Here is a 56,933-nt window from a genome sequence, read left to right as displayed (position 1 = left end):
GGCCCCAAACGCTCCAGTATCGAACACGGGGAACACCCATGACCTGACCGGGGAGGGCATACCGGTCGCATTGTCCGGACATTGCGACGAACCCGGGGCGCGGGCTCAGGGCCGTACGAGCAGCTGGAACTCGAAGGAGTAGCGGGTCGGGCGGTAGGTGTGGTCACCGAACTCGACCGCGCGGCCGGTGTCGTCGAAGGTGGTGCGCTGCATGGTGAGCAGCGGGGCACCCTCCGCCTCGGCGAGCCGCTCGGCCTCGGCGGCCGTGGCGCCGCGGGCGCCGATGGACTGGCGGGCGCTGTGCAGGGTGATCCCGGCGGAGCGCATCAGCCGGTACAGGCCCGTGGCCTCCAGCTGGTCGGTGTCCAGGTCGAGCAGGCCGGGCGGCAGGTGGTTGATCAGGTACGCCATCGGCTCGCCGTGCGCGAGGCGCAGGCGCTCGATGCGGTGGACGTCGCTGCCCTCGGCGACGCCGAGCGCGGCGGCGACCTCGGCGGAGGCGGGGACGACGGTGTTGACCAGGACCTTGGTCGCGGGGCGCTGGCCCGCCGCCTCCAGGTCGTCGTAGAGGCTGCTCAGCTCCAGCGGGCGCTTGACCTGGCTGTGCACGACCTGGGTGCCCACGCCCCGGCGGCGCACCAGCAGGCCCTTGTCGACCAGGGACTGGATGGCCTGGCGGACGGTGGGCCGGGACAGGCCGAGCCGGGCGGCCAGCTCGATCTCGTTGCCGAGCAGGCTGCCGGGGGTGAGGCTGCCGTGCTCGATGGCGGCCTCCAGCTGCTGGGAGAGCTGGAAGTACAACGGCACCGGGGAACTACGGTCCACACGGAGGTCGAGTGACACGGTCGGGTCCACATCTGGTTTCGGCACGGGCCCGAGCGTAGTCGCGTGCATGGTTGACGGGAAGTTGTGTAGACAGATTGTCCAGTTGTTCGGACATTAGCATTGACAGGGTACGGGGTCCGCCCTCACTTTGTTTCCATGCGCATCGGGGTCATCGGTACGGGCCGCATCGGCACCATTCATGCGAACACACTGAGCCGTCACCGTGAGGTCGGATCGCTGATCCTGACGGACGTGGATCCGGCGCGGGCACAGGAGCTGGCGCACCGGCTGGGCGAGACGGCGGCGCCGGGGGTGGACGAGATCTTCACCTGGGGCGTGGACGCGGTGGTGATCACCACGGCGACGGCGGCACATGCCGAACTGATCGGTCGGGCAGCCCGCTCGGGCCTGCCGGTCTTCTGCGAGAAGCCGATCGCCCTCGACCTGCCGGGCACGCTGCACGCGCTCGCCGAGGTGGAGGCGGCCGGAACGGTTCTCCAGATGGGCTTCCAGCGGCGCTTCGACGCGGGCTACACGGGCGCCCGGGAGGCGGTGCGCTCGGGCAGGCTCGGGCGGCTGCACACCGTACGGGCCCTGACCTGCGACCAGGCCCCTCCCCCGCCGGAGTGGCTGCCGCTGTCCGGCGGGCTGTTCCGGGACACGCTGATCCACGACTTCGACGTGCTGCGCTGGGTGACGGGCCGTGAGGTGGTGGACGTGTACGCGACCGGCTCGGACGCCGGGGCCGCCCTGTTCCGCGAGGCCGGTGACGTCGGCACCGGCGCGGCCCTGCTCACCCTGGACGACGGCACGCTGGCCACGGCGACGGCGACCCGGTTCAACGGGGCGGGCTACGACGTCCGGATGGAGCTGGCCGGGGAGCGGGACACGGTCGTGGTGGGCCTGGACGACCGGACGCCCCTCGCGTCCACCGAGCCGACCGGGCCGCCGCCCGCGGACAAGCCGTGGACCGGCTTCCTGGAGCGGTTCGGGCCCGCCTACGAGGCCGAGCTGTGCGCCTTCGTCGAGGTGCTGCGCGGTGAACGGCCCAACCCGTGCGACGGCCGCGAGGCCCTGCAGGCACTGCGGATCGCCGAGGCCTGCGAGGCCTCCCGGCGGGAGCACCGTCCGGTACGGCTGGCGGAGATCCCGGACCGGGTGCAGCCGTCGTTCGACTGAGCCCGAGGGCCGCTCACCGATTCAGGGGCGGCTCACCAGCGCACCGGAAGGCTGCGCACCCCTCTCATGAGCATGCCCGGCAGCCATGGGCCCGGGGAACCGTCGAGCGCGAGGCCGGGGGCGCGCTCCAGGAGGGTGCCGACGGCGATACGGCCCTCCAGGCGGGCCAGGGATGCGCCCAGGCAGTAGTGGATGCCGTGGCCGAAGGCGAGGTGGCCGCGGGTGTCCCGGCGGATGTCGAACCGGTGCGGGTCGGGATAGCGGTCGTCGTCGCGCTGGGCGGCGGTGAGGCCGACCACCACGTGCTCGCCCTGGTCGATCACCGTGCCGGCGATCTCCAGGGGCTCGGCGGCGTACCGGAACGTGGCGCTCTGCACCGGGCCCTCGTAGCGCAGCATCTCCTCGACGGCACCGTCCAGGAGGCTCATGTCGGCCCGCAGGGCGGCGAGTTGGCCGGGGTGGGTGAGGAGGGCGAGGACGCCGTTGCCGATGAGGTTGACGGTGGTCTCGTGGCCGGCGATGAGCAGCAGGTAGGCCATGCCGCGCAGTTCCTGCGGGGAGAGCCGGTCGCCGTCCTCGGCGGTGGTGCGGATCAGGTCGCTGAGCAGGTCGTCGGTCGGTCCGGCGGACCGCTTGTCCTCGATCAGCCCGGTGAGGTACTCGGCGAGGCGGACGACCGCGTCGTACTCCGTGTCCCCGTTGGTCGGTGCGACCACCTCGGTGGACATCTTCCGGAACTCGGCGCGGTCCATGTCCGGGACGCCGAGGAGTTCACCGATGACGGTGATCGGCAGCGGGAAGGCGAGCGAGTCGATGAGGTCGCCGTGGCCGGGCGGCATCATGGCATCCAGCAGGTCGTCGGTGATCTGCTGGATCCGCGGGCGCAGCTGCTCCACCCGGCGCATCGTGAACGCGCGGGTGACGAGGCCGCGCAGGCGGGTGTGCTGAGGCGGGTCGGTGGCCAGCAGGTGCTTGCCGATCATCTCCTCGTCCAGGAAGGTCTCGCCGATCTTTTCACCGTCCTTGGCGAGCCGGGGGTCGGCGAGGGCCGCGCGCGCCTCCTCGTACCCGACGACCAGCCAGGTCTCATCCCCCTCGTCCGCTCCCGGCAGCCGGACGCGGTGCACGGGGCCCTGCTCGCGCAGGCGTGCGTACACCGGATGCGGATCCTCGCGGAACGCGTCTGCCCACTCCCCCAGATCGACCACCCGCTGCCTGTCCATCGCACCCCTTCCGGACTCCCCCCGAGGCCCACCGGGCACCTCCTGGTACCTGAACAACGCGTACCGCGCCCGCCTAGTGCCCGTCCTCAAGAAGTCCCGCGTCGTACGCCAACAGGGCAATCTGGACACGGTTGTTGAGATCGAGCTTGGCGAGGATGCGGGAGACGTGGGTCTTGACGGTGGCCACGCTCATGAACAGTTCGGCGGCGATCTGGGCGTTGGCCAGGCCCCGGCCGACGGCGACGGCGACCTCCCGCTCGCGGTCGTTGAGGGCAGCGAGCCGCTCACGCGCGCGTGCCTGGCGGGAGTCGGCGGCGGTGCCGGCCGCGTGCCGCATCAACTGGCGGGTGACGGCGGGCGACAGCACCGGTTCCCCGGCCGCGACCCGGCGCACCGCGTCGACGATCTCGCCGGGCGGGGTGTCCTTGAGCACGAACCCGGCGGCGCCCGCGCGCAGGGCGTGCAGCACCTGTTCGTCGGCGTGGAAGGTGGTCAGCACCACGACCTGAGGGGCATCCGGCCGGGCCCGCAGCCGCCGGGTGGCCGTGAGCCCGTCCACCGACGGCATCCGGATGTCCATGAGCACGACGTCCGGCCGGGTCCGCTCGACCACGTCCTCGACCTCTCCCCCGTCGGCGGCCTCCCCGACGATCTCGATGTCCCCGGCCCCGCCCATCATCAGCGAGAGTCCGGCGCGCACCAGGGGGTCGTCGTCGACGAGGAGGAGCCTGATCGGAGTCGTAGTCATGGGGGTTACGTAATCACGTGCGGGCCGGTCGCCGGGCCGCCGTCGGCCATGGCCGGCGCCGCCCGCACGTCCCGTGTGCTCCCTCAGCTCTCACCCCACGGCAGCCACCCCCGCACCTCGAACCCTCCGTCCGCCGTCGCCCCGTGCTCCAGGTGTCCCCCGGTCAGCGTGGCGCGTTCGGTCAGGCCGATCAGGCCCTGGCCGGAGCCGGGGACCGGCGGGACGTCGGATGCGGGGGCGGGGTTGCGGACCGTGATCGTCAGGCCGGCTCCGGGGGTGCCGGAGACCTGGACGGTGACCTCGGTGCCGGGGGCGTGCTTGCGGGCGTTGGTCAGGGCCTCCTGGGCGATGCGGTAGGCGGTGCGGCCGACGGAGGCGGGGACGGCGGCCGGGTCGGCGACACGGTGGTCGAGGGTGACCTTCATGCCCGCCTCGCGGCTCTCGGCGACGAGGGCGTCCAGCGCGGCCAGCGTCGGCTGCGGGCGGCCCCCGGCCGCGTCGTCGGGCTCCCCGGCGCGCAGTACGCCGATGATCTCCCGCAGGTCCTGGAGCGCCTCGTGGGCGCTCTCCCTGATCACACCGGCCGCCCGCGCGATCTCCTCCCGGGGCGCGTCCGGCCGGAACTCCAGGGCACCGGCGTGCACGCTGAGCAGGGTGAGCCGGTGTGCGAGCACATCGTGCATCTCGCGGGCGATGGCCTCGCGGGCGAGCCGCTGGGCCCGTTCGGCGCGCAGGTGCGCCTCGGTCTCCGCTCGCCGGGCGCGGTCGCGCAGGCTCAGCATGAGCTGCCGCTTGGAGCGGACGAACATGCCCCAGCCGATGACCGACACGGTGAGCAGCGCGGTGAACGCGACGGTTCCCGCGTAGGGCAGGTCGGGGTCGGGCCGCAGCCAGTAGAAGAGCGGGATCAGCGCGAGGTCGACGCCGCCGATCCAGACCACGTACCGGAAGGGCCGGTGCACGGCGAGCGTGAACAGGGCGACCATCGCCACGCCGCCCGCGGTGTTGGACAGGAAGCCGACCACGACCATCGCGACGGCGAGCCCGACCGGCCACCGGCGCCGCGTCCAGACGGCCGCGCAGGCGAGCCCGCCCAGCGTCCGGTCGAGGACGGCGGCGGGGTGCGGCAGGCCGGGTTCGCCGGACAGGGACTGCGCGGCCGCGAGGCCCAGCACGACGGCCAGCAGGAAGCAGGAGACATCGACGACCCAGTCGCGCGCCGTGCGCCGAGGCCGCCGGCCCAGGGCCCTGGCGTCCGGGTCCAGTTCGTGGATCAGGGCGGACGGGAGCAGCCACCGGGGGACCGCGAACTCCTGCGGCACCAGCGCCGGCTCGTCATTGCTCACGGTCGGCAAATCTACGCAGGATCGGCCTTTGCGAACCGCTCCGCGCGCGGATCGCCGACCAAAGTCGCAGCGCCGTGGACTTTCGGTGGTCCCGCACCGGCGCGCGAGCAGTCCTGCGGCGGACGGGATTCGCCCCGCGGCCGATGCGTGGGGGCAGGCCGCGGGGCGAGAGTCGTGCCGTGAAACGGTTACTGGAACTTCTGGGACTGATCGCCCTGGTGCAGGGTGTGCTGGGCCTGGTGCACGAGTTCACCCACTGGCACGTGGGTCTCGTGCAGCGGCTCGGCTTCCTCGACGGCTACGAGGTCTACGTGAGCATCGCGCTCGTGGTGCTCGCGTTCGCGCTGTTCGCCGTCGCGGAAAGCCGGGGATCCGAATGAGCGCGGATCGGACCCCCGGCCGGACACACCGTTCCCCAGGACCTGGTCGGTCGGCTCAGCAGCCGAAGTCGATCAGGTTGAACGTGGCGTAGTGGTCGGAGGTGTAGTAGTCCTCCTGGGACTCCTGACCGGTCACGATGCGCCGGGCACCGCGCGTGGGGGAACCAGGGGTGATGACGGTGTACTCGTGGTAGTAGCCGGACGACTGGCTGGGCAGGACGCCTTCGCGGTTCGAGAAGACGACGCCGTCCTGCGAGTACGGGAACGGACCGCCCTGGTCGATCAGGTTCAGGGTGTCGTGGGCCTGCGACGGCAGGTTGCCGTAGCAGATGCTGCCGACCGACGCGGCTGCGGCGTCCGCCGTGGTGGCGGAGACGGTGCCGCCCACGAGGAGGGCGGACAGGAGTGCGGCTGCGGCGCCGATGCGAGTGGCGCGTGGGGGGAATCTCATGGCCCCATGATGACGCGCGTAGATGTTGGCATGTCAACGACAAAGTTGAAGATTTTCCCGTCAAGTCCGATGAGTTTTCGGAAAGTTAACCTGCCGCCCGGCGTCCCCACGCGGTCCCCACAAGCACCAGGGCGCCGCCCGCGAGTCCGAGCGCGCCGAGCCGTTCCCCGCCGAGGGCGATGCCGGCCGCGGCGGCCCACAGCGGCTCGGTGCCGAGCAGCAGGCTGACCCGGGAGGGAGACGTACGGCGGACCGCCCACATCTGCACGAAGAAGGCGAACAGCGTGCACAGCGCGGACAGGAACAGCAGCCCCGCCCACTCCCGCGCGCCGAAGCCCGCCGCCGTCCCCCACGGCGTGGGACCGGTACCGGCCGACAGGAGTGCGAAGACCGCGACCGCGGTGCCGAGTTGGACGGTGGTGAGCGGCAGCGCGCCGGCACCCTGGACGGACCGGATCCGGGACATCGCGAGGACGTGCACGGTCCGGGCCAGGGCGGCGAGCAGCATCAGCAGGTCGCCGAGGGAGGGCCGGCTGAAGCCGCCGCCCTGGGTGAGCAGGACGACGCCGAGTACCGACAGGGCCGCCGCGCCGAGGAAGGACGGCGTGGGCCGGGTGCGGGTGACGGCCGCCTCGGCGAGCGGAGTGAAGATCATGGTCAGGCTGATGATGAGACCCGCGTTCGTCGCCGAGGTGTGCACCACCCCGTACGTCTCCAGCAGGAAGATGCCGCTCAGGATCAGCCCCAGCAGGGCCGCGCCGCGCCACTGGGCGCCGGTCAGCGCGCGCAGGGACCGGCGTCCGGCGACGGCCAGCACGGGCAGGACGAGCGCGAACCGCAGCACCAGCACGGCGAGCACCGTACGGGCGGTGGTGATGTCCTTCGCGGCGAGGTAGCTGGCGCCCCAGACCACCGCGACGAGCAGGACGGGCAGGTCGGTGTGCCAGGCGCGGCGGGGCGCGACGGTGGCGCCCGGTACGGCGATCGACGACATGGGGGCGGCTCTCCCGGTCTCCGAAGGGGGTGCGGAGACAGCGGCGGCTCGCACGGGGCGCGATCACCGTACCGACGGGGACGATCTTCGGCCAGGCCTTTCCGTTCCGTGGGATCCAGCCTGGGGCGCGCCCTAGGCGTCCTCGGGGAGTGCGTAGGACCCGTACTCGGGGCTGCCCAGCAGGTCGTACGACTGGATGGAGACGCCCGCGCCGGTGACGCGCCCGCCGGTGCGCCGGAAGCGGGTGGGCACCGCGCCCTCCTCGAACAGCCGGCGGCCGGCGCCGAGGACGACCGGGAAGGTCAGCAGGTGCAGGGTGTCGATCAGCCGGAGGTCCAGCAGGGAGCGGACCAGGGCACCACTGCCGTGGATCTGGAGTTCGCCCTCCGTGCGCTCCTTGAGGGCCTGGACCTCCTTGGCGAGGTCACCGCCGACCACGGTGGTGCCGGACCACTCGGGCGACGTCAGCGTGGACGAGACGACGTACTTCGGGAGGGCGTTGAGCCTGGTGGCGATCGGGTCGGCCGGGTCGGTCATCTTCGGCCAGTAGGAGGCGAAGATGTCGTACGTGCGGCGGCCGAGCAGGAAGGCGCCCGCGCGGTCGAAGACCTCGATGACGAACCGGCCGAAGTCGTCGTCGCCGAGCGGAAAGCTCCAGCCGCCCTGGTCGAAGCCGCCGCTGGGGTCCTCCTGGGGGCCGCCGGGCGCCTGGTAGACGCCGTCGAGGGTGACGAAGATGGTGGAGACGAGCTTGCCCATGGCGGGTGCCTTCTTCCGGGTGCGGGGTCTGTTGTCATCACCTCAGACCCCGCACCCGCCCGCAACTCATCAGTTCAGCCGGCGTGCGTCGAGAACAGTCCGCCGGTCGGGCCCTGCTTGTCGCCGCCCTGGGCCTTCTTCAGCGCGTTGGCGAGGCTCTCGATGGTGAGGGACTGCAGGATCACCCGGCCGTTGCCCTCCAGGGTGGCCAGGGACAGGCCCTCGCCGCCGAAGACGGCGTTCATGAGGCCCTGGCGGTTGAGGCCGCCGATGCGCTGGACGCCGTACTGGATGCCCTCCTCGAAGGCGACCACACAGCCGGTGTCCACCTCGATACGGCCGCCGAAGTCCGCCGGGTTGAGGTCGATGAAGTTGCCCGCGCCCGCGATGATCACCGTGCCGTGCCCGGTGAACTTCTCCAGGATGAAGCCCTCGCCGCCGCTCATGCCGGTGCGGCCGCCCTGGAAGGCGATGCCGAACTCGACGGTGGACTCGGCGGCCACGAAGGCGTCCTTCTCGGCGAACCACGCGCGCGTGCCGTTCAGTTCCAGGGCGCGCATCTCGCCGGGCAGCACGCCCGCGAAGCCGACCGTGCCCTCGCCGCCCTGGGCGGTGAAGTACTGGAATGCCAACGACTCGCCGGCCAGCATGCGCTGGCCGACCTGCATGGCGGTGCCCATGGCCTGGCGCAGCATGCCGCCCATGCCGCCGCCCCCGCCGCTCTGCTGCTGACCGCCGTTGCCCGACGGGCCGGACAGCCGTGTCTCCATGGTCACGTTCGTCGTCTTGAACAGGAACTTCCCCGCCTCGCAGTACACGGTCTGGCCGGGGTGCAGGTTGACGACCGCCATCTGCATGGCGTTGCCGACGATCTCTTGCTGAAGGGTCACGCGGGGAGAACGCGAGAGAGGGAGCGAAGAGTTCCGGCGGCGGCCGGATGCGGTGTCCGTTCGCCGCCAGCGGACGGGGCGGCGTGGCGCTGGGATGGACGCATGACGAACACGATGCAGACGGCGCAGACGACACGGACGGCACAGACAGGCGGATCGCTCGACGGCAAGGCGGCCCTGGTGACCGGCGGCAGCCGGGGCATCGGCGCCGCCACGGCGTTGCGGCTCGCGCGCGCGGGTGCGGACGTGGCCGTGACCTACGTGAACAGCAAGGAGGCGGCCGAGGAGGTCGTACGGGCCGTGGCGGCGCTGGGGCGCCGGGCGGTGGCGCTGCGCGCGGACGCCGCGGACGCGCAGGAGGCGGCGGGTGCGGTGGGGCGCGCCGCAGAGGAGCTGGGCCGGCTGGACGTGCTGGTGAACAACGCGGGCGTGGCGGCCCTCGGGCCCCTGGACAGCCTGTCGCTCGCCGACGTCGACCACACCCTCGCCGTCAACGTGCGGGGGGTCTTCCTGGCCTCCCAGGCGGCCGCCGCGCACATGGCCTCCGGCGGCCGGATCATCACCATCGGCACCTGCATGACGCGCCGGGTGCCGGGCCCCGGAGGGACGCTCTACACGGCCGGCAAGGCGGCCCTCGTCGGTCTGACGAAGGCCCTGGCGTGGGAGCTGGCGGGACGCGGGATCACGGCGAACATCGTCCATCCCGGGCCGACCGACACCGACATGAACCCCGCCGACGGCCCCTCGGCGGCGGACCAGGCGGCGATGACCGCGCTCGGCCGCTACGGCACGGCCGCCGAGGTGGCCTCGGCGGTGGCCTATCTGGCCGGTACCGAGGCCTCTTACGTCACGGGAGCCGAGTTCGTCGTGGACGGCGGCTACGCAGCCTGACGCGGCGCGGAGCGCACCGGTGCTGTCAGGCCGGTGCGCTCCGCGAGTCGGGGTGGCTCAGCCGCCCAGCTCCTGGTGACGGGTCGACAGGGCCGTCGCGCCCTGTTCCGTCAGGGTGCCGAACAGGCGCAGGCGGGAGATGCCGCCGTCGGGGAAGATGTCCACGCGCGCGTGCGTGCCGAGCGCCGGCTGCGGCAGCACGAAGCGGTGGTTGGTGTCGGGCTGGAGGCGGGTGCGCGGGAGGATCTCGGTCCAGGCGCCGCTCTCGCCGTCCTTGACGGAGACGGACGCCCAGCCGGCGCTGTTGCCCTTCAGGTACGCCGTGTCGATCTCGATCGCGCGGATCTGGGACTGGGCGGCCAGCCGGTAGCGGATCCAGTCGTTGCCCTGGTCACGGCGGCGGCGGGTCTCCCAGCCGTCGTCCATCTTGCGGGAGCGGCCCGGCTGGATGGTGTTGGTCGCCGGGGAGTAGAAGAGGTCCGAGGCGTCCTCCACCCGGCCGCCGTTCTCCAGGGCGACCACGTCGAAGGTGCCCAGGACCGACAGCCACTCGGGGTCGGGTACGACCTCGCCGTACACCCGCAGGCGGGCGATGCCGCCGTCGGGGTGCTGGTTGACCCGCAGGTGCGTGAAGCGCTGTTCCACCGATACGGAGAAACCATTCGCCGCGTGGCCGCCGACCGGCGTGCGCGGGACCAGCGTCGTCCACTTCACGTCGTCGGACAGGAGTTCCTCGGGCGACGGGGAGCCGGGCACCGAGGTGCCCTCGACCGAGACCGCCTGCGGGTAGTTGCCGCGGAAGTGGGCCGTGTCGACCACGATCCCGCGGATCACGCCGGGCGCGCCGAGGCGGACCAGCGCCCAGTCGTGGTCCTCGGCCGTCGGCCAGGGGTGCTCGGCCGAGGCCCCGCGCCGCCGGCGGGTCTCCCAGCCGTCCATGATCTTGCCCTTGTGCCCGAAGTGCTCGGGGTCGAACTCGGCCCGCTCGGGCACCAGCAGGTTCTCCCGCTCGGCGAAGAACTCGTCGTTGGCGGCGATGACCCCGGCGCCGAGCTGCCGGTCGGCCAGGTTGGCGTACTGGGTGAAGGGGAAGTCGGCGGTGCGGTAGTCCGCGTACGGGTCGCCGCCTCCGTAGGGGTTCGCGTCGCCGGTGAAGCTGGGTATCGCCGTCACGGTGATCAGGGGGTCCTTTCGGGAGTCGGCGGGGTGCGGGTGCGGGAGGGGGGCTTACTGGGGGCGAGCGAGCAGGCGGCCCTTCGGCTCGGTGAACTCGCCGTCCGCGAAGATGCGTTCGCCGCGCAGCCAGGTGGACTTCACGACGCCGTGCAGGGTCTTGCCGGCGTACGCGGTGACCCGGTTGCGGTGCTGGAGACCGGCCGGGTCGACGGTGAAGGTCTCGTCGGGGGCGAGGACCGCGAAGTCGGCGTCGCGGCCGGCCGCGATGGCGCCCTTGCGGGCGCCGAGACCGGCCAGGGCTGCGGTCTGCGCGGACATCCAGCGGACCACGTCCGCAAGGCCTTGCCCGCGCCTGCGGGCCTCGGTCCACACCGCCGGCAGGCTGAGCTGGAGGCCCGAGATGCCGCCCCAGGCGGTCGCGAAGTCGTCGGTCTTCAGGTCGGCGGTGGAGGGCGAGTGGTCGGTGACGACACAGTCGATGGTGCCGTCGGCCAGGGCCTGCCAGAGCAGGTCCTGGTTGGCGGCCTCGCGGATGGGCGGGCAGCACTTGAACTCGCTGGCGCCGTCGGGTACTTCCTCGGCGGTCAGGGTGAGGTAGTGCGGGCAGGTCTCCACGGTGACACGGACGCCCTCGGCGCGGGCGGCGGCGATGAGCGGCAGCGCGTCGCTGGAGGACAGGTGCAGGATGTGCACGCGCGCGTCAAGGCGCCTCGCCTGCGCGATGAGGCCCGCGATGGCCGTGTCCTCGGCGTCGCGCGGGCGGGAGGCCAGGAAGTCCGCGTACCTGGGGCCGCCGTGCTGCGGGGCTGCGGCGAGGTGGTGCGGGTCCTCGGCGTGCACGATCAGCAGGCCGTCGAAGCCGGCCGTCTCCGCCAGGGACTGGGCGAGCCGGTCCTGGTCGAGGTGCGGGAACTCGTCGACGCCGGACGGCGACAGGAACGCCTTGAAGCCGAAGACCCCGGCGTCGTGCAGCGGGCGCAGGTCCTTGACGTTGCCGGGCAGCGCGCCGCCCCAGAAGCCGACGTCGATGTGCGCCTTGTCGGCGGCGACCTGCTGCTTGACCCGCAGGTTCTCGACGGTGGTGGTCGGCGGGAGGGAGTTGAGCGGCATGTCGATCAGCGTGGTGATGCCGCCGGCCGCCGCCGCGCGCGTGGCGGTCCAGAAGCCCTCCCACTCGGTGCGGCCGGGGTCGTTGACGTGCACATGGGTGTCGACCAGGCCGGGCAGCAGGACGTGGTCGCCGAAGTCCTCCAGGCGTGCCGTGGCCGGGACCTCGGCGTCGTACGGCAGGACGGCCGTGATCGTGCCGGCGGACACGGTGACCGTGGCGGCCCGCGCCCCTTCCGGAGTGATGACGCGCGTCGAACGCAGCACCAGTTCAGCGTCGGACACCCGAACCCCTCTCTCTGCCACCGTTTTACTTCCAGGAAACGGGATTTACACCCACGTAACGGAATTCAACGTTCTGTTGAAGGAGTCTTCACTCCCGCCACCCCGCCGTCAAGAGGCACACTTCTGAGCAGCGCGAACGGACATCTACTCTGGACGTTTCCACAAAGCGGAATTAGAATTCCAGCAGGCAGAACGTAGCTACGTACAAGCAGGCAGTCAACCGACTGCCGGGTAGGCTTCTGCCCTTCCTGCCCGCCCCGAAAGGAACGTGCCGTGCCGACGTCCAGCGCCAGCACCACCGACTCCGCCAAGCCCTCCGCCAGCGGCGGGGTCCAGTCCCTGGAGCGTGCCTTCGATCTGCTCGAGCGGATGGCGGACGCAGGCGGCGAGGTCGGGCTCAGCGAGCTGTCCGCGTCCAGCGGGCTGCCGCTGCCCACCATCCACCGGCTGATGCGCACGCTGGTGGCCTGCGGTTACGTCCGTCAGCAGCCGAACCGCCGGTACGCGCTCGGCCCGCGGCTGATCCGCCTCGGCGAGTCCGCCTCCCGCCTGCTCGGCACGTGGGCGCGGCCGTACCTGGCCCGGCTGGTGGAGGAGACCGGCGAGACGGCGAACATGGCGCTGCTGGACGGCGACGAGATCGTGTACGTGGCGCAGGTGCCGTCGAAGCACTCGATGCGGATGTTCACCGAGGTGGGCCGCAGGGTGCTGCCGCACTCCACGGGGGTGGGCAAGGCGCTGCTGGCGAACGTGCCCGACGACGAGGTACGGGCGCTCCTCTCCCGCACGGGCATGCAGGCCGCGACGGAGAAGACGATCACCACTCCGGACGGGTTCCTGGCAGCACTGGAAGACGTACGGCGGCTGGGGTACGCCATCGACGACAACGAGCAGGAGATCGGCGTGCGATGCCTGGCGGTATCCGTGCCGGACTCCCCCACCGCGGCCGCCATCTCGATCTCCGGGCCTGCCGGGCGGGTCACCGAAGCAGCGACGGACAAGATCGTGCCGGTACTGCAGCAAGTGGCCGCCGAGCTGTCCGCGGCGCTGGCGAGTTCAGGCGCCTGAGAGACCTGTGGCGTGGTGCGTGGGCGACTGCGGGATCGTCGGGGCCGTTCGCGCAGTTCCCCGCGCCCCCCGGTTGCCCAACCGGCGCTTTCAAGTCCTCGGCGACTCCCCGAACAGGTCCACCGCCTCCCGCACCTCCGACAACCCCCGCGCCAGCGCGCTGACCGAGCCGATCGCTCCCGCGATCAGTAACAGGGAACTGCGCAGGCGGGGGATTTCCGGCAGGCCGCCGGTTGCCATCGCCGCCAGTGTGGCCAGTTCGTCCTCGGCTATGCCCCGGTCGGGGAACTCGGCCGGTAGCGCGGCGAGTTCGCGGCGCAGCCGGGACACCGCGGTCCGCAGTTCCGCCACCCTCGGGTCCTCGTCGCTGCCCGTCACCAGCCTCTGCCCCAAGCTCCGCAACACAGCCCTCCCCCTTGCGCGCCGTCGTGCGCGGGTCAGTTAACGCCACCCCGTGCGGGAGCGCCACCGCACGGACCGAAATTCAGCCCAAGGAAACCGGCTGTCGCCTTCCGCGTCAGGTATGCAGGACGCATGACGGACAAGCGGGACCGACACGAGGAGATCGCCGGGCTGCTGCTCGCCGCGGGCGGCGGCAGACGGCTCGGCGGGCGGCCCAAGGCGCTGCTGGAACACCGGGGGCGCCCCCTGGTCGAACATGCGGTCGGGGTGCTGCGGGCGGCCGGATGCGGACGGATCCACGTCGTGCTCGGGGCACAGGCCGATGAGGTACGCGAGCGCGCCGACCTGAGCGGCTGCGTACTGCTCGACAACCCCGGCTGGGCCGAGGGCATGGGCTCCTCCCTGCGCGCCGGGCTCGATTCACTCGCCGGTACGAGCGTGCGCGCGGCCCTGGTGAGCCTGGTCGACCAGCCGGGGATCGGGGCGGCGGCGGTGAGCCGGGTACTCGGTGCGTACGAGGACGAGAACTCGCTGGTCTCAGCCGCCTACGACGGCGTGCGCGGGCATCCCGTGCTCTTCGGCGCGGCGCACTGGCCGGGCATCGCGGCGACGGCCACCGGCGACCGCGGGGCGCGCACCTACCTGAAGGATCACGCGGCGGCGATCAGGCTGGTGGAGTGCGCGGACGTGGCCGCGCCGTACGACATCGACACCGAGGCCGATCTGAGCCACCTTGAGTGAACGGGGTGGCACTGAGCGCCACCTTGCCTCGATCCAGAGAATCTCGACATCAACAAACCATTGAAGTTCCACAATGAGGAAACTACTATCCACTGTTCAGAAGCGTCCGACCGCACAGCGGGCGCTGATTGCCCTATTCGTGCCACTTGGCACCCGGTGCCACCGCTGAAGGAAGTGACAGCTCATGTCCGCACCAGCGCCGTCTCCGCTGGCCATCGTCGACGCCGAGCCCCTGCCCCGGCAGGAGGAGGTCCTCACCGACGCGGCGCTCGCCTTCGTGGCGGAGCTGCACCGGCGGTTCACCCCGCGCCGTGACGAACTCCTCGCCCGCCGGGCCGAGCGCCGCGCCGAGATCGCCCGCACCTCCACGCTCGACTTCCTCCCGGAGACGGCCGCCGTGCGCGCGGACGACTCCTGGAAGGTCGCCCCGGCCCCGGCCGCGCTGAACGACCGGCGCGTCGAGATCACCGGCCCCACCGACCGCAAGATGACCATCAACGCGCTCAACTCGGGCGCGAAGGTCTGGCTCGCCGACTTCGAGGACGCCTCTGCGCCGACCTGGGAGAACGTGGTCCTCGGCCAGCTCAACCTGAGCGACGCCTACACCCGCGGCATCGACTTCACGGACGAGCGCACCGGCAAGTCGTACGCCCTGCGCCCGGACGAGGAACTGGCCACCGTCGTCATGCGCCCGCGCGGCTGGCACCTGACCGAGCGCCACCTCGTCGACGCCGACGGCACGCCGGTCCCCGGTGCCTTCGTCGACTTCGGCCTGTACTTCTTCCACAACGCCCAGCGCCTGCTGGACCTCGGCAAGGGCCCGTACTTCTACCTGCCCAAGACCGAGTCGCACCTCGAAGCCCGGCTGTGGAACGACGTGTTCGTCTTCGCGCAGGACTACGTCGGCATCCCGCAGGGCACCATCCGCGCGACCGTCCTGATCGAGACGATCACGGCGGCGTACGAGATGGAGGAGATCCTCTACGAACTGCGCGACCACGCCTCGGGGTTGAACGCCGGCCGCTGGGACTACCTGTTCTCCATCGTGAAGAACTTCCGGGACGGCGGGCCGAGGTTCGTGCTGCCGGACCGCAACGCGGTGACGATGACGGCCCCGTTCATGCGGGCGTACACCGAGCTCCTCGTCCGCACCTGCCACAAGCGCGGCGCGCACGCCATCGGCGGCATGGCGGCCTTCATCCCCTCCCGCAAGGACCCCGAGGTCAACAAGGTCGCCTTCGAGAAGGTCCGCGCCGACAAGGACCGCGAGGCGAACGACGGCTTCGACGGCTCCTGGGTCGCCCACCCGGACCTGGTCCCGATCGCCATGGAGTCCTTCGACCGCGTCCTCGGCGACCGGCCGAACCAGAAGGACCGGCTGCGCGAGGACGTCCACGTGGAGGCGGCCGACCTGATCGCGATCGACTCCCTGGACGCCAGGCCGACGTACAACGGCCTGATCAACGCCGTTCAGGTGGGCATCCGTTACATCGAGGCCTGGCTGCGCGGCCTCGGCGCCGTCGCCATCTTCAACCTCATGGAGGACGCCGCCACCGCCGAGATCTCCCGCTCCCAGATCTGGCAGTGGATCAACGCGGGCGTCGAGTTCGAGAACGGCGACCGGGCCACCCCGGAACTGGCCCGCAAGGTCGCCGCCGAGGAACTGGACGCGATCCGCAAGGAGATCGGCGAGCAGGCCTTCGCGGCCGGCCACTGGCAGGAGGCGCACGACCTGCTGCTCCAGGTGTCCCTCGACGAGGACTACGCCGACTTCCTCACCCTGCCGGCGTACGAGCAGCTCAAGGGCTGACCCTTACGAGGTTCCCTCCGAGTGGCCCAGGGACCTTCCCGGGGCCACTCGGTCGCGTACGGCCCGCTTCACCGCCGTGGGCTCCGGGAAGCCCTGCTCGCGGCGGTCCCAGACGACCTCGTCGTTCACCCGGACGACGAAGACGCCGCCGGTGCCGGGCTTGAGCGACAGCTCGGTCAGCTCGGTCTCGAAGGTGGTGAGCAGCTCCTGCGCCAGCCAGGCCGCGCGGGGCAGCCAGCGGCACTGTGTGCAGTACTCGATCTGTACGCGCTGGGTCATCCGAGGTGCACCGTCCCATCCTGTTCCACCGCCGGCTTGCCGTGCAGGTCGGGGACCCACTTGAGCCAGTCCGGGCGGCCCTGCTGGGTCTTCGCCGCGCGGGCGGCCTCCTCGGCCGCGAGCTCCTCGCGGCTCGGGAAGCCGGTGGGCAGCCACTCCTCGGATCGGCGCACACGCTGGAGGAGGTAGTCGACGTAGGCGGTCCGGACGTCGTCGGGCGTCGCGAATCCCGCGTCCTCGGCGAGCCAGGCGTCCGGCACCTCGGCGACGATCCGGTGCAGCAGCTCCTCGGTCACCCGGGGAGCCAGTTCCGCGTCGGCGGCCCGGATGTCGGGGGCGTAGTGACCGAGGGCGTGGTGGCGGAAGTCGTACCTCTTGCCCGGGGTCGTGGTGTCCCAGCGGTGGTGGAAGACGAGGGCGGCGCCGTGGTCGATGAGCCACAGCCGCGGGGGCGCGGTGCCGAGCGTCGGCCAGACCATCAGGTTGGAGCTGTGGACCGTACGGTCCACGTTGACGGTCAGGGCGTCCAGCCAGACGATCCGGCCCGCCTCCAGGGGGTCCACCGGGAAGGTCTTCGCGATCTCGGGGGTGAAGTCGGCGGCGCCCGGCAGGTAGTCCATGCCGAGGTTGACCCCCGCGCTCGCGCCGTGCAGCTCGCGCACCTCCTGGTGCGGCTCGGCCGCCGCGATCGACGGGTCGAAGTGGACGAGGACCAGTTCGGGGAAGCGCAGGCCGAGCGCGCGGGCGAGTTCACCGACGATCACCTCGGCGACCAGCGCCTTGTGGCCCTGCGCGGAGCCGGTGAACTTGACGACATACGTACCGAGATCATCGGCCTCGACGACTCCGGGGACGGAGCCACCGGACCGCAGGGGTGCGATGTAGCGGGTAGCGGCGACCTCTCTCAGCATCTTCCAAGACCCAATCGCTCATTCGCCTTACATTCGACGGCCAGCTCCAGCGCGCTGCGCCCCGGGCTTCCGGCCTCCGGCATGAAGTGAGCATAGTGACCAAGCCGTCCCGCCGCCTCGCGCAGCTTCCGCAGGTCGGCCGCGAACCGCGTCAGCGGACCGGTGTCCAGGTCGAGCGGGCGTTCGGCGCATGGCATGGCCCTCCTTTCCGGAGCCTTTCCGCAGCCGCGATGCGTGGTGACTGTCCGGCAGTTGATGTCCGGCGTCCACGTCCCGGCGCCGGACAACGGTCGGCAACTGGGCATGGGCGAGCGCAACCGCGCACCGGCCGTAGGGAGGGAAAGGCCAGCTCCTGGTGAGCTGGAGCCGCAACGGAGCGGCGAGCCAGAACGGGGACTTCTGAACAGTGGCCCGGCCCGGCACACGATGTGCCGGACCGGGCCACCGTCACCTGGTGGCGTGAGCTCCCCACTGCGGATGAGGCTGGGACGAACGCGGGTGCCTCAACGGTCGCCCGCCGGGCGCACGTTGGTGGCTGGGCGGTCACGCTGCCGTGCTCGAGAAACGCCGCCTGTTCCCCCACACCTCCTCGCTATGCCTTCCCCGACGGTGAGCACTGATAGCGCAGTCCTCTGCTCACGATCCTGAAGCGGTCGCGCCCCTGGGCGGAGAACGGGTTCGGCAGTTCGAACACGCGACGCTCCTCCGGGACAAGGGCCGAGGTGATCAGCAGGATGCGGTATCGGTTGCCGCGCGCGTGGCGGCGGGCCGCGTCCACCTCGGACGGACCGAGCTCGAACTCCACCCGCTCGGCGCTCGGTCCGCTCAGGGCCTTCACCTCGTACAGCCGGGTCGTGTCGCGCCAGGCGACCTCGAAGTCGTAGCCCAGACCATCGGACGCCTCGGGGTCGCCATTGATCAAGGCCGCGTATCCCGACGTCCACCTGACATCGGTGTGGTGGCGCTGGAGCCAAGCCCGGGCGGCTACTTCTCCGACGAGGCCGATGGCCGAGCGCTGGTCCTCGTTGGTCTGGGTCATCCTCGCGACGACGATGCCCGGCTTGGCAGGGGAAGAACCTCCGCGGCGTGGTTGCGGCACACCCCCCACGGCGTCGAGGCGCACCTTGCCGGTCTGGGCGAGGAACGACTCGTCGATGGTTCTGGAGGCGAGGTCCGCGATGGCGGAGAACTGATCAACTCCCACCCTGACCTCCTTGTCTCCGATCGTGATCGTGCGCGGCGGTGTGCTGATCGAGCCACCGGAGTCCTGGGATCGTGCGGTCGTCCACGCGAGATCCTTGGGGGTGAGGCCGAGCACCTCGGGATCTGCGGCGCGGGGCATTCCGGCCGGCCACCCCACGGCGCGACCCACGGCGTGGAGCAGTTGTTCCTCACTCAGGTGCAGCAGGTCACTCAGGCCGATGCCGTCGATGTGGCTCTTGCACTCCAGCAGCACCGCCCCGTGCCATCCGCCGGGCGCCAGGACACCGTGACGGTGGCACCATGCGGCCACGAGCGGGGCCAGTTTCGGCACGAGCTTGTCGAGCGCGGACGCGTTGAGTGCGCGAAGCCGGTCGACGGGCTGAAGGTCCGTCAGCCGCTCAAGGTCGTCGTCAGCTCCGTGGGCGCGCAGCCACTCCTGCACTCTGCTCCGCATCGCTTCCTCGGGCGGGCTGATGAACAGGGTCAGCCAGGCGGGGTCCGGCTGCAGGTCGTGGAGACCGCGGGCCGCCGCGTAGCCGGAGATGTCCTTTCCCTCGTGCGCGGCAACGGCGTACCGTTCGCGGAGCCTGTCGAGGAGAACCCCGCTGCGGTCGCGCACGAAGTCACCGAAGACCCGCTCGTGGAGGTCGGGGTAGGCATCCGGCTTGTACCCGGGGCCGAGCGAAGCGAGTGCGGCGTTGAACTGCCGGAAGTCGAGGCGCAGTTCGTCGCGGAGCTCGGCGGGCGTCGTGGAGGAGCGGGCCAGGGCCACCAGGTCGGCGGACGACACCGGCAGACCGGGCGCGTACCGGTCGATGATCTCGACGAGCTCGCGTTCACCGGCCGCCCGGCCCAGGACCTGGGCCGCTTCCTCGTCCCAGTCGTCGGCGGCGAGGCACGCCAGCACCGGGCGGAGCAGTCGCACCGTGTCCTGCACGTCGCCGGTGAGATTGCGTCTGATCTCGGTGACCTTGGCCTCGGTCGTGTCCAGCGCCGTCGCGAGGGTGCTGTCGTCGATGTGTGCCGGGTCGTGGCCGCCGAAGTGCCGCTCGAGTTTGACCAGAACCAGTTCCAGTGCGTCCTGCAGCCACGGTCTGTCCAGCAGTTGCGCGACGGCGGGTGCCGCCGCCTGCAGCTCGTCCCAGCCGTCGTCGCTCCTCCAGACGACCACCGTGGGGTGTTCGTCGTCCGGCAGCGGCAGCGCACGGGTCGTCGACGGCGGTTCGGCCGGCGTACCGGAGATGGCGATCTCCACGTCGTCGGCGTGTACGACACGAATGGTGTGAAGCCGTTCGAGCGCCGCACGCAGACCGCGTTCACTGCGGCGCACGAACGCCCCGGACTTGAGTTCCATGGCGAGTGCGATCACGGTGACCAGCCACTCTCTTCCCTCGACCAGCACCGCCGCATGCCCGTTGGGGGTGATCGGGTCGCCGTCTCGATGACGCACCTGGACTTGGGTGACCGACGTGCGCTGTGTTTTCACTCCGTTCGCCTCGGCCAGGCCGGCGATGGCGTCGCCCGAGTCCGCGGGGGCGACGAGGATCGGATCGCCCGCCAGCTCGATCAGCGCCTCCTTCAGGGGATCCGCCTCGTCGCAGACGTTGACCGGAGCCTCGTCGGCCGTTGGCGTGCAGGTGCCGAGCACGTTGGTGCGGCTCACGACGAGCCGGACCTCTTCGGCCGGTGCCCAGGGCCACCGTCCTGTCCGCGCGACCTGCGACCACGCCCGCTCGTAGTGTCTTTTGAAGGAGACGCTGAGATACGCGGGCACTTCGCCCTTGTCGAGCACCTCGCCGAGCTGCTTCACCGCCTCTCCGGCGTGCTTCGGATCGTCCCACTTGCGCAGACCGAGCCGAACCAGCCGCTCGGCGACCGCCTTGTCGGTGAGCAGGCGCCGTGTCGACAGGGGCAGCGCGGGCACGAAGGCAGGAAGTTCACCGTCGGTGCTGAACCACGCCCGGCCGGGCGGGACGAAGGACGGGCCGTCCGGTTCCTCGACGGGAAGCCACGCCAGGCTTCGGAGGTAGGAGGCGAGAGGAGTCGGCCAGGTGTGCGCGTCCTTGAAGTTGTAGGTGGGTCTGTGCACGGTGACGGTGAAGACTTCCTCGCCCCAGGTACGGAGTCCGTGCATCAGCAGTTCGGCGAATGCTCGCCGGGCCACGGAATTCAGCCCGGCGACCTCGGTCGCTCCCGCAAGGTGGGCCAGCGGGCCTTCGAACTCGTAGGGCGTCCACGGGTGCGCGAACTTGGTCCATCGGGTCCTGACGTCGGCGTCCCACGCAGGGGACAGGGCCTCCCCCAGCCCGAAACGCAGGGCAAGGGCCGAGGGCCGCAGGTCATTGCCGTGATGGGCGCCGAGACGATTCCCGACGTACGCCGGCCTGAGGCCGTCGCAGACGCCAAGGGCTTCGAGGAACTCGACGTGGAGCGCCCGGTCCCGAACCGGAGTCGGCCAGTCGTCGGGACCGCTGATCCACTGGTCTCGCTGAGCGGCCAGGGCGGGGATCCGGGCCCCTCCCTCATCGAGGAACCTGTCGAGTCGACGTGCCCCCTCGGTCCCCCAGGCAGGCGAGAAGGAGCAGTTCGCTGCCCTGCCCCAGCCGTCGGCGGCCAGCGGCAGCCGGAAGGGGATACGGGCCAGCCTCCGGCGCTGTGCCTGGCTGAGCAGCGGGTACTGCCGGAAGGCGAAGGTGAGGGCGTCGCGGCTGAGCGCCTCCGAGGGCCGTCCGCAGAGCAGGTCTTTCAGCGCGTCGAAGACACGGTCCAGCTGGTAAGGGCGAACCAGCTCATTGCGCTCGAGGAATTCACGCCCTCCGCCGTGCCAGGCGATCTCCGGGTGTGTGAAGGAAATACGACGCCGTAGCGCCTTGAGATCGCCCGGCACCCGGGTGACGGCGTCACCGTCCGCGATGTCGGGGTGGAAGAAGACGCTCGCCACCTTCTTGCCGGGCTCCGCAAGACCCCCGAGGGCGCTTCTCAGCCGCATGTCCTGGTCAAGGATGATGCGCCGGCCCCGGAGCACGCTCTGGTCCCGGGCGAACGCATGCGACACATCGCTGTAGAAGTCCGCCCACAGCACACCTGCTGTCGCTTGTTCACCGCTCAGCAGGGACCGGGCCACGGCCTCGACCCACGCCGCTGCCAGGGACGCCGGTGGGCGAAAGGACTTGGAGAGCACGGTTTTGCACAGCTTGTCCAGACGCCCATGACGAACAGGACCGACTGAGGGCGTCAACAGCTTTGCTCCCCCCTGCGTGAGCGCGTCGGTGGTCAGGACCCGCCAGGCGCGCTTGCCGTCCGGCCACCCGTGGGAATCCTGCATCGAGCCCCACGCCTCCCGGCCATGCAGCGGCACGATCGGCTCCGTGGCGAGCCGCCCGTCCAGAGCCGCGTCCAGCCGGGCCGGTTCGTCCCAGCACATGAGGTCGAGGATGAGGTCCGCCGCGAGGAGATGTGGGGTCTCGGAGCGAACCCGCCTGCTCAGTTCCACGGCCAGCACGGCGAGTTGGGCGAGGAGAAAGTCGTTCAGAGCCACCCTCTCGCTGATGCCGAGGCGGGCCAGCTTGGTGAAGAACGGGGCATGGGCGTGCCCGGGAAACGGAGCGTGCACAGCCGCGGCCATCGGCAGGAAGGTGTACATGCGGCCGTGGGTGAGTGGCGTGTCCAGCCGCAGCGCCACCGCCACCCATGCCTCGGTATTCCAGTTCTCCCATGCCGCGTCGATCTCGCGCGCCTGGACGCTGCGCCTGATCGCTTCGCTCAGCGCATCGGAATCGAGCGTGCGGCGAGCCAGCAGATAGCGGCCCGCCTCGGCGAGATCGACTTCGCTGACCCACTCTGCGTCTCGTGCTCTGACGAGCTCCGACACACGCTCGGTGCGCGAGAGGACCTGCCTCGGAGCGGGTTGCGAGACGTCGCGCACCTCGACAGAGAGCTCGGCCACGCGGTCGAGGAAGAGCAGGAGCGGTGCCTCGCCGCTCATCATGTCCTTAGACTGCGCCACCGTGAGTCCCCAGGCATGGTCATCGCGCAGCGGGAGCCGGACAACCGTGGAGAACCCGTCCTCGGCCAGTTCCTTGAGTACGGGATCCGTGACATCGGCCGGTACCGGCAGCGCCAGGGGAGAGATGTCCTCGATCACCCGGGCCGCGAGTGCCGGATCGTCCACCAGGGCGCGCACGTCCTCGGGCCTCGCGAATCGGAAGCAGTAGCCGTCGAAGGACAACGAGGCGGGTGAGGCCTTCGAGTAGATCTCCGGCCAGTCCGTCAGTTGCAGCACACTCCGGAAACCGAGCCCCTTGTTGCCGATCCCCTCGCCCGCCGCCTTGCTGGACAGAGCCAGTTCGGTGATGGCGCGGAAGTTCTCCTCCGTGAACCCCGCCCCCTCGTTGGCGACGTAGAGGACGCCGCCACCCTCCTGGCGCACCGCCACGACGGCGATGCGTCCTGGGCCGGCCGTACCGAGTGCGTCATGGCCGTTCTGGACGAGTTCAAGGATCGTTCGGCCCTCGTACTCCTGGGCGGTGTCCTCGCTCACGGACTTCAGGCTCTCGGCGAACCGCCAGGCCTCGCCGGCGTCTCTGTAGATCTCGATGCGCCGACGGGTCCGGCCGATCACGGCCGCCCGGAATCCGTCGCCCTCCGCGGCATCCCACATGGATGTGATGGCTGTTCCCCCTCGTTCATGCCCACCCCGGCGTCAGTGTGCCTGCCGGAGCTTGAGCCGGACGCGTCATCACATCGGGGCAGGGATCATGCTGTCCGGAGAATCCTGATACTGACCTGGACGTCGCCGATGCCTGTTACCGTGCGCAGGCCGAAGTACCTCCCCTGCCTTACGCGATCAGTTCGCCGACGGCACTCCGGGGACGGAGCCGTCGGCACCGTCATGCACCGGCCAGCGGGTTCGGCAAGGGCAGGTAGCGGGCGTCGGCGCCGTCCGCGCCCGTCCAGCGCAGCAGCAGGTTGGTCTTGCCGGGCAGGGTCGGTGAGGCGAGCAGGGCGGGGATCTCGGGCAGGTGGTGGCGGGCGAGTTCGCGGCGGGCGGCGGGCCAGGGGGCGAGGCCGGGGTGGTGTGCGGCGAGGGCGGCGGCGATCTCGGCGAGGTGGTTGACGACCAGGCAGTACACGAGTCGCTCCCAGCCTGCGGCGCGGGAGACGTCCGGGAGCACCTTGGCGCCCTCGGCGTCCCGGAACAGCGCCTGGACGGGCATGCCGGACGCGTCGACGGCGACCAGCGTGTTCTGCAGGTGTGCCTCCAGGACGACCCCGTGGGCGTCGAACGCCGTGAGGGCGGGCGGGATCACCTGCCGCAGGTACGCCGCCCACCAGGCCTCCGGATCCGTCGTGGCGGCCAGCGGGTTGCCTGCGAAGCCCTCGGCGAGCCCGGCCGCGAGCAGCGGGGTGGCGCCGGGCAGGAGGTGGCCGCCGAGCCCGTCCCGCACGAGCACGGCCAGTTCCTCGAAGGCGAAGGCGGCCGTGCGGTAGCCGCGGTCGCTCAGCCAGGCCGCGGGCCGGCCCATGGCGGCGAAGGCATCGGTGGCGGCCGTGTCGGTGCGGCGCAGTTTCCGCAGGTCGTGGCGCCACAGGCGGCGGATGTCGTTGGTGATGCGCACGTCGAGGCTGAACTTCAGGAACAGGTCGCGCCGGGGCTCGTACACCGTGCGGATCGCCGCCGTCGGCCAGGTCTCGCAGGCGGTGTTGCCGAGCCGGATCAGACGGCCGTCGGCGAAGGCGGGGGCCAGGTCGCGGGCGACGAGGTCGAGCTGCCAGGGGTGGGCGGGCAGCAGCCGATAGCCGGGCGGAGCCGTGCCGAGGGCGTCCAGGGCGCGGGTGTCGCCCTCCTCGGCCACCTGGTCCTCGCGGACCCCGAGCAGCACCAGCGGGAAGTGCGCGTGCGCCTCGGGGGCGTACGGCAGCCAGGACGCGACGGGGCCGCCGCCACGCGCCTTGGGGGCGGGGTGGTAGGGGTGGCCGGTGATCAGGGACTGCTCGGAGCGCAGGTAGGGGTCCTCGGGCGCCGTCGCCCGGGCGCGGGCGGTGAGCAGGGCGGCGACCGCGTCCCGGCTGTCGATCATCTCGGCGGGCAGGTCGCCGCCCGGCAGCCCGGTGTGCCGGCGCAGCTCCTCGGCGACCAGTTTGACCAGCTCGGTGTGGTCGAGGCGGCGCCAGGCGCCGACGGCGTGCACCTCCGGCTCCGCGGGCCGTCGGCCGGGGCTCACCCGTAGCAGGCGGCCGGTGCCGGGCAGCCGGTAGGCGGGCCGCTCGCCGGGGACCGGGAGCGGCTCGGCGACCTCCCGCAGCAGGCAGTTGAGCAGGGGGGCGGCCGCATAGGCGTCGGCGCGCTGTCCGACGATGTCGGTGGGGGGCTTGAGGTCCACGCGATCCATTCGTTCTTCGTCCGGGGCCCGAGCGAACAGTATGTCCCCCGTCCCTGACCATCGTGCCCCCCGCCCGTACCCGAGGAGACCGACCGTGTACCAGTCCCCCACCGCCGAGGCCGAGGTCGCCGAGGAACTGGCCGCCGTCCGGCCCGGTCTGCTGCCCCGGTACAGGGCCGAGCTGCCGGGTGCCCGCGCGGCGGTGCTGACCCGACTGTGGCGGGCGCTCGCCCATGAGCCGCTGCCGTGGGTCACCGGCAGGGTGCACGGGGCGCACAGCCTCGCCCTGCGGCTGGCCGACGGCCGGACCCTGCACGGGCCGCACGCGGACCCGTACGCGACCGGTGCCCACGTCACCGCCGTCCGCCTCGGCCGCGAGCGTCACGACGATCCCGCGCGGCTCATGACCGGCCTCGCGGTGCCGCACGCGACGGGTTTCGCGCTCGAACTCGGGCACAGCGTGGCCTCGTTGGCGCTGTCCCGGGCCGGTGCGGATCATCCGAAGGAGTGGCCCGAGCGGGACTGGGAGTGGGAGCAGCGGGTGGTGGACGGGCATCCGTTCCACCCCAACTGCCGTTCCCGGCCCGGTTTCTCGGTGGCGGAGCAGCTGGCGTACGGTCCGGAGCACCACCCGGTGGTCGAGCTGGGCACGGTTGCCGTGCCGGCCGCCGAGTGCCTGGTGTCCGGGGACTGGCCCGAGGAACTGCGGGCGGGGGAGGACGTGTTGCTGCCGGTGCATCCCTGGCAGGCGGCCCATGTGCTGAAGCGGTCCTGCGACCGCTGGCGGTCCGCGCACCCGCTGATGGCCCTGCGCACCCTCGCCCTGCCGGGCGGCCCGCATGTGAAGACCGCGCTCAGTGCCCGGCTGACCTCCTCGGTACGGGACATCTCCACGTACTCGGTCGGGGCGTCCGCGGCCCTGTCGGCCCTCGCCACGGACCTGGCCGCGCGCACGGACGGGCTGCTGCACATCACCCGCACCCTGGGCGCGGCCACCGCCCACTCCCCCGATCTGGCCGCGCTGCTGCGGGAGTCACCGGAGGTGTACGCGGGCCCGGGCGAGCGGGTGCTGCCGGTGGCGGCGCTGACCACCACCGCTCTCCCGGACTCTCCCGCCTGGCTGGCCGCCTTCGCCCGTCTCGCCCTCACGGTCGGTCTGCGCCTGCTGGACCTCGGGGTGGCCCTGGAGGCCCACGGCCAGAACCTCCTGGTGATCCTCTCGGCCGACGGCACCCCTGTCCGCCTCGTCTACCGCGACCTCGCCGACATCCGCATCAGCCCCGCCCGCCTCGCCCGCCACGGCATCACCCCGCCCGCCCTGGCCGGCCGGCTGATCACGGACGACGAGACGGCCCTGCGCCGCAAGCTGTTCGGCTCCCTCGTGGCGGGCGCGCTCGCCGGTACGGCGGGCTCGGGCCCGGTGCTCCGGGCGGCGCTGGCGGCGGCCGTACCCGCCCTGCCCCGCACCCCCGACCTGGCGGCCCTGCTCGAAGGCCCCGTCCCGGCGAAGGCGTTGACGCTGATGCGGCTGTCCCCGGACACCCCCGGCGACCAGTGGTGCTCGCTGCCGAACCCGCTCGTTTTGGAGCCCGGCGCCTGAGATCAATAAGATCCGCCGATGATCAGAAGACAACGGCTGGCGGCGGGCGTCTGCGCTCTGCTCGCCGCCCTGACGGCCGGGCTGGCGTTCCCGTCCACGGCTGTGGCCGACGAGACACAACAGGCCGCGCCGAAGGTCGAACTCGTGCTGGACGTCAGCGGTTCGATGCGGGCGCGGGACATCGACGGCGACTCGCGGATGGCCGCGGCGAAGCAGGCGTTCAACGAGGTGCTCGACGCGACGCCGAAGGAGGTTCAGCTCGGCATCCGCACCCTGGGCGCCAACTACCGCGGCAACGACCGCAAAGCGGGCTGCAAGGACACCGAGCAGCTCTACCCGGTCGGCCCGCTGAACCGGACCGAGGCCAAGACGGCGGTGGCCACGCTGGCGCCGACCGGCTGGACGCCGATCGGTCCCGCGCTGCTGAAGGCGGCGGACGACCTGAACGGCGGCGACGGCACCCGCCGTATCGTCCTGATCAGCGACGGCGAGGACACCTGCCAGCCGCTCGACCCGTGCGAGGTGGCCCGCGAGATAGCGGCCAAGGGCATCGGGCTGACCATCGACACGCTGGGCCTGGTGCCGGACGCCAAGACCCGCGACCAGCTCAGCTGCATCGCGGACGCGACCGGCGGCACGTACACCGACGTGCGGCACAAGGAGGAACTCAGCGACCGGGTGGGGCAGTTGGTCGACCGGGCCGCCGATCCGGTGGTGACGCCGGTGGCCACCGAGGGAGCGGCCGAGTGCACGAAGGCGCCGTCGCTCAAGTCCGGGCTGTACACGGACCGTGAGGAGTTCGGCCGGCAGCGCTGGTACAAGGTGGACGTCAAGCCCGGCCAGGAACTGCGGGCTTCGGTGAGCGTGGCCGACGACCGTGCCGTCAACCCGGACTACGGGGTGCTGCTGCGGGCGGTGACGATGCACGGCCGGGAGATCGTGCGCGGCGAGGCGGCGGGCAACGGCCGTACGGACGTCATCTCCACGGGCCTCAGGTACCCGAAGCCCGGGAGCGACGACGACACCGCGACCGCCGAGACCGTGTGTCTCCAGGTCACCAACTCCTTCTCGGCCGCCGCGGGCGTCAAGACGACCCCGGGTCTGCCGCTGGAGCTGACCGTCGACGTCGTGGACGGCCCCAGCAAGGCGAGCGACGTGGCCTCCTTCGGCCTCGGGCGCGGCTGGTGGCTGCTGGGCGCGCTGATCCTCTCCGGCTTCCTCGCCGGTCTGGTCTGGGGCTGGCTGTCGCGCTGGCGGGTCGCCGTCTGGAGGACGAACTGATGCGTATCACGCGAGTACTGGGCGCCGCGCTGCTGGCGCTCGGGCTGGCCGCAGGACCTGCGGCCGCCGACTCCTCCCCGTCGCCGAGCGCCTCGGACGACGGCAAGGCGCCCTCCCGGGCGGGCACGTCGTTCCGTACGGCGACCGAGATCGAGCAGGGGCAGCAGGCCACCGCGTCCGGTTCCACCGGCGACTACCTGTACTGGTCCTTCCCGGCGGACGCCGGTCAGCGCCCGACGGTCAAGGCGACCGTGAAGCTGCCCCGGACGCACGGGGCGCAGACCTGGCAGATCGACGTGTACGACGGTCTGCGCCGCCGTCAGTCCTGCCAGTACGGCTCGGCGACGCGCACCGCCGGCCAGGGAGCGGCGTCCGTCGAGCTGGCGTGTGTGCTGCGCACGGTGCGCGCCTGGTCGGAGCCGTGGGCCAACGACCCGCTGCCGGGCACGTACTACATCCGGCTGACGGTGGTGGACCTCGGGGCCGCCGACCTCGGTCTGCCGGTGAGCGCCGAGGTGCGCGCCGACTCCGAGGACATCGGCGGCGCGGCCGCGGTGGACGGCTCGCTGGCCAAGCCGCTCGTGCCGGGCATCGCCGTCAAGTCCGAGGCGGAGCAGGACGGTGCGAAGTCCGCGGTGCTCTCCAGCATCGAGCCGGACGACGGCTGGTCCTCGGGCTGGTGGACCGACCGCTGGGTGTGGACCGCGGTGGGCGGGCTGCTCGCCGCGCTCGCGGGCATCGGCGGATACGCGCTCACGCGCGGCTCGGGACGCCCGTCCCGGGTGCCGCCGAACGTCTGAGTCACCCGAAGGCCCGCCCGCCCGGCGGGCCTTCTGCTTTCTCAGGCCTCCCGCAGTGCCTTCGCGAGCATGCCGTCACCGGTGACGGTGACCCGCCCGGCCCGGACGGCCTGAGGGAGGGTGGACGCACCGCGGGCGACGGCCGCGCAGGTCTCGGCGTCCATCTCGAGCCGCGCGTCCGCCTCGCCGGGGGCGGGCCCGTCGCCGTACACCGGCCCGTCCTCGGCGCCGACACGCAGATGGAAGTCGCCCTCCTCCAAGTGGACTTCGACGGCCCCTTCCCCGTCCAGCGCCCTGAGCAGGGGCAGCGCGAACCAGTGCGCACGCACGGCGTCGGTGGGCCGCCGCTCGCCCAGCTCGCCCTCGCCCCACTTCCCCAGCGCCTGCAGCACGGGCAGCAACTCGCGGCCTCGTGCGGTGAGTTCGTACACATAGGCCGCACCGGGCGGAGGCAGTCGCCGCCGGGTGGTCAGTCCGTCCCGTTCCATGTCCTTCAGCCGTGAGGCGAGTACGTCCGTGCTCACCCCGGGCAGGTCCGCGTGCAGGTCCGTGTAGCGACGGGGGCCGGCGAGCAGCTCCCGGACGATCAGCAGGGTCCAGCGGTCGCCCACGAGGTCGAGCGCGCGGGCTGCGGAGCAGTACTGGTCGTAGCTTCGGCGAGGTGACATGCGACGCAGTCTAGACGTGTTGTTGGACTTTCCAAGCTCCTACTTGGTAAAACCAAGCACCACGAGTTTCCGGAGGGGCGCAATGGAGTTCCGGCAGTCGAACAAGCTCAGCGAGGTCTGTTACGAGATCCGCGGCCCGGTGATCGAGCACGCCAACGCGCTGGAGGAGGCGGGCCACAGTGTGCTGCGCCTGAACACCGGCAATCCCGCACTGTTCGGCTTCGAGGCCCCGGAGGAGATCCTCCAGGACATGATCCGGATGCTTCCGCAGGCGCACGGCTACTCGGACTCCCGCGGCATCCTCTCCGCCCGCCGGGCGGTCGCCCAGCGCTACCAGACCCTGGGCCTGGAGGTGGGCGTCGACGACGTCTTCCTCGGCAACGGCGTCTCGGAGCTGGTGTCCATGGCCGTGCAGGCACTGGTCGAGGACGGCGACGAGATCCTCATCCCCGCGCCGGACTTCCCCCTCTGGACGGCGGTGACGACCCTGGCCGGCGGCAAGGCGGTCCACTACCTGTGCGACGAACAGGCCGACTGGAACCCGGACCTGGCCGACATGGCGTCGAAGATCACCGACCGCACCAAGGCCGTGGTCCTCATCAACCCCAACAACCCGACGGGCGCGGTGTACCCGAAGGAGGTCGTGGAGGGCATCCTCGACCTGGCCCGCCGCCACGGCCTGATGGTCTTCGCCGACGAGATCTACGACCAGATCCTGTACGACGACGCCGTCCACCACTCGGCCGCGGCCCTCGCCCCCGACCTGGTGGTGCTCACCTTCTGCGGACTGTCGAAGACGTACCGGGTGGCGGGCTTCCGCTCCGGCTGGCTGGTGGTGACGGGCCCCAGGCAGCACGCGAAGGACTACCTGGAGGGCCTGACCATGCTGGCCTCCATGCGGCTGTGCCCCAACGCGCCCGCCCAGTACGCCATCCAGGCCGCGCTCGGCGGCCGCCAGTCCATCCGCGAACTCACGGCTCCGGGCGGGCGGTTGTACGAACAGCGGAACGTGGCCTGGGAGAAGCTCAACGAGATTCCCGGGGTGTCCTGCGTGAAGCCCAAGGGCGCGCTGTACGCGTTCCCGCGCATCGACCCCAAGGTGCATCCGATCCACGACGACGAGAAGTTCGTGCTGGACCTGCTGCTGCGGGAGAAGATCCAGGTGGTGCAGGGCACCGGCTTCAACTGGCCCACGCCCGACCACTTCCGCATCCTGACGCTGCCGCACACCGACGACCTGGAGGCGGCGATCGGACGGATCGGGCGGTTCCTGAGCGGGTACCGACAGTGACGATGCGCAGGCCGGTGAAGGGCGCGCACACTGGAAGCAGAAGGCCATGGGTCATGAGCCGACCCTGGAGGTGAGTCATGAGCACCCTCGAAGAACACGTCGACGTCTCGGTGACGCTCGACCGGGCCTGGGACAGTCTCCACCAGGTGGAGGACTATGCGCGCTTCGTGGCCGGCGTGCGCGACGCCCGTACGGAGGGAGGAGGCCGCGCGCATCTGAACGTCGAGGCGGGCGGCCGCACCCGGGAGCTCGACGCCGAGGTCTTGGACCGCACGGGGGAACGCGTGATGGAGTGGCGCACCACGGGCGCCCCGGAGCTGAGAGGCTCCTTCTCCTTGCAGCCGATCGACCAGAGCCACACCCGGGTCCAGGCACGGCTGGAGTACGACCCCGACACCGTGCGGGCGACGTTCGGCGGGCCCAAGGGGTTCGCCCAGGTGGCCGCGATCGAACGGCTCGTCCGCAGTGATCTGGAGCAGTTCAAGGAGTACACGGAACAGCGGTGAAGAAGGGAATGCCGGGCCACTGCCCCCTGTTGGTGACCTCCGTACGTGATCACCAACAGGGGGCTTTGCATGTCGGTCGAAGTACAGGGAACGGTGGCCGAGGGGTTCGAGGGTGTGCGGGAGGAGTTCGCCGCGTTCCTCACCGGGGAACGGGACGAGCCCGGCGCCCAGCTCGTGGCCTATCACCAAGGGCGGCGGGTGGTGGACCTGTGGGCCGGTGAGGGCCTCGACGGCGACTCACTGACCAGCCTGTTCTCCATCACCAAGGGCGCGGCGCACCTGATCGTCGCCCTGCTGGCGCAGGACGGGGTGCTCGACCTGGACCGTGAAGTGGCGTCCTACTGGCCGGATTTCGGTTGCGAGGGCAAGGACCGGCTGACCCTCCGCGAGCTGCTGGAGCACCGGGCGGGGCTGGTCGGCATCGCCGACGGAGGCTTCACGGCCGAGGAGTTGGCCGACGACAGGCTGATCGCTGCGCGGCTGGCCGGGCAGAAGCCGCTGTGGGAGCCGGGCACCGGGTACGGCTACCACGGCTTCGTCATCGGCGCGCTCACCGGCGAGGTGGTGCGCCGGGTCACCGGCCGGTCGATCCACGAGCTGTACGAGGAGCGCGTCCGGGCGCCGTACGGCCTGGACCTCTACCTCGGCTTCCCCGAGGAGCTGGAATCCCGGTGGCTGGACGTGCAGCCGCTGCTGCCCACGCCCGAGGAGATCGAGGCGCTGGCCGCGCGGGCGGCGGCCCCCGGCAGCATCCCGTTCATCGCCTTCAACCGCAACGCGCCCGAGCCGACCGACCTGGTGGCCTTCGGCAACGACCGCCGGGTACGAGCGCTGGGTCCGGCCTCCTCGGGCGGCGTGGGCAACGCGCGCGGGGTCGCCCGCATGTACGCGGCCGCGATCAGCACCGTGGACGGCAGGCCGCCGCTGCTCACCCGGGAGACGGCGACCGTGTTCGGCGGGCTCAGGACGAGCGGGCCGGACCTGGTCACGGGCGGCGACAACCACTTCGGGCTCGGCTTCGAGTACCTGGCCGAGCGCTATCCGTTCCTCGGCGAGGACTCCTTCGGCCACAGCGGCGCGACCGGCTCCCTCGGCTTCGCCGACCCGGCGAGCGGGGTGGCGTACGCCTACACGCGGCGGCGCTTCTCCTTCCCCTCGGGGTACGGCGCGGCCCTGGAGAACGGCCGTCTGGCCCAGTCCGTCCTGCGGGCGGCCGACGGGCTGTGACACCGTGCCAGTGCCTGGCGTCGCGGGGCGGACGGCAAGGTGACGGCAGGCCCTGAAAGCGAGCGGGAAGGGCGCTGACATGGGTGACCTCTTTCTCGTCCGGCACGGTGAGACCGAGTGGTCGCGGTCCGGACGGCACACCGGCTGGACCGACCTGCCCCTCACCGAGCACGGGCGGGACGAGGCGCGCCGGCTGGTGCCGCTGATCCGCTCGCACCGCATCGGCGCCGCCTTCGTCAGCCCGCTGCGGCGGGCCCGGGAGACCGCCGGACTCATCGGGATCCACGACGCCCGGGTCGACGCCGACCTGCGCGAATGGGACTACGGCGGGTACGAGGGCATCACCACCGTGGACATCCAGCGCACCCGGCCCGGCTGGTTCCTGTTCAGGGACGGGGTCGCGCCGGGCCCGCCGGAGCATCCCGGGGAGACCCCGGAGCAGGTCGGTCAGCGGGCCGACCGGATGCTGGGCAAGGTGGACGCCGCTCTCGCCGACACCGAGGGCGTCGTCGTCCTGGTCGCCCACGGCCACTTCCTGCGCGTCCTGACCGCCCGCCGCCTCGGCCTGCCCCCGCAGCACGGTGCCCTCTTCCAGCTGGCGACGGGCACGCTGTGCCGCCTGGGCACCGAGCACGGGCGGCCGGTGGTGGCGGGGTGGAACATCCGGCCGCTCGGCTGAACCCTCGCCGGTTCGCTCCCGGCCCGTTGTCAGACCCCGGTCGTACGCTTCGAAGGAGCCGCCCACCTGGCGGTTCCAGGGCACCGACGCACCGGAGGGAGCACGCCGTGACCCGACCGCCGACCACTGCGCAGCGACGGGTGATCGATGCCGCCGACCCGGTCACCGGGCGGCTGCGGGGGACGGAGGCGCAGCTGGTCGCGCTGGTGAAGCGGGGCCTCGCCTTCCGCCATCCACGGCCGCCGCACGATCACTTCCTCACCCCCGCGGGGCACCGGATACGGGAGGCGGTGCCCGAGGTCCCGGCGGAGCCGGCACCGTCCGCCGGGGGCTTCACGGCGCGCGTGGGCGGTGAGGAGCCGCAGGAGACACCCGCGTCCGGTCCGGCCCGGCTGCGGGAGGTGCACAGCGCCTGGCAGGGGCTGCTGGAGCTGCGCCGGATGACCAATCCCGGCGGGGCCACCGACCGGCCGTGCGGCTGGGAGCGGACGCACCTGGTGCGGGCCGCCGCGCTCGCCCTGGAGGCGGCCGGGCACCGCCCGGCGGGCCCGGACGGCGACGGCTACCGGGTGCGGGCGACCCCGCAGCCGGAGGCGGTCGCCGTGTACGGACCGGACGAGGAGACCCTGCGGGTCTGCGGGGACACGCTGGAGCGGGCCGGCTGGCAGGCCGGCGCATACACCGAGCCGCGCACCCGCATGCGCTATCTGCTGGCCTCCCCGCGCCGGGTGTGAACGGCGTGCCAAGATCGGTGCACCGGAGATTCGAACGCGAGAAGGGGCAGCAGTGGCCGAACCGTTTTCCGTCCGTGTGACCGTCCGCGGCTACGAGACCGATGTACAGGGGCACCTCAACCAGGCGGTGTACGTCAACTACGCGGAGCACGCCCGCTGGTCGCTGCTCCAGGCCGCCGGGATCAGCCAGGCAGGGCTCGTCGGCCGGGGCGTCGGCCCGGTGTCACTGGAGACGACGATCCGCTACAAACGCGAGCTGCTCGCGGGTGACGAGGTCGACGTGACCTGCGAGTTCGAGTGGAGCGGCGGAAAGACCTTCCGGATCCGGCAGGAGATACGCAAGACCGACGGCACGGTGGCGGCCGAGATCACCGCGGTGGGCGGCCTGCTGAACCTCAAGGAGCGCAAGCTGGTCGCCGACCCCGACGAGGTGTTCAAGGAGCTGACCACGGACCTCGCCCTCTTCGGCCTCTAGCCGCCGCTTCGAGCTCCGGCCGCCTCTTCGGCCTCTGGCCGTCCGAGTCCTACGCGTCGAGCAATTCCGGCTGGTGCTCGGCGTCGTAGGCCGCCCGTGCCTCGGCGATGTACACCCGGTTGTGCTCGGCCCAGCCGGTCAGCCGCAGCAGCGTCTCGTGCAACTCGCGGGCGACCGGGGTGAGTTCGTACTCCACCTTCGGCGGCACCGTCGGGTGCACGGTGCGCGTGACCAGGCCGTCGCGCTCCAGGTTGCGCAGGGTCAGGGTGAGCATGCGGCGGCTGATGCCCTCGATGCCGCGCTCCAGCTCCGTGAAGCGGATGGGCCCTTGGGCGGCCGCCACGAGGATCTGCACGCTCCACTTGCCGGACACCCTGTCAAGAACTTCACGGATGGGGCAGGCGTGTGCGTTCACCGCCTGGACGGTCACACCGGTGTTCCTCTGGGACATCGGACTGCCTCCTTACGCCGGCCTCCATGGTCACCCGCGATGGACTCCGTTACAAGTCGTGCACCAAGGTGCACTTGAAGAACGGGGAGCCATGTCGGCCGCGATCGAGAACAGCCCGTCACCGGCAACGGTGGCACCTTCACGAACATACCCCCGCCGGGCGTCCCTCGCCGTTCTGTGCGCGGGCACGCTGATGACGGTCCTGGACGGCAACATCGTCACGGTGGCGATGCCCGCCGTCCAGAGCGCCCTCGGTTTCAGCGGGCCGGGCCTCGCCTGGGTCGTCAACGCGTACCTGATCGCCTTCGGCGGGCTGCTCCTACTGGTTCACCTCGGGGCTCGCCGTGTTCACCGCGGCCTCGGTACTGTGCGGGACGGCGACCGGGCAGGGCGTGCTGATCGCGGCGCGGGCCCTGCAGGACGTCGGCGGGGCGATGGCCTCGGCCGTGGTCCTCGGCATGCTGGTGGCACTCTTCCCCGAGCCGCGGGAACAGGCCCGTGCCATCGCGGTGTTCAGCGCGGTCGGCGCGGCGGGCGGGGCACTCGGCACCTTCCTCGGCGGCGCCCCGACCCAGGCCCTGAACTGGCACTGGATCTTCCTGATCAACCTGCCGATCGGCGTGGCCGCCTGGCTGGCAGCGGTACGCATCCTCGCCCTCGAACGCGGGGCCGGACTCGGCAGGGGCGCCGACTGTCCGGGGGCCGCGCCGGCCACGGGTGCGCTGATGCACGGTGTACGTCATCGTCGGTGCCGGGAACCGCTCCTTGACCGCCACTCTGCTCCTGGCGTTCCTGGCGCTCGTCCTGTTCACGGCGTTCACCCTGCGCCAGGCCCGGGCGGCCCGCCCGCTGCTGCGGTTGCGCCTGTTCCGCTCCCGCCTGCTGACCGGTGCGAACGCGGTCCAGGTGCTGATGATCGCCACGATGTACGGCTTCCAGTTCATCGGCGCGCTCTGTCTGCAACGCGTCCTCGGCTACGGCGAGCTGGTGACCGGAACCGCCTTCCTTCCGGCTCCGGTCGCCATCGGTGTGCTGATGCTGGGCCTGTCGGCACGGACCGTCGCCCGGTTCGGCGGCCACCGGGTGCTGCTCGCCGGGCTGGTACTGATCACCGCCGGGACGGCCCTGCTGAGCCGCGCCCCCGCCGACGGCTCATACCCCGTCGACGTGCTGCTCTGAACACCTGGTGGTGGTTGACCCACATGATGCCGATGACCGGGAAGCTCACCACAGCGGCGTACGAGGGCCACGTGCACCATCGGACGCGAGGGGTACGGCTGCACGCCGTACCCCTTCGGCGAACACAGACTCAGTGCGCGGGCGCCAGCTCCTCGCCCGCCTCCATCGGATGGGTCACGTCCTGCGCGTCCCGGCCCTTGCCGAGGTGGTTGAAGACCAGGTTCAGCAGCACGGCCGCGACACAGCCGGTGGAGATGCCGGAGTCGAGGACGATCCTCGCCGTCTGCGGGAAGGCGTGGTAGAAGCCCGGCGTGGTGATCGGGATCATGCCGACCGCCAGGGACACGGCCACGATCAGCACGTTGTTGTCCTTGTCCAGGCCCGCCCGCACCAGGGTCTGGATGCCGCTGGCCGCCACCGAGCCGAACAGGACCACGCCCGCACCGCCCAGCACCGGACGGGGCACGACGGCGATCAGCGAGGCGGCCGTCGGGCACAGGCCCATCAGGACCAGGAAGCCGCCGCCGACGGCGACGACGTAGCGGCTGCGGATGCGGGTCATCGCGACCAGTCCGATGTTCTGGGCGAAGGCGCTGCACATGAAGCCGTTGAACAGCGGGCTGAGGGCCGAGCCGAGGGTGTCGGCGCGCAGACCCGCGGCGATCGTCCTCTCGTCGGCCGGGCGTTCCACGATCTCGCCCAGGGCCAGCATGTCGGCGGTCGACTCGGTCATCGAGACCACCATCACCACACACAGGGACAGGATCGCGGCGAGCTGGAACTGCGGGGCGCCGAAGTGGAACGGCGCCGGGAAGCCGATCACGTCCGCGTCGGCGACCGGTCCGAAGTCCGTGGCACCGAAGGGGATCGCGAGCAGAGTCCCGATGACCAGGCCGAGCAGCACCGCGACCTGCTTGACGAAGCCGCGGGTGAAGCGGCGCAGCAGCAGGACGATCAGCAGGGTCGCGGCCGCCAGCCCCAGGTTGGTGCCCGAACCGTAGTCGTGCGCGGCGGGATCGGGGCCCTGGGCCCAGCCGAAGGCGACCGGGAGCAGGGACACGCCGATGAGGGTGATCACGGAGCCGGTGACGACCGGCGGGAAGAAGCGGACGGCCTTGCTGAAGAAGGGTGCCGCTATGAAGCCGAGGACGCCGGCGACGATGACCGCGCCGTAGATGACCGGCAGGGCGTCGGACTTGTCGTGCGCGGAGGCGACGATCGCGGTCATGGGGGCGACGCCGGCGAAGGTGACGCCGTTGACGAAGGGAAGCCGGGCGCCGATCTTCCAGAAGCCGAGGGTCTGCAGGAAGGTGGCGAGGCCCGCGGTGAACAGGCAGGCGCCGGTGAGGAAGGTGAGGTCGGTGCCGCTGAGGCCGACGGCGGCGCCGACGATCAGGGGCGGGGCGACGACTCCCGCATACATGGCGGCCACGTGCTGCAGACCGGTGGTCGCCATCTTGAGGGCGGGGAGCTTCTCGTCAACGGGATGGGGCTCGTCGACTGGGTGGGTCTCGTCGGCAGGGTGAGCGGACACGGGCGGCTCCTCCGGTCGGTTAGACACGTCGGCTCTGACGTGGGTTTCAGGGAGGTGGTGCGTGGTCGTGCGGGACCGGAGCCCTTCAAAGGGGCCCAAGGACGGTGACCGTTCCGGAGCGCGCGCATGAACGCGCGCCCCGGAGACGGCCGCCATGGACCCCGCTCGGGTCCACGGCCGCCGGCCGGGAGCCGTCCCTCCCGGCCGGAGTTCTCGGGCCGCTCAGCCCTGGGCGGCGATCCGCGCCAGGCGCTGGGCCTCGTCCCGCGTGGAGCGGGCGATGGCGTCCTCGTCGACGGTCAGCAGGCGGCCGTCCTCGACGATCTGACGTCCGTTGACGAAGGAGGCGGTGACCGGGGCCGCCGCTCCGAAGACCAGCGCGGTCACCGGGTCGGCGATGGAGGCGTGGGCGAGGGTGTCCAGCTTCCACAGCACCAGGTCGGCCAGCTTGCCGGCCTCCAGCGAGCCGGTCTCGGCCGCGCGGCCGAGCACCTGGGCGCCGCCGTAGGTGCCGAGGCGCAGCGCCTGCCGGGCGTTCAGCGCGGCCTCGCGGTGCGCGCCGAGGCGGTTGATCAGCAGGGCGTTGCGCAGCTCGGTGTGGAGTTCACCGGACTCGTTGGAGGCGGTGCCGTCGACGCCGAGGCCGACCGGCACACCCGACTTCAGCATGTCGGGGACGCGGGCGATACCGGCCGCGAGACGCGCGTTGGAGGAGGGGCAGTGCGCCACACCGGTCTTCGTACGGGCGAAGGCGGCGATGTCGGAGTCGTTCATGTGGACGCAGTGCGCCATCCACACGTCCTCGCCGAGCCAGCCGGTGGACTCGAAGTAGTCGGTGGGGCCCATGCCGAACAGCTCGTGGCAGAACTTCTCCTCCTCCACGGTCTCCGAACCGTGGGTGTGCAGCCGTACGCCGAGGCGGCGGGCGAGCTCGGCGCCCTCACGCATGAGTTCGGTGGAGACGGAGAAGGGGGAGCAGGGGGCGACGGCGACCTGGGTCATCGCGTCGAAGGAGGCGTCGTGGTGCTCCTTGACGGTGGCCTCGGTGGCGGCGAGCGCGCCTTCGAGGGTCTCGACGGCGAAGTCCGGGGGCAGGCCGCCGTCCTTCTCGCTGCGGTCCATGGAGCCGCGGGCCAGGGTGAAGCGGACGCCCGTCTCGCGGGCGGCGCGGATGACCGCGCCGGACAGGTCGCCGGAGCCGTGCGGGTAGACGTAGTGGTGGTCCATGGCGGTGGTGACGCCGCCGCGGGCCATCATCGCGAGCGAGCCCTGGGCCGCCGCGTACACCATCGGCTCGTCGATGCGCGCCCAGGTCGGGTAGAGCGCGACCAGCCAGTTGAAGAGGTTGTGGTCCGTGGCCAGGCCCCGGGTGATCCACTGGTAGAAGTGGTGGTGGGTGTTGACCAGGCCGGGGGTCACGAGATGCCCGGTGGCGTCGATACGGCGTACGACGTTCTCCAGGCCCTCGGGGGCCTTGCCCGCGCCGACCGCCTCGATGCGGTTGCCGGCGATGACCACGTGTCCGGAGGCGTACTCGGTGTCGTCGGCGTCGACCGTAGCGATCGAACAGTTCTCGATGACGATGCGCTGGGCTGCTGCCATGACTTCGTCCTTTTCACTCAGTGGACTCATGTGAGAGGGCACGGCAGGACCCTAGGAGCTCTGGGTGCCGCGGCCGGGGAGACATGCCCGCCGGCCGCGGGTGCCGAAAGAAGACGTGGATCAGAGGTTGGTGAGGTCCACCGGGATCTTCGGCTCGCAGCCGTCCCGGAGGATGGTCGCCTCGATCAGGCCGTAGGGCCGGTCGGCGGCGAAGTAGACCTCGTTGTCGTTCTTCAGCCCGAAGGGCTCCAGGTCGACCAGGAAGTGGTGCTTGTTCGGCAGCGAGAAGCGGACCTCGTCGATCTCGCTGCGGTTGTTGATGATGCGCGAACCCATTTGGTAGAGGGTCTGCTGGAGCGAGAGCGAGTACGTCTCGGCGAAGGCCTGGAGCATGTGCTTCTTGACCTGCTCGTAGGACTTCTCCCAGTTGGGCATCTTCTGCTCGTCGTCGGTCCAGTTGAACCGCCAGCGGCCGGAGACCTGGGTGGCCAGGATGCGGTCGTACGCCTCCTGGAGGGTCGTGTACTTGTCCTTGACGTAACCCCAGAATTCAGAGTTCGTCGAGTTCATCACGACCAGGTCCTTGAGGCCGGAGATGACCTCCCACTTCTCACCGTCGAAGGTGATCTGGGTGACGCGGGTCTCCTGACCCTTGCGGACGAAGGAGTGCTTGACCTCGTCGGCGCCGATGAACTTGGAGTTGGCGTCGGAGGTGGCGATCCGCTCCCAGGCGTACTCCTCGATGCGGATCCGGGCCGTCTTGATCGGCTCCTGGCTCGTCACGAAGTGGCGGGCGAGGTGGATGCCGAACTGCTCGGCCGACTCGATGCCGTACTCCTTGGCGAACGCGTACACCGTGTTCTTGGTGGTGTCGGTCGGCAGGCAGTTGGCGTTGGAGCCGGAGTAGTGGACCTCTTCCATGTCGCCGCTCAGCGCCACGGATACGTTGAGGTCCTTGATGTGGTGGGTGGCGCCGTCCCGCGTGATCTTTACGACTCGGTTCTCGGCCTTGCCGTACTGGTTCTGTCCCAGGATGGTGGGCATTTAGCTAGCTCCCTCGGTAAACGGAGTAGCCGAACGGGTTGAGCAGCAGCGGTACGTGGTAGTGCTCGCCCGGTACGACGGCGAACGTGATCGCCACCTCCGGGAAGAACACCCCAGGCCCGCTGTCCCGATTCGCGGGGGCGTCCTGCTGCGCATCGGCTTGCTTCTTCTCGAAATACGTCTCGACGGCGAAGTCGAGCCGTACGTGGGTGGTCCCCTCCGGCAGGTCCGGAAGGTCCTTGCACCGGCCGTCGGCGTCGGTCGCGGAGCCGCCGAGCGCCTGCCAGTCCGCGTCCGCGCCCGAGCGGGCGGAGAGCTGGACGGCGACGCCCTCGGCGGGGCGGCCGACGGAGGTGTCCAGGATGTGTGTGGACACGGAGGCGGTGGTGCTGGTGCTCATGGTCTCAGGCGTCCTCTTCGACGAGTCGGGCCAGTCGGATGCGGTTGATCTTGCCCAGCTCGGTGCGGACGATCTCCCGCTCCTGCTCCGGCGAGTTCCCGATCCGCTCCTTGACCGCGTCCCGCATCTGCTCGCCGGTCCGGCCGGTGGCGCAGATGAGGAAGACGTGGCCGAACCTGTCCTGGTAGGCCAGGTTGAGTTCGAGCATCTCCGCCTTGAGCTCCTCGGCGGCGCCGGCCATGCCGGCCTGCTCGCGGGCGGAGGTCGGGTCGCCGGGCTTGGGGCGGCCGATCGGCGCGTGGCCGGCCATCGCCTCTTCCAGGTCCGCGGTGCTCAGCTCGGCCATGGCGGCGTCGCTGGCGGCGTAGAGATCGTCGGTGCCGGCGTACGGGCGGGCGGCGAGCAGCCGCCGGGCCCACTCGGTGGAGGCGCACGCCTCGTGGAGGGCGGCGAGGGCCGCGTGCTCCTCCTGGACGTTGAACCGGGCCAGGCCCGGGGGCGTGGAAGTCGTAGTCACGGGAGCCTCCGTGGCCGGAAACGGCCGTCGTGCTGAACGGGCTGCCGATAGCTAACGCCCTCGGAAACATCACGTCAACACTTTGTTGAAAATTCCGCGTAACAAGACGGATCCCGTTGCGCTCAGGCGCCCTTCTCCCGGTTGAGGTAGTTGTAGACCGTGAAGCGGCTGACGCCCAGCGCGCTCGCCACCGTCTCCACACCGTGCCGCACGGCGAAGGCGCCCCGCGCCTCCAGTATCCGTACGGCCTCCTGCTTGGCCTTGCGGTCCAGATCGGCCAGCGGCCTGCCCTGCCGGCGCTCCATGGCGGCGAGGATGTGGTCGAGGGAGTCGGCGAGCTGGGGCAGGCGTACGGCGACGACGTCGACGCCCTCCCAGGCGAGGACGACGTCCTCGGGGCCGGCCTCGTCGGGCGGGAGCATCTCCCCGCCCATGGCGTCGACCAGCGGTTTCACGGCCGTGATGAAGGGCTCGTCGCCGTGGCCGGTCACTCGCCCTCCCCGATGACGTTGACCTGCAGCGAGATCCGGGTGGCACCGGCCGCCAGGGTCTTGCGCAGCAGCGCGTCCACGGCGGTCAGCACACCGTCGGCGTCCCCTTCGGCCGTGTTGCCGAACGGGCCGACGTCGACGGCGTCCAGCTCGGCGGCCTCGACGACCTCCCGCGCCACCACGGCGTGCGCGGGCGCTCTGTCGAGGTCGAAGGGTTCGGTCGTGAACTCCACTCTCAATCGCACGCGCACAACCTAACGCGCTGCACGGATTTCGGGCAGTCCTGCGGGGTCCGGCCCCCGACCCCCCTTGACAAGCGGCGACACACGACGGCAATCTTCCATTAAGCAGAAACGAACTTCCGCAATACGGAATCTCAACCACGGAAGGGAGCGCGGCCCGAATGGGATTCGCAGACCAGCGCTTCAACGTCAACCTGTCGATCCTCTTCACGGAACTCCCGCTCCTGGAGCGTCCCGCGGCCGCCGCCGCGGCGGGCTTCACCGCGGTCGAGCTGTGGTGGCCCTGGGTCGACTCCCCCACCCCCGAGCAGTCCGAGCTCGACGCCCTGAAGAAGGCGATCGAGGACGCGGGCGTCCAGCTCACGGGTCTGAACTTCTACGCCGGACAGCTGCCGGGCCCGGACCGCGGCGCACTGTCGGTCCCGGGCGAGGAGTCGGAGAAGTTCCGTGCCAACATCGACGTGGCCGCCGACTTCGCCGCCTCCCTCGGCTGCACCGCGCTCAACGCGCTGTACGGCAACCGCGTCGACGGCGTGGAGGCGGCCGAGCAGGACGCGCTCGCCCTGGAGAACCTCGCCCTCGCGGCGCGGGCCGCGGACCGGATCGGCGCGATCCTCCTGATCGAGGCGCTGAACCAGCCGGAGTCGCCGCGGTACCCGCTGGTGTCGGCACCGGCCGCGATCGAGGTCGTCGACAAGGTCAACGCGGCGACCGGGCTCGGCAACGCGAAGTTCCTCATGGACCTCTACCACCTGTCCATGAACGGCGAGGACCTGCCCTCGGTGATCGAGCGCTACGCGGCGAAGACCGGCCATGTACAGATCGCCGACAACCCCGGCCGCGGCGCCCCCGGGACGGGTTCGCTCCCGCTGGAGGAGCTGCTCGACCAGCTGAAGAAGGCCGGTTACGACGGCTGGGTCGGCCTGGAGTACAAGCCGGGCGACCGCCCGAGCGCCGAGGCCTTCGAGTGGCTCCCGCGCGAAGCGCGCTGACCCCCCGACTTTGCAGAGCAGCTAGAGAGGCACCCCCAATCATGAGCAACCTTCCCAAGATCGCATGGATCGGCCTCGGCATCATGGGCTCCCCCATGTCCGAGAACCTGATCAAGGCGGGTTACGACGTCACCGGCTTCACGTTGGAACAGGACAAGCTGGACCGGCTGGCCGCCGCCGGCGGCAGCGCGGCCTCCTCGATCGCCGAGGCCGTGCGCGACGCCGACGTGGTCATCACGATGGTGCCCGCCTCCCCGCACGTCGAGGCCATCTCCTACGGCCCCGACGGCATCCTGGAGAACGCCCGGCAGGGCGCCCTGCTGATCGACATGTCCTCGATCACCCCGCAGACCTCCGTGGACCTCGCGAAGGCCGCCAAGGAGAAGGGCATCCGCGTCCTGGACGCCCCCGTCTCCGGCGGTGAGGCCGGCGCCGTCGAGGCCGTGCTGTCGATCATGGTCGGCGGCGAGCAGGCCGACTTCGACCAGGCCAAGCCGATCTTCGACGCGCTGGGCAAGACCATCGTGCTGTGCGGCCCGCACGGCTCCGGCCAGACCGTGAAGGCGGCCAACCAGCTGATCGTCGCCGTGAACATCCAGGCCTGCGCCGAGGCCGTGGTCTTCCTGGAGAAGTCGGGCGTGGACCTGACGGCCGCGCTGGACGTCCTCAACGGCGGCCTCGCGGGCTCGACCGTGCTGACGCGCAAGAAGGACAACTTCCTGAACCGCGACTTCAAGCCGGGCTTCCGCATCGACCTGCACCACAAGGACATGGGCATCGTCACCGACGCCGCCCGCAACGTCGGCGCGGCCCTGCCGGTCGGCGCGGTGGTCGCCCAGCTGGTCGCCAGCCTGCGCGCGCAGGGCGACGGCGGTCTGGACCACTCGGCGCTGCTGCGCGCCGTCGAGCGCCTCTCGGGCGCACAGCTCTGAGACTTCCGGGCCGCGGTGCCGCTGACACCTGTCCTGTCGCGCCCAGGCGGCACCGCGGCCCGGATTCGACTTCAACAAACTGTTGACGTTCAGATCTCCCCACTTCTAGGCTCCACAAAGCGGAAACAGGTTTCCGCTGCCACCCGCACGGAAGGTCCACGATGTCGAAGCGCGTGCTCACGACAGAGTCCGGCGCCCCGGTCGCCGACAACCAGAATTCCGCCTCCGCCGGCGTCGGCGGCCCGCTGCTGCTCCAGGACCAGCACCTCCTGGAGAAGCTCGCGCGCTTCAACCGCGAGCGGATCCCGGAGCGCGTGGTGCACGCCCGTGGCTCCGGTGCGTACGGCCACTTCGAGGTGACGGACGACGTCACCGGCTACACCCACGCCGACTTCCTGAGCGAGATCGGCAAGCGCACCGAGGTCTTCCTGCGCTTCTCCACCGTCGCCGACTCCCTCGGCGGCGCGGACGCGGTCCGTGACCCGCGCGGCTTCGCGCTGAAGTTCTACACCGAGGAGGGCAACTACGACCTCGTCGGCAACAACACCCCGGTGTTCTTCATCAAGGACCCGATCAAGTTCCCCGACTTCATCCACTCGCAGAAGCGCGACCCGTTCACCGGCAAGCAGGAGCCGGACAACGTCTGGGACTTCTGGGCGCACGCCCCCGAGGCCACGCACCAGGTGACCTGGCTGATGGGCGACCGCGGCATCCCGGCGTCGTACCGCCACATGAACGGGTACGGCTCGCACACCTACCAGTGGACGAACGCCGAGGGTGAGGCCTTCTTCGTCAAGTACCACTTCAAGACGAACCAGGGCATCCGCTGCCTGTCCGCCGAGCAAGGCGCCGAGCTGGCGGGCAAGGACGCCAACTCGCACCAGACGGACCTGCTCCAGGCCATCGAGCGGGGTGTGCACCCGTCCTGGACGCTCTACGTCCAGGTCATGCCGGCGGCCGAGGCGGCGGACTACCGCTTCAACCCGTTCGACCTGACCAAGGTGTGGCCGCACAAGGACTACCCGCTGCAGCGGGTCGGCCGCCTGGTGCTGGACCGCAACCCGGACAACGTCTTCGCCGAGGTCGAGCAGGCCGCGTTCTCCCCGAACAACTTCGTTCCGGGCATCGGCCCCTCTCCCGACAAGATGCTCCAGGGCCGTCTGTTCGCCTACGCGGACGCGCACCGCTACCGCCTGGGCGTCAACCACACCCTGCTGGCCGTCAACGCCCCGAAGGCGACGACCGCGCAGAACTACGGCCGCGACGGCTTCATGGCGTCCAACGCCCAGGGCCGGAACGCCAAGAACTACGAGCCGAACTCGTACGACGGCCCGGTGGAGACCGGCCGCCCGCTGTCGGCCCCGCTGGCGGTCTCCGGCCACACCGGCACCCACGAGGCCCCGCTGCACACCAAGGACGACCACTTCTTCCAGGCGGGCGAGCTGTACCGCCTGATGTCCGAGGAAGAGAAGCAGCGTCTGGTCGCGAACATCGCCGGCGGCCTCTCGCAGGTCTCCCGCGACGACGTGATCGAGAAGAACCTGGCCCACTTCCACGCCGCCGACCCCGAGTACGGCAAGCGCGTGGAGGAGGCGGTCCGCGCCCTGCGCGAGGACTGAGGCCACGGATTGCGTCCGGGACCGACGGGGAGGTCGGAGCCAGACGCATACGACCCGCAACCGAGCGGTCCGGATGAGGGGTGACCACTCGGTACGGCGGGCAGGGCGAGGACCGCGGCGGTGTGCGAGCCAGTGCGGTGGTGAAGGATCCGAGTCCCTTCTCGACCAGAGGGAAGGGTTCCCGGCTCCGTCGCATCCGCCGCGGTCCCCAGCCACGACCTCGGTGAGAGGTCCCCACTCTCCGTCCGGCGGCGCGAATGTCCTGTCGCGCCCAGCCTCGCGCCGTCGGACGGTCATCAGACGACACCGAAGCGCCCCCCTGTTCAGGGGGGCGCTTCGTGCTGTCCCGGGGCGGCTCCGGCGTGCGCATCCGCCCCGTCCGCAGGACGCTGAAGCCATGGGCAATCCGACGCAGTACCCGCACATCGTGGTCCACGCCCCGGCCCTGGACGGCTCCCGCCGCGTCACCGAGGGCGAGGTCACCCTGGGCCTCGCCTCCCACCTGGACGATGTCGTCGAGATCCTGCGACTGGCCGACCTGGACCGGATCGAGGTCGAGGAGAGCGATCTCATCGAGTGGCAGGGCGGCGGGCCGGACGACTGGCCGGGCCTGTCGGAGCACGAGCTCTAGGGACGCCGCGTACGGCAGGCGGCCGTACCCGGGCCCACGCAACCCTCAAATCAACCTCTGAACACCCCCGAGGAGGCGTCAACCACCCCCGAAGCCGGGCACCTTACCGGCACGCGGGGCCCGTCGGCACGGGGGCGGCGGGCCCCGCGGGGGTGCCTCGTGGCGGATACGACGACGATCCCGGCCGAAGCACACGCGCTGACGCTGCTGCGCGGCAGCGCCCGGGCAGCCGTGACGGTGGCGGTGCCGGGCCTGCATCTGCGCGACGCGCCGCAGGCGGACCGACCAGGCACCGTACGCACCACGGGCCCGGCGCCCTCAAAAGCCCTGCCGGCGCTCGCGGAGGCGGACCACGCGTCGCCCTCTGCCCGGCCTGCCGCCGACGGCGTCACGGAACGCGAGTCGGCAGCCCGGGCGGCGGGGGCTTCCGCTGCGGCGCCGTGTGCGAGCCGCCCGGTCGCGCGCCGTACGACGCACAGGGGCGGCCCCTCCCTGCTCGGGAGGGGCCGCCCCTGTGGTGTGTCAGGCGGGTCAGACCTTCAGCGGCTTGATCGATGTCGGTGCGTGGCCGGGCTCGGTGGCCAGGTCCTCGAACTCGGAGATGTCGCTGATGTCCATGGTGCGGCTCATCGAGATGTTGGTGATCCGCTCCAGGATCGCCTCGACGACGACCGGCACCTGGTACTCGGCGGCCAGCTTCTTGGCCTGCTCGAAGGCGGCGCCCAGCTGGTCCGGTTCGGTGACCCGGATGGCCTTGCAGCCCAGGCCCTCGGCGACCTTGACGTGGTCGACGCCGTAGACGCCGAGCTCGGGAGCGTTGATGTTCTCGAACTCCAGGTTGACCTGGAAGTTGATGTCCAGGCCGATCTGCGCCTGACGGATCAGGCCCAGGTAGGCGTTGTTCACGAGAACGTGGACGTAGGGGATCCGGTGCTGCGCGGCGACCGCCAGCTCCTCGATCAGGAACTGGAAGTCGTAGTCGCCGGAGAGCGCGACGACCGGCGAGTCCGGGTCGGCCTTGGCGACGCCGATCGCGGCCGGGATGGTCCAGCCGAGCGGGCCGGCCTGGCCGCAGTTGATCCAGTGGCGCGGCTTGTAGACGTGCAGCATCTGCGCGCCGGCGATCTGGGAGAGGCCGATCGTGGTGACGTACCGGGTGTCCGGGCCGAAGGCCTTGTTCATCTCCTCGTACACGCGCTGCGGCTTCATCGGCACGTTGTCGAAGTGCGTACGGCGCAGCAGGGTGGCCTTGCGCTCCTGGGTGGAGGCGACCCAGTCGGCGCGGTCGGGCAGCCTGCCCTCGGCCTTCAGCTCCTTGGCGACCTCGACGAACAGCTCCAGCGCGGCCTTGGCGTCGGAGACGACACCGTAGTCCGGCGGGAAGATCTTGCCGATCTGGGTGGGCTCGATGTCGACGTGGACGAATTTACGGCCCTCGCGGTAAACGTCGAGCTTGTAGCCGGTGTGGCGGTTGGCCCAGCGGTTGCCGATGCCGAGGACGAAGTCGGACTCCAGGAAGTTCGCGTTGCCGTAGCGGTGCGAGGTCTGGACGCCGACCATGCCGGCGTTCAGCTCGTGGTCGTCGGGCAGGGTGCCCCAGCCCATCAGGGTCGGGATGACCGGGGTCCGGGTCAGCTCGGCGAACTCGACCAGGAGGCCGGTGGCGTCGGCGCCGACGATGCCGCCGCCGGCGACGATGACCGGGCGCTCGGACTCCAGGAGGAAGGAGATCGCCTTCTCGATCTGGGCGCGGGTCGCGGCCGGCTTGTAGACCGGGAGCGGCTCGTAGGTCTCCGGGTCGAACTCGATCTCGGTGAGCTGGACGTCGATCGGCAGGTCGATCAGGACCGGGCCGGGACGGCTGGAGCGCATCAGGTGGAACGCCTGCTGGAAGACGCCGGGGACCTGCGCGGCCTCCAGGACGGTGACGGCCATTTTGGTGACCGGCTTGGCGATCGAGGCGATGTCGACGGCCTGGAAGTCCTCCTTGTGGATCACGGAGGTCGGGGCCTGGCCGGTGATGCACAGGATCGGGATGGAGTCACCGATGGCCGAGTACAGGCCGGTGATCATGTCGGTGCCTGCGGGTCCCGAGGTACCGATGCAGACGCCGATGTTGCCCGGCTTGGTGCGCGTGTAGCCCTCGGCCATGTGCGAGGCGCCCTCGACGTGGCGGGCGAGCGTGTGGTTGATCCCGCCGCCCTCCTTCAGCGCCTTGTAGAACGGGTTGATCGCCGCGCCCGGCACACCGAAGGCGTCGGTGACGCCCTCGCGCTTGAGGATCTCAACTGCCGCACGGGCAGCGGTCATACGAGCCATCGAGTACTCCTGCTTCGGCTGTCGGATGCGTACTCCCGTCGCGCCCCGCGGTGAGCACAGTCTCCAGATTGAGCAATTCCGCAATACGGAATTTAACTTCTACTATCTGGAAACAATGTAGGGGGGTGGGCGGACGTCGTCAAGAGAGGGCAAGACAGCGGGAAGCGGCGGACAAGCGGGGTGCGGCAGGAGGACGATGGGCAGCGCTGCCTGTGCGACCGTCCCGACGTGACGGATCCGACGCGACGCCCTGGAGTGGCCATGCCCGAGAGCGTGCCGGTGCGCTGTCCGGCCTGCCGGCGCGAGCACGTCTACACCGCGCCGCCGTATCCCTGCGCCTGCGGCAGCCCCGCGGCCCCGCGGCTGGACCGGGCGGCCGGACCGGTGATGCTCGCGCACCGCGCCTGGGACGAGGAGTGGGTCACCGTGCGCTGCGCGGCCTGCGGCCGCAGCAACCAGTGGCCGCACCCGGAGCTGGGCTGCCCGTGCGGCACGGTCCTGCGTCTCCCGGTGAGCGATGCCCCTTCGCCCACGGCACGGCCGGAAGCGGACGCCCACCAGGCCCCCGCCCGCCGCGCCCCCTTCCGGCCCCTCACCATCCGCACCGCCCGGGACGCCGTCACCGCGGCCGCGCTCTATCTGCGCTGGCTCGGCTACCGGGACATCCGCCGCGCCGACCAGCGGCCCCCGTCCGGGATCGGGCTCGCCGCGCACGGCCTGGTCGCCCAGGTGGACCCGGCCGTGCGCCCGGCCTCCTCACGGGACGTGGAGTGCCTGTGGCTGACGGCCATGACGGAGTCGGCCGCGTGTGTGTACTTCTCCCTGTCCGGGTACGCCGAGGAGGCCCGCGCCCGCGCCGACACGCTGAGCGTCCCGCTGTTCGTCCTCGACCTCACGGGCACCCCGACCCCGGTGAACGGCCCCGGTCAGGAACTGTCCGAGTCGGGCGCGGGCTGAGAGATCACAGGCCGTACTTCTCCCGCAGCTCCACCTTGCGCACCTTCCCGGAGACCGTCATCGGGAAGGAGTCGAGGATCCGGAGCCGGCTCGGGATCTTGTAGTGGGCGAGCCGGTCCCGGCAGAAGGCGCGCAGGTCCTCCAGGGTGGGCGGGGCGGCGGGGTCGCGCGGGATGACGCAGGCCAGCACCTCCTCGCCGTACTTCTCGTGCGGCACCCCGACGACCTGGACGTCCCTGATCCCCGGGTGGGCGTAGAGGAACTCCTCGATCTCGCGCGGGTAGATGTTCTCGCCGCCCCGGATGATCATGTCCTTGATCCGGCCGACGATCTCCACGTACCCGTCCTCGCGCATCACCGCGAGGTCCCCGGTGTGCATCCAGCGGCCCGCGTCCACGGCCTCGGCGGTCTTCTCGGGCTCGTTCCAGTAGCCGAGCATCACGCTGTAGCCGCGGGTGCACAGCTCGCCGGCCGTGCCGCGCGGCTGCGTGCTGCCGGTGGCCGGGTCGACGACCTTGACCTCCAGGTGCGGCAGGACCCGGCCGACCGTCTCGGTGCGGTGCTCCATGTCGTCGTCCCTGCGGGTCTGGAGGGAGACCGGGGAGGTCTCGGTCATGCCGTAGCAGATGGCGACCTCCTCCATGTGCATCTCGGCGACCACCCGCTTCATCACCTCCACCGGGCAGGACGAGCCCGCCATGATGCCGGTGCGCAGCGTGGAGAGGTCGTACGTCGCGAAGTCGGGGAGGTTCAGTTCCGCGATGAACATGGTCGGGACGCCGTACAGCGAGGTGCACCGCTCCTGCTGGACCGCTTCCAGGGTGGCCTTCGGGTCGAAGGACGGCGCGGGGATGACCATGCACGCGCCGTGCGAGGTCGCGGCCAGGTTGCCCATCACCATGCCGAAGCAGTGGTAGAAGGGCACGGGGATGCAGATCCGGTCCTGCTCGGTGTAGGCGATCAACTCGCCCACGAAATAGCCGTTGTTGAGGATGTTGTGGTGGGAGAGGGTGGCTCCCTTCGGGAAGCCGGTGGTGCCCGAGGTGTACTGGATGTTGATGGGGTCGTCGCAGGACAGCCGCTCGTACGGGGCACCGGCGCTCCCGCGCCGCAGCAGCGCCTCCCAGCTCGGGTCGCCGATGTACACGACCTCGCGCAACTCGGGGCACCTGCCCCGCACTTGCTCGACCATCGCCCGGTAGTCGCTGGTCCTGTGGCTGACGGAGGCGAAGAGCAGGGAGATCCCGGCCTGGCCCAGGACGTACTCGGCCTCGTGGGTGCGGTAGGCCGGGTTGATGTTGACCATGATGGCCCCGACGCGGGCGGTGGCGTACTGGACCAGGACCCACTCCGGGCAGTTGACCGCCCAGATGCCCACCCGGTCGCCCTTGGTGACCCCACCGGCGACCAGCGCCTGCGCCAGCTCCTCCACGTCCGCACCGAATTGCGCGTACGTCCAGCGCCGCCCCGACGGCACGTCGACGAGCGCCTCGCGGTCCGGCCAGGCGGCGACGGCCCGGTCCAGGCTGGCACCGACGGTGTCCCCCAGCAGGACGGTCGCACTCGTCCCGTGCGTGTACGACGACTCGCTCACCGGAAGTCCTCCTCGCGGTACTCCTCGGCCGAGCCCGCGGCCGTCGCCTCGCGCAGCTCGATCCGGCGGATCTTGCCCGAGACGGTCTTGGGCAGGGCACCGAACTCCAGGCGGCGGATGCGCTTGTAGGGGGCCAGCACCTCGCGGGAGTGCTCGAAGATGACCTTCGCGGTGCCGGGTCCGGGCTCCCAGCCCTCGGCGAGGACGACGTAGGCCTTCGGTACCGCAAGACGCAGCTCGTCGGGCGCGGGCACGACGGCCGCCTCGGCGACCGCTTCGTGCTCCAGCAGCGCGCTCTCCAGCTCGAACGGGCTGATCTTGTAGTCGGAGGCCTTGAAGACGTCGTCCGCACGGCCGACGTAGGTCAGATAACCGTCCTCGTCGCGGGCGGCGATGTCGCCGGTGCGGTAGTAGCCGCCGGCCATCGCCTCGGCCGTCCGGTCGGGGTCGCCGTGGTAGCCGGCCATCACGCCCACCGGACGGGCGGAGAGGTCGAGGGCGATCTCGCCCTCGTCGGCGCCGGGGGCGCCGGTGACCGGGTCGAGGAGCTCGACGCGGTAGCCGGGGCCCGGCCGGCCCATGGAGCCGGTCTTCAGGGGCTGGCCCGGGCTGTTGGAGACCTGTACGGCGGTCTCGGTCTGGCCGAAACCGTCCCGGACGGTGACGCCCCAGGCCCGCCGGACCTGCTCGATGACCTCGGGGTTGAGCGGTTCGCCCGCGGCGACGGCCTCGCGGGGCGGGGTGGCGAGCTGGGTCAGGTCGGCCTGGATCAGCATGCGCCACACGGTCGGCGGGGCGCAGAAGGTGGTGACCCCGTTACGGTCCATCTCGGCCATGAGACGGGCCGCGTCGAAGCGGGTGTAGTTGTGGATGAAGACCGTCGCCTCGGCGTTCCAGGGGGCGAACAGGTTGGACCAGGCGTGCTTGGCCCAGCCCGGCGAAGAGATGTTCAGGTGCACGTCGCCGGGCCTGAGGCCGATCCAGTACAGGGTGGCCAGGTGGCCGATCGGGTACGAGGTGTGGGTGTGCTCGACCAGCTTGGGCCGGGCGGTCGTACCGGAGGTGAAGTACAGCATCAGCGGGTCGTCGGCCAGGGTGGGGCCGTCGGGGACGAACTCGGCGGGGGCGGTGTACGCGTCCTCGTACGGCTCCCAGCCCTCCTCCGGCGGGCCGCCGACCGCGATGCGGGTGTAGGCGCCGGGCACGTCCGCGAACTTGGCGGTGTCCTCGGCCCGGACGAGCACGTGCCCGACCCGGCCCCGCTCGACCCGGTCGCGCAGGTCGGCGGGGCCGAGCAGCGGGGTGGCCGGAATGACGACCGCGCGCAGCTTCATCGCGGCCAGCGCGGTCTCCCACAGCTCCTTCTGGTTGCCGAGCATCACGAGGATGCGGTCCTCGGCGGCGACGCCCCGCGCGCGCAGATGGTTCGCGACCCGGTTCGAGCGCTCGGCCATCTCGGCGAAGGAGAGGCGGGTCTCCGTGCCGTCCTCCTCGACGATGTGCAGCGCGGTCCGGTCGTTGCCGTCGGCGATCGCGTCGAACCAGTCCAGCGCCCAGTTGAAGTGCCGGGGCCGCGGCCAGGCGAAGCCCTCGTAGGCGGTGGCATAGTCCTCGCGGTGCTCCAGCAGGAAGTCCCGGGCACTGCGGAACAGCTCGGTCGCCGTCGTCATCGGTTGTCCTCCTATGTTCCGGACCATTGCCGGGCGGCTCTCCGGCATCGTCTAATCCGTGATGCGGGTCTCACTACCCCCGAACGGGGGTGTGGTCCCCACATACGGGGGTGTGGTGCACACAGGAGCCCGCACCGAAGGAGCGATGAGGTGGCAGCAGAGGCCGTGGCGGCGGTGGAGATACGCGGTGCGCTGGCCCGGCTGCGGCGCACGACGGGGCTTCCCGTCGCCTTCGGCGGCGTCGTCGACTCCGGCCGGCCGCAGATCCGCATCAGCGAGCTGAGCGGCACGACCACCGCCGCCCTGCGCTCGCTCGCGGTGACCTCCGGCAACGGGCTGGGCGGCAAGGCGGTCGCGCTGGCCCGGCCGTACGCGGTCACCGAGTACTCCAGCTCCCGGCAGATCACCCACGAGTACGACGTGCCGGTGGCGGCGGAGGGCATCCGCTCGGTGCTCGCGGTGCCGGTGGTGGTGCGGCGCCGGGTGCGCGGGGTGCTCTACGGCGCGCTGCGCTCGCCCCAGCCGCTGGGCGACCGCACGCTGGGCGCCGCGGTGGCGGCGGCGCGGGACGTGGAGCAGGCGCTGGTGGTGCGGGACGAGGCGCGGGGACTGCTGGCGGCGGCCCGGCCGGAGCCGGCCGGCGGCCGCCAGGACCCGGGGGCCGCCCGGGAGCAGGTGCGCGAGGCGCACGCGGCGCTGCGCGCGCTGGCGCCCCGGATCGCCGACCCGGGCCTGCGCGCCGAACTGCTCGCCGCCTGCGGGCTGCTGACCGCGGCCCGCCCGGCCGGTGGCACACGCCTGGCGCCGCGCGAGCTGGACGTGCTGTCCTGGGTGGCGGCGGGCGCCACCAACGCGGCCGTGGCCGAGCGGCTGGGCCTCGGCCCGGAGACGGTGAAGGGGTATCTGCGCTCCGCGATGCGGAAGCTGGGCGCGCACACACGAGGGGAGGCGGTGACCGCGGCACGCCGGGCGGGACTGCTGCCGTAAGGAAACCTGCCCATTCATGCAGCGCCGCTTTGAATTTCCCTATGCGAGACGGTTTGTTATTTCCCTCACCACGGCTTCCGTCTGAATTTCAAGGATCGTTGCCTAGAATTTGGCCCGGACACGACACACGAGGGGAGCGGTGACCGTGCGACGGGACTTCCAGGAGCCTGCCAGATGCCGCCCCGACCTGCTCATCGGCCGCGAGGACCTGTTCGCGACGGCACGCGACCGACTCGCCTCGGGCGGCAGTGTGCTGCTGCACGGCCCCGCCGGAATAGGGAAATCCACCGTCCTGCGGGCATTGGCCGAGGAATACGGCGCCCGGGCGCGCACCGTGTTGCGCTGCTCCGCCACGGAGTCCGAATCCCACCTTCCCTTCCTGGCCCTCGCCGACCTCCTCGGCCTGGTCCTCGACGAGGTCTCCCCCGGGCTGCCCCTCGCCCAGCGCACCGCCCTGGAGTCGGCACTCACCGGCCGCGGCGAGTCCAGCCTCCTGCGCGACGGCCTCGCGCTGCGCCTCGCGGTGCTCTCCGCGCTGCGCGCTCTCGCCGCCCGGGGTCCGGTCCTGATCGTCGCCGACGACCTGCAGTGGCTGGATCCGGCCAGCGCCGAACTGCTCGGCTTCGCCGCCCGCCGCCTCGAAGGCACCCCGGTGCAGCTGCTGTGCGCGGTACGCACCGAGGGCCCCGAGAGCCAGGAGTACGACCGTCATCTGCGCGCGTCCACGCCGGACACCGTCGCCGTCCGGCTCGGACCGCTCAGCCGCGCCCAGGTGGCCCAGTTGCTCGACCACCGCGGACACGGCGGCCTGACCCGCTCCACCGTCCGCGAGATCCACCGCACCAGCGGCGGCAACCCGCTCTTCGCCCTGGAGCTGGGCCGCGCCCTCGCCGACAGCCGCACCCCGCCCCGGCCGGGCGAGCCGCTGCCGGTGCCGACCTCGCTGCGCGCCCTGGTGCTCAACCGCCTGGACATGCTCTCGGTCGAGGCCCGCCGCACCCTGCTGGTGGCCAGCGCCGGTGCCCGCCCCACCCCGGCGCTGCTGCACGCGGCCGGCCGGGAGAACGCCGAGGCCGAGTGCGCCCAGGCCGCCGAACTCGGGCTGCTGGCCACGGAGTCCGAGGCGCCGGCCGTACGGTTCGCGCACCCGCTGATCTCCGCCGCGCTGTACGCGGAGGCGCCCGCCCAGGAGCGGCGGGCCGCGCACGCCGCGCTGTCCACCGCGGCCTCCGACCCGATCGAGCGGGCCCGGCACCTGGCCCTCGCCACCACCGGCACCGACCCCGAGGTCGCCGCCCGGCTCGCCGAGGCCGCCGCCCTCGCCCGGGACCGGGGCGCCCCGTCGGTCGCCGCCCCGCTGGGGCTGCTCGCCGCCCGGCACACGCCCGCCGACAGTGCGCCCGGGCCGGAGGAGCGCCGCCTGCAGGCCGCGGAGGACGCCATCACCGCCGGCGAGGTCGACCTGGCCCGGGACATCGCCCGCGAGGTGCTGTCCCGGGCGAGTGTGCCCGCGCACCGGGTGCGGGCCTGGATCCTCGTCATCGACACGGCCGGCCACACCATGGCCGAGGTCGACGCCGTCTTCCCGCAGGCCCTCGCCGACGCCGGCGACGACCCGCGGCTGCTGGCCCTCGTCCACTACCAGCTGGCGTGGCGGGCGCTGATCGTGGAGGGCGACTTCACCGAGGCCCGCGAGGCCGCCGCGCACGCCGCCGGGCTGGCCGCGCGCGGCGCCGACCGGCGCACCGAACTGCTCGCGCTCGCCTTCCAGGCGCAGACCGAGACCCTGATGGGCCATCCGGAGGCCCCCCGCACCATCCAGCGCGCCCTGAAGGAGCCCCAGGACCCGAGGGTGGCCTGCCATCACAACGGCGCGGGCAGTGCCCGGTTCCGCTGGCTGGTGATGGGCGACCAGCTGACCGAGGCCCGGGCGACGGTCACCGCGCTGCTGCGCGAGGTGCGCCGGCGCGGCTCGGTGGAGAGCGAGGTGCACTTCCTGCGCGGCCTCGCCGAGACCGAGCTGCGCACCGGGCACTGCGGCCGCGCCCTCGAACTGGCCCGCGACAGCCTGCGGCTCGCCCGCGACTCCGGGATCGGCGAGACCGCCTCGGCGATGCTCACCTCGCTCGCCGAGGCCTCCGGCGGGGACGTGGACCGGGCGCTGGCCCTCGCCCGGGAGGCGGTGGAGCACGCCGAGGAGGACGGCGACCAGATGTACCTGTCCCGGGCGCTCGGCGCGCTCGGGTACGCCCAGCTGGTGGCCGGCGACCCGGCGGGCACCGTCCGCTCGCTGCGCCGGGTGCGCCGCCTGGAGCTGGGCCTCGGCATCACCGACCCGGCGCGCGGGCGCTGGCACGGCGACCTCGCCGAGGCGCTGGTCCGCATCGGTGAACCCGCCGAGGCGCAGGACGTCATCGACGCCAGCCGCGAGCACGCCCTCAGGCTCGGCCGGGAGAGCGTGCTGGCCGTGCTCGACCGGGCGGAGGCCCTGGTGCGTGCGGCGCACGGCGACCTGGAGGCCGCCGTCGACCGGCTGACGTCCGCTCAGGACCGGCTCGGCAAGCTCGGCTACGGCCTGGAGGAGGCCCGGGCCGCTTTCGCGCTGGCCCAGCTGCGCGCCCGGCGGCCGGAGGGCGGCCCGCGCCGGGCGACGGCGTACGACGAGGCCACCCGGCTGTTCCGGCGCTGCCGGGCGCTGCCCTGGCTGCGCCAGGTGGACGAGGCCCTCACCGCACCGGAGCCCGAGCCCGAGGACCTGGCCGTGCCGGACACGCCGGACGGGCTCGACGCGCTGGCGGCCCTGGCCTCGATGGAGCGTCAGGTCGCCGCCCTGGTCATGGAGGGCGCCACCAACCGGGAGATCGCCGCCCGGCTGTTCATCAGCGTCAAGACGGTGGAGGCGACCCTGACCCGGGTCTACCGCAAGCTGGGGATCCGATCGCGCGTGGACATCGTCCGATTGGCGGCAGGTCGACGGGCGCGCTGAGCGCAGCCCTTGTTAACTGAGCCGGACCGAGGGTTTTCCCTCACCCAACCCCCTAGGGGGTTCCCTCATTGGGAGCCGAGGGATCCGGGTCCTAGCGTAAAGGGCGTGCCGCTCGCCCGGGCACACGGGGGTCGGTCCCGCGACCCCCGTGCACACCCCCCACCCGCGCGACCCCCCACCGGCAACCCCACTGAGGAGACTCATGTTCGGGCTCAGACGTGCCAGACAGACCGCCGCGACCCTGGTGGCCACCGCCGCCGCCGCGGCGACCGCGCTGGTCGCCTCCCCCACGGCGACCGCCGCGCCCCAGCCCATCGTGGGCGGTACGACCACCACCACCACGGCGTACCCCTTCATGATGCAGATCACGGACGCGTCCGGTAACCAGTTCTGCGGCGGCACCCTGGTGGCCGCCAAGAAGGTCGTGACGGCCGCGCACTGCATGGTCGGCGAGTCGGCCGGCAACGTCCGCGT

General features: G+C 71.5%; 50 protein-coding genes and 1 pseudogene (1 of these 51 running past the window's edge). 24 read left to right on the top strand and 27 right to left on the bottom strand.

The window, feature by feature from the left end; translation table 11 throughout:
- Positions 1–105: 105 nt before the first annotated feature.
- Entirely contained in the window at positions 106–843 is a 738-nt protein-coding gene (locus tag AQI88_RS14890) for a GntR family transcriptional regulator (protein WP_107118557.1), read from the bottom strand.
- Positions 844–981: 138 nt separating this feature from the next.
- Here AQI88_RS14890 and AQI88_RS14885 point away from each other — a divergent pair, with 138 nt between their 5' ends.
- Entirely contained in the window at positions 982–2,004 is a 1,023-nt protein-coding gene (locus AQI88_RS14885; RefSeq protein ID WP_066997993.1) for a Gfo/Idh/MocA family protein, read from the top strand.
- Between the two features lie 32 nt (positions 2,005–2,036).
- On the opposite strand, the gene AQI88_RS14880 is transcribed toward AQI88_RS14885, so the two are convergent.
- From AQI88_RS14880 to AQI88_RS14870, 3 genes are all read right to left on the bottom strand, one after another.
- Positions 2,037–3,227, bottom strand: a complete 1,191-nt coding sequence (locus AQI88_RS14880) for a cytochrome P450 family protein (protein ID WP_066997990.1) — start codon at positions 3,225–3,227, stop codon at positions 2,037–2,039.
- A gap of 73 nt (positions 3,228–3,300) precedes the next feature.
- Positions 3,301–3,975: a response regulator gene (locus AQI88_RS14875; protein ID WP_066997987.1), complete on the bottom strand. Its 675-nt coding sequence runs from the start codon at positions 3,973–3,975 to the stop codon at positions 3,301–3,303.
- Between the two features lie 83 nt (positions 3,976–4,058).
- Positions 4,059–5,321 carry a sensor histidine kinase gene (locus AQI88_RS14870; RefSeq protein ID WP_066998174.1) on the bottom strand — a complete coding sequence of 421 codons (1,263 nt, stop codon included), beginning with the start codon at positions 5,319–5,321 and terminating at the stop codon, positions 4,059–4,061.
- 179 nt (positions 5,322–5,500) lie between these two features.
- Between AQI88_RS14870 and AQI88_RS14865 the strand changes: the two genes are divergently transcribed.
- Positions 5,501–5,701 (top strand): hypothetical protein, encoded by a 201-nt coding sequence (locus AQI88_RS14865; RefSeq protein ID WP_066997985.1) that lies wholly within the window; start codon positions 5,501–5,503, stop codon positions 5,699–5,701.
- Positions 5,702–5,756: 55 nt separating this feature from the next.
- Here the strand turns inward: AQI88_RS14865 and AQI88_RS14860 are convergent, their stop codons facing one another.
- The 4 genes from AQI88_RS14860 to AQI88_RS14845 form a co-directional block, all read right to left on the bottom strand.
- Positions 5,757–6,152, bottom strand: a complete 396-nt coding sequence (locus tag AQI88_RS14860; protein WP_066997982.1) for a guanyl-specific ribonuclease — start codon at positions 6,150–6,152, stop codon at positions 5,757–5,759.
- 85 nt (positions 6,153–6,237) lie between these two features.
- On the bottom strand, positions 6,238–7,146 hold the full coding sequence (locus AQI88_RS14855) for a DMT family transporter (protein WP_066997978.1): 909 nt from the start codon (positions 7,144–7,146) through the stop codon (positions 6,238–6,240).
- A 132-nt stretch (positions 7,147–7,278) separates the two neighbouring features.
- Positions 7,279–7,905 (bottom strand): dihydrofolate reductase family protein, encoded by a 627-nt coding sequence (locus AQI88_RS14850; RefSeq protein ID WP_066997975.1) that lies wholly within the window; start codon positions 7,903–7,905, stop codon positions 7,279–7,281.
- 74 nt (positions 7,906–7,979) lie between these two features.
- Positions 7,980–8,795 (bottom strand): AIM24 family protein, encoded by an 816-nt coding sequence (locus AQI88_RS14845; RefSeq protein WP_079057576.1) that lies wholly within the window; start codon positions 8,793–8,795, stop codon positions 7,980–7,982.
- A 114-nt stretch (positions 8,796–8,909) separates the two neighbouring features.
- Between AQI88_RS14845 and AQI88_RS14840 the strand changes: the two genes are divergently transcribed.
- On the top strand, positions 8,910–9,686 hold the full coding sequence (locus tag AQI88_RS14840; protein WP_066998167.1) for an SDR family oxidoreductase: 777 nt from the start codon (positions 8,910–8,912) through the stop codon (positions 9,684–9,686).
- 57 nt (positions 9,687–9,743) lie between these two features.
- On the opposite strand, the gene alc is transcribed toward AQI88_RS14840, so the two are convergent.
- Complete coding sequence (gene alc / locus AQI88_RS14835; protein ID WP_066997972.1) at positions 9,744–10,859, bottom strand: allantoicase; 1,116 nt, start codon at positions 10,857–10,859, stop codon at positions 9,744–9,746.
- A 54-nt stretch (positions 10,860–10,913) separates the two neighbouring features.
- Positions 10,914–12,254: an allantoinase AllB gene (allB, locus tag AQI88_RS14830; RefSeq protein ID WP_066997969.1), complete on the bottom strand. Its 1,341-nt coding sequence runs from the start codon at positions 12,252–12,254 to the stop codon at positions 10,914–10,916.
- 273 nt (positions 12,255–12,527) lie between these two features.
- Between allB and AQI88_RS14825 the strand changes: the two genes are divergently transcribed.
- Complete coding sequence (locus AQI88_RS14825; protein ID WP_066997966.1) at positions 12,528–13,322, top strand: IclR family transcriptional regulator; 795 nt, start codon at positions 12,528–12,530, stop codon at positions 13,320–13,322.
- A gap of 90 nt (positions 13,323–13,412) precedes the next feature.
- Here the strand turns inward: AQI88_RS14825 and AQI88_RS14820 are convergent, their stop codons facing one another.
- Entirely contained in the window at positions 13,413–13,727 is a 315-nt protein-coding gene (locus tag AQI88_RS14820) for a DUF5955 family protein (RefSeq protein ID WP_079057575.1), read from the bottom strand.
- Between the two features lie 129 nt (positions 13,728–13,856).
- Here AQI88_RS14820 and AQI88_RS14815 point away from each other — a divergent pair, with 129 nt between their 5' ends.
- Entirely contained in the window at positions 13,857–14,465 is a 609-nt protein-coding gene (locus AQI88_RS14815) for a nucleotidyltransferase family protein (protein WP_066997964.1), read from the top strand.
- A 184-nt stretch (positions 14,466–14,649) separates the two neighbouring features.
- Positions 14,650–16,275 (top strand): malate synthase A, encoded by a 1,626-nt coding sequence (aceB, locus tag AQI88_RS14810; protein WP_066997961.1) that lies wholly within the window; start codon positions 14,650–14,652, stop codon positions 16,273–16,275.
- Positions 16,276–16,278: 3 nt separating this feature from the next.
- Here aceB and AQI88_RS14805 read toward each other — a convergent pair whose 3' ends face one another.
- The 4 genes from AQI88_RS14805 to AQI88_RS14790 all read right to left on the bottom strand — a co-directional run bounded on the left by AQI88_RS14805 (position 16,279) and on the right by AQI88_RS14790 (position 25,060).
- Positions 16,279–16,554, bottom strand: coding sequence for an Rdx family protein (locus AQI88_RS14805; protein WP_066997958.1), 276 nt, complete (start codon positions 16,552–16,554; stop codon positions 16,279–16,281).
- Complete coding sequence (locus AQI88_RS14800; protein WP_066997956.1) at positions 16,551–17,465, bottom strand: HipA family kinase; 915 nt, start codon at positions 17,463–17,465, stop codon at positions 16,551–16,553. Before AQI88_RS14800 ends, AQI88_RS14805 begins: the two co-directional genes overlap by 4 nt.
- 592 nt (positions 17,466–18,057) lie before the next feature.
- Positions 18,058–23,328, bottom strand: coding sequence for a sacsin N-terminal ATP-binding-like domain-containing protein (locus tag AQI88_RS14795; RefSeq protein ID WP_066997953.1), 5,271 nt, complete (start codon positions 23,326–23,328; stop codon positions 18,058–18,060).
- Between the two features lie 229 nt (positions 23,329–23,557).
- Positions 23,558–25,060, bottom strand: coding sequence for an IucA/IucC family protein (locus tag AQI88_RS14790; RefSeq protein ID WP_066997950.1), 1,503 nt, complete (start codon positions 25,058–25,060; stop codon positions 23,558–23,560).
- Between the two features lie 85 nt (positions 25,061–25,145).
- Here AQI88_RS14790 and AQI88_RS14785 point away from each other — a divergent pair, with 85 nt between their 5' ends.
- The 3 genes from AQI88_RS14785 to AQI88_RS14775 are packed head-to-tail and all read left to right on the top strand — an operon-like array spanning position 25,146 to position 28,732.
- Positions 25,146–26,651, top strand: a complete 1,506-nt coding sequence (locus AQI88_RS14785) for an IucA/IucC family protein (protein ID WP_066997947.1) — start codon at positions 25,146–25,148, stop codon at positions 26,649–26,651.
- 18 nt (positions 26,652–26,669) lie between these two features.
- Positions 26,670–27,932: a VWA domain-containing protein gene (locus AQI88_RS14780; RefSeq protein WP_066997943.1), complete on the top strand. Its 1,263-nt coding sequence runs from the start codon at positions 26,670–26,672 to the stop codon at positions 27,930–27,932.
- Entirely contained in the window at positions 27,932–28,732 is an 801-nt protein-coding gene (locus AQI88_RS14775; protein WP_066997940.1) for a hypothetical protein, read from the top strand. Before AQI88_RS14780 ends, AQI88_RS14775 begins: the two co-directional genes overlap by 1 nt.
- Positions 28,733–28,773: 41 nt before the next feature.
- Here AQI88_RS14775 and AQI88_RS14770 read toward each other — a convergent pair whose 3' ends face one another.
- A complete protein-coding gene (locus AQI88_RS14770; RefSeq protein ID WP_066997937.1) occupies positions 28,774–29,400 on the bottom strand; it encodes a winged helix-turn-helix transcriptional regulator in 627 nt (208 codons plus the stop codon).
- An 82-nt stretch (positions 29,401–29,482) separates the two neighbouring features.
- Between AQI88_RS14770 and AQI88_RS14765 the strand changes: the two genes are divergently transcribed.
- From AQI88_RS14765 to AQI88_RS14740, 6 genes are all read left to right on the top strand, one after another.
- The gene (locus tag AQI88_RS14765; protein ID WP_066997934.1) at positions 29,483–30,691 is read left to right on the top strand and encodes a pyridoxal phosphate-dependent aminotransferase; all 1,209 of its coding nucleotides are present in this window, start codon (positions 29,483–29,485) and stop codon (positions 30,689–30,691) included.
- 77 nt (positions 30,692–30,768) lie between these two features.
- Positions 30,769–31,197, top strand: coding sequence for an SRPBCC family protein (locus AQI88_RS14760; protein ID WP_066997931.1), 429 nt, complete (start codon positions 30,769–30,771; stop codon positions 31,195–31,197).
- 69 nt (positions 31,198–31,266) lie between these two features.
- On the top strand, positions 31,267–32,424 hold the full coding sequence (locus tag AQI88_RS14755; RefSeq protein WP_066997929.1) for a serine hydrolase domain-containing protein: 1,158 nt from the start codon (positions 31,267–31,269) through the stop codon (positions 32,422–32,424).
- A gap of 79 nt (positions 32,425–32,503) precedes the next feature.
- Positions 32,504–33,103 carry a histidine phosphatase family protein gene (locus tag AQI88_RS14750; protein WP_066997926.1) on the top strand — a complete coding sequence of 200 codons (600 nt, stop codon included), beginning with the start codon at positions 32,504–32,506 and terminating at the stop codon, positions 33,101–33,103.
- Positions 33,104–33,210: 107 nt separating this feature from the next.
- Entirely contained in the window at positions 33,211–33,837 is a 627-nt protein-coding gene (locus AQI88_RS14745; RefSeq protein ID WP_066997923.1) for a hypothetical protein, read from the top strand.
- A gap of 52 nt (positions 33,838–33,889) precedes the next feature.
- A complete protein-coding gene (locus AQI88_RS14740) occupies positions 33,890–34,312 on the top strand; it encodes an acyl-CoA thioesterase (RefSeq protein WP_066997919.1) in 423 nt (140 codons plus the stop codon).
- Positions 34,313–34,361: 49 nt separating this feature from the next.
- Here the strand turns inward: AQI88_RS14740 and AQI88_RS14735 are convergent, their stop codons facing one another.
- Positions 34,362–34,763, bottom strand: a complete 402-nt coding sequence (locus AQI88_RS14735) for a winged helix-turn-helix transcriptional regulator (RefSeq protein WP_208615787.1) — start codon at positions 34,761–34,763, stop codon at positions 34,362–34,364.
- Between the two features lie 91 nt (positions 34,764–34,854).
- On the opposite strand from AQI88_RS14735, the pseudogene AQI88_RS14730 reads away from it, so the two are divergent.
- A pseudogene (locus tag AQI88_RS14730) lies at positions 34,855–35,936 on the top strand (MFS transporter); the annotation flags it as partial.
- 136 nt (positions 35,937–36,072) lie between these two features.
- Here AQI88_RS14730 and AQI88_RS14725 read toward each other — a convergent pair.
- The 7 genes from AQI88_RS14725 to AQI88_RS14695 form a co-directional block, all read right to left on the bottom strand.
- On the bottom strand, positions 36,073–37,476 hold the full coding sequence (locus AQI88_RS14725) for a nucleobase:cation symporter-2 family protein (protein ID WP_279616545.1): 1,404 nt from the start codon (positions 37,474–37,476) through the stop codon (positions 36,073–36,075).
- A 222-nt stretch (positions 37,477–37,698) separates the two neighbouring features.
- On the bottom strand, positions 37,699–39,078 hold the full coding sequence (locus AQI88_RS14720) for an 8-oxoguanine deaminase (RefSeq protein WP_066997916.1): 1,380 nt from the start codon (positions 39,076–39,078) through the stop codon (positions 37,699–37,701).
- 120 nt (positions 39,079–39,198) lie between these two features.
- Positions 39,199–40,122 carry a factor-independent urate hydroxylase gene (pucL, locus tag AQI88_RS14715; protein ID WP_066997913.1) on the bottom strand — a complete coding sequence of 308 codons (924 nt, stop codon included), beginning with the start codon at positions 40,120–40,122 and terminating at the stop codon, positions 39,199–39,201.
- A 4-nt stretch (positions 40,123–40,126) separates the two neighbouring features.
- Positions 40,127–40,522 carry a hydroxyisourate hydrolase gene (gene uraH / locus AQI88_RS14710; RefSeq protein ID WP_066997910.1) on the bottom strand — a complete coding sequence of 132 codons (396 nt, stop codon included), beginning with the start codon at positions 40,520–40,522 and terminating at the stop codon, positions 40,127–40,129.
- Positions 40,523–40,526: 4 nt separating this feature from the next.
- Positions 40,527–41,039 carry a 2-oxo-4-hydroxy-4-carboxy-5-ureidoimidazoline decarboxylase gene (gene uraD / locus AQI88_RS14705; protein ID WP_066997908.1) on the bottom strand — a complete coding sequence of 171 codons (513 nt, stop codon included), beginning with the start codon at positions 41,037–41,039 and terminating at the stop codon, positions 40,527–40,529.
- A gap of 122 nt (positions 41,040–41,161) precedes the next feature.
- Positions 41,162–41,530 (bottom strand): helix-turn-helix domain-containing protein, encoded by a 369-nt coding sequence (locus tag AQI88_RS14700; RefSeq protein WP_066997906.1) that lies wholly within the window; start codon positions 41,528–41,530, stop codon positions 41,162–41,164.
- Positions 41,527–41,775: a YkoF family thiamine-binding protein gene (locus tag AQI88_RS14695; protein ID WP_066998158.1), complete on the bottom strand. Its 249-nt coding sequence runs from the start codon at positions 41,773–41,775 to the stop codon at positions 41,527–41,529. Before AQI88_RS14695 ends, AQI88_RS14700 begins: the two co-directional genes overlap by 4 nt.
- Positions 41,776–41,933: 158 nt before the next feature.
- Here AQI88_RS14695 and AQI88_RS14690 point away from each other — a divergent pair, with 158 nt between their 5' ends.
- The 4 genes from AQI88_RS14690 (at position 41,934) to AQI88_RS14675 (ending at position 45,946) form a co-directional block, all read left to right on the top strand.
- A complete protein-coding gene (locus AQI88_RS14690) occupies positions 41,934–42,764 on the top strand; it encodes a TIM barrel protein (RefSeq protein WP_066997903.1) in 831 nt (276 codons plus the stop codon).
- A gap of 41 nt (positions 42,765–42,805) precedes the next feature.
- Positions 42,806–43,696 carry a 2-hydroxy-3-oxopropionate reductase gene (locus AQI88_RS14685; protein ID WP_066997901.1) on the top strand — a complete coding sequence of 297 codons (891 nt, stop codon included), beginning with the start codon at positions 42,806–42,808 and terminating at the stop codon, positions 43,694–43,696.
- Positions 43,697–43,857: 161 nt separating this feature from the next.
- Positions 43,858–45,315, top strand: a complete 1,458-nt coding sequence (locus tag AQI88_RS14680) for a catalase (RefSeq protein ID WP_066997898.1) — start codon at positions 43,858–43,860, stop codon at positions 45,313–45,315.
- Positions 45,316–45,712: 397 nt separating this feature from the next.
- On the top strand, positions 45,713–45,946 hold the full coding sequence (locus AQI88_RS14675; RefSeq protein ID WP_061915260.1) for a hypothetical protein: 234 nt from the start codon (positions 45,713–45,715) through the stop codon (positions 45,944–45,946).
- Between the two features lie 531 nt (positions 45,947–46,477).
- Here the strand turns inward: AQI88_RS14675 and gcl are convergent.
- Entirely contained in the window at positions 46,478–48,265 is a 1,788-nt protein-coding gene (gcl, locus tag AQI88_RS14670; protein ID WP_107118555.1) for a glyoxylate carboligase, read from the bottom strand.
- A gap of 261 nt (positions 48,266–48,526) precedes the next feature.
- Between gcl and AQI88_RS14665 the strand changes: the two genes are divergently transcribed.
- On the top strand, positions 48,527–49,222 hold the full coding sequence (locus tag AQI88_RS14665; RefSeq protein ID WP_066997893.1) for a hypothetical protein: 696 nt from the start codon (positions 48,527–48,529) through the stop codon (positions 49,220–49,222).
- 4 nt (positions 49,223–49,226) lie between these two features.
- On the opposite strand, the gene AQI88_RS14660 is transcribed toward AQI88_RS14665, so the two are convergent.
- Together AQI88_RS14660 and AQI88_RS14655 are read right to left on the bottom strand one after the other, a co-directional pair.
- Positions 49,227–50,816, bottom strand: a complete 1,590-nt coding sequence (locus tag AQI88_RS14660) for an AMP-binding protein (protein WP_066997891.1) — start codon at positions 50,814–50,816, stop codon at positions 49,227–49,229.
- Complete coding sequence (locus AQI88_RS14655; RefSeq protein ID WP_066997888.1) at positions 50,813–52,486, bottom strand: AMP-binding protein; 1,674 nt, start codon at positions 52,484–52,486, stop codon at positions 50,813–50,815. Before AQI88_RS14655 ends, AQI88_RS14660 begins: the two co-directional genes overlap by 4 nt.
- A 150-nt stretch (positions 52,487–52,636) precedes the next feature.
- Between AQI88_RS14655 and AQI88_RS14650 the strand changes: the two genes are divergently transcribed.
- The 3 genes from AQI88_RS14650 to AQI88_RS14640 form a co-directional block, all read left to right on the top strand.
- On the top strand, positions 52,637–53,473 hold the full coding sequence (locus tag AQI88_RS14650; RefSeq protein WP_066997885.1) for a helix-turn-helix transcriptional regulator: 837 nt from the start codon (positions 52,637–52,639) through the stop codon (positions 53,471–53,473).
- A 139-nt stretch (positions 53,474–53,612) separates the two neighbouring features.
- Positions 53,613–56,459: an ATP-binding protein gene (locus AQI88_RS14645; protein ID WP_066997882.1), complete on the top strand. Its 2,847-nt coding sequence runs from the start codon at positions 53,613–53,615 to the stop codon at positions 56,457–56,459.
- Between the two features lie 202 nt (positions 56,460–56,661).
- On the top strand, positions 56,662–56,933 hold the 5' portion of the coding sequence (locus AQI88_RS14640) for a S1 family peptidase (RefSeq protein WP_066997879.1). It continues 520 nt past the right edge of the window; only the first 272 of its 792 coding nucleotides appear in the window; it begins with the start codon at positions 56,662–56,664; its stop codon lies off the right edge, out of view.

The sequence above is a fragment of the Streptomyces cellostaticus genome, from assembly GCF_001513965.1.
Lineage (GTDB): Bacteria > Actinomycetota > Actinomycetes > Streptomycetales > Streptomycetaceae > Streptomyces > Streptomyces cellostaticus.
This window is presented reverse-complemented; position numbering and strand designations above follow the sequence as displayed.

Excerpts from the sequence above, each read along its gene's own strand:
- AQI88_RS14885 (WP_066997993.1), top strand. The coding sequence starts at position 982 with ATGCGCATCGGGGTCATCGGTACGGGCCGCATCGGCACCATTCATGCG.
- AQI88_RS14880 (WP_066997990.1), bottom strand. The coding sequence starts at position 3,227 with ATGGACAGGCAGCGGGTGGTCGATCTGGGGGAGTGGGCAGACGCGTTC.
- AQI88_RS14875 (WP_066997987.1), bottom strand. The coding sequence starts at position 3,975 with ATGACTACGACTCCGATCAGGCTCCTCCTCGTCGACGACGACCCCCTG.
- AQI88_RS14860 (WP_066997982.1), bottom strand. The coding sequence starts at position 6,152 with ATGAGATTCCCCCCACGCGCCACTCGCATCGGCGCCGCAGCCGCACTC.
- AQI88_RS14855 (WP_066997978.1), bottom strand. The coding sequence starts at position 7,146 with ATGTCGTCGATCGCCGTACCGGGCGCCACCGTCGCGCCCCGCCGCGCC.
- AQI88_RS14850 (WP_066997975.1), bottom strand. The coding sequence starts at position 7,905 with ATGGGCAAGCTCGTCTCCACCATCTTCGTCACCCTCGACGGCGTCTAC.
- AQI88_RS14840 (WP_066998167.1), top strand. The coding sequence starts at position 8,910 with ATGCAGACGGCGCAGACGACACGGACGGCACAGACAGGCGGATCGCTC.
- AQI88_RS14815 (WP_066997964.1), top strand. The coding sequence starts at position 13,857 with ATGACGGACAAGCGGGACCGACACGAGGAGATCGCCGGGCTGCTGCTC.
- aceB (WP_066997961.1), top strand. The coding sequence starts at position 14,650 with ATGTCCGCACCAGCGCCGTCTCCGCTGGCCATCGTCGACGCCGAGCCC.
- AQI88_RS14805 (WP_066997958.1), bottom strand. The coding sequence starts at position 16,554 with ATGACCCAGCGCGTACAGATCGAGTACTGCACACAGTGCCGCTGGCTG.
- AQI88_RS14800 (WP_066997956.1), bottom strand. The coding sequence starts at position 17,465 with ATGCTGAGAGAGGTCGCCGCTACCCGCTACATCGCACCCCTGCGGTCC.
- AQI88_RS14795 (WP_066997953.1), bottom strand. The coding sequence starts at position 23,328 with ATGTGGGATGCCGCGGAGGGCGACGGATTCCGGGCGGCCGTGATCGGC.
- AQI88_RS14790 (WP_066997950.1), bottom strand. The coding sequence starts at position 25,060 with ATGGATCGCGTGGACCTCAAGCCCCCCACCGACATCGTCGGACAGCGC.
- AQI88_RS14780 (WP_066997943.1), top strand. The coding sequence starts at position 26,670 with ATGATCAGAAGACAACGGCTGGCGGCGGGCGTCTGCGCTCTGCTCGCC.
- AQI88_RS14775 (WP_066997940.1), top strand. The coding sequence starts at position 27,932 with ATGCGTATCACGCGAGTACTGGGCGCCGCGCTGCTGGCGCTCGGGCTG.
- AQI88_RS14770 (WP_066997937.1), bottom strand. The coding sequence starts at position 29,400 with ATGTCACCTCGCCGAAGCTACGACCAGTACTGCTCCGCAGCCCGCGCG.
- AQI88_RS14765 (WP_066997934.1), top strand. The coding sequence starts at position 29,483 with ATGGAGTTCCGGCAGTCGAACAAGCTCAGCGAGGTCTGTTACGAGATC.
- AQI88_RS14760 (WP_066997931.1), top strand. The coding sequence starts at position 30,769 with ATGAGCACCCTCGAAGAACACGTCGACGTCTCGGTGACGCTCGACCGG.
- AQI88_RS14755 (WP_066997929.1), top strand. The coding sequence starts at position 31,267 with ATGTCGGTCGAAGTACAGGGAACGGTGGCCGAGGGGTTCGAGGGTGTG.
- AQI88_RS14750 (WP_066997926.1), top strand. The coding sequence starts at position 32,504 with ATGGGTGACCTCTTTCTCGTCCGGCACGGTGAGACCGAGTGGTCGCGG.
- AQI88_RS14735 (WP_208615787.1), bottom strand. The coding sequence starts at position 34,763 with ATGTCCCAGAGGAACACCGGTGTGACCGTCCAGGCGGTGAACGCACAC.
- AQI88_RS14720 (WP_066997916.1), bottom strand. The coding sequence starts at position 39,078 with ATGGCAGCAGCCCAGCGCATCGTCATCGAGAACTGTTCGATCGCTACG.
- pucL (WP_066997913.1), bottom strand. The coding sequence starts at position 40,122 with ATGCCCACCATCCTGGGACAGAACCAGTACGGCAAGGCCGAGAACCGA.
- uraH (WP_066997910.1), bottom strand. The coding sequence starts at position 40,522 with ATGAGCACCAGCACCACCGCCTCCGTGTCCACACACATCCTGGACACC.
- AQI88_RS14690 (WP_066997903.1), top strand. The coding sequence starts at position 41,934 with ATGGGATTCGCAGACCAGCGCTTCAACGTCAACCTGTCGATCCTCTTC.
- AQI88_RS14685 (WP_066997901.1), top strand. The coding sequence starts at position 42,806 with ATGAGCAACCTTCCCAAGATCGCATGGATCGGCCTCGGCATCATGGGC.
- AQI88_RS14680 (WP_066997898.1), top strand. The coding sequence starts at position 43,858 with ATGTCGAAGCGCGTGCTCACGACAGAGTCCGGCGCCCCGGTCGCCGAC.
- AQI88_RS14675 (WP_061915260.1), top strand. The coding sequence starts at position 45,713 with ATGGGCAATCCGACGCAGTACCCGCACATCGTGGTCCACGCCCCGGCC.
- gcl (WP_107118555.1), bottom strand. The coding sequence starts at position 48,265 with ATGGCTCGTATGACCGCTGCCCGTGCGGCAGTTGAGATCCTCAAGCGC.
- AQI88_RS14665 (WP_066997893.1), top strand. The coding sequence starts at position 48,527 with ATGCCCGAGAGCGTGCCGGTGCGCTGTCCGGCCTGCCGGCGCGAGCAC.
- AQI88_RS14655 (WP_066997888.1), bottom strand. The coding sequence starts at position 52,486 with ATGACGACGGCGACCGAGCTGTTCCGCAGTGCCCGGGACTTCCTGCTG.